Genomic DNA, 40,856 nt, shown 5'->3' with positions numbered 1-40,856 from the left:
ATCAACTTGGTCATGACACTGGCCGGCGTCTTTTGCTCAAACCGCGCTAGAACTTCTGCCCACATCGTTTTCGTCACCCTGACTGGAATTTTGGGAGAGTTTAAACGAAGACCTTGAAAGGGCTGGCCGTAAGGGCGAAACCCTAAGTGGCCGTTACCGCAGGAATGGATATATACACCATCAAAAATCCCGGTCGGCTATCAGGCCGCCTTCGCGAGCAAGCCCGCTCCCACAGGGTCCGAGTGAACCCCAAGGGAGACGCCAAAGTCAGGCCAGACTTTTGCTGACCACCTCGAACACATCGCTCGACAACTGACCCGAAGCGCGAATCCGCTCCAGCTCACCTTTCATCAACGCCTGACGCGCATCGTCATACTTGCGCCAGCGAGTCAGCGGCGCCAACTGCCGAGAAGCGATCTGCGGATTAAACCCGTTCAGCTCGATCACCAGATCCGCGAGGAACCGATAACCCGAACCATCCGCCGCATGGAAATTAATCAGGTTCTGCCCGGCAAACGCCCCGACCAGCGCCCGCACCTTGTTCGGGTTCTTGATATTGAACGCCGGATGCTGCATCAACGCCTTGACCCGCTCCAGACCACCAGGCAACACGCTGCCCGCCTGGACGCTGAACCACTGATCCATGACCAACGGGTTGTCCTTGAAATGCTCGGCAAAACTGGCCAGGGCCTTGGCTTTCTCGTCTTCGAACGACGAATTGACCAACACCGCCAACGCCGTCAGGCGCTCGGTCATGTTGTCGCTGGCCTCGAACTGCTCAAGCGTCGCCACCAACACCTCCGGTTTACCGCTAAGCATCAGGTACGACAGCGCAATGTTCTGCAACGCGCGACGAGCGAAATGCACGGCCTCGGCTACATACGGGGTTTTCTTCGACAGATCGCGATTGGCCTGATAACGCAGCCACAACGCCTCGAACAAACTTTCTGCCAATTGCTTGCGAGCAAACTCGCGAGCGATGTGAATGGCGTCAACGTCAGCCACTTCGCTGATCTCGGTCAGATACGCCTCGCCCGGCAGCGAGAGCATTTCCGCGACCATCGCCTGATCCAGCGTCTCGTCCGACAACACGGTATGCAAGGCAGAAACCAGGCGCTGATCCAGCACCAGTTTCTCGCCCTTTTGCTGCTGGGCAATCAGCTCTTGCAGCACCTGAACCGACAATTGCTGACCCGCATCCCAGCGGTTGAAACCGTCGCTGTCGTGTTGCATCAGGAACATCAGTTGATCGCGGTTGTACGGGAAGCTCAGTTTCACCGGCGCCGAGAAGCCACGCAGCAACGAAGGCAATGGCTGTTGCGCGATGTCGATGAAGGTGAATGTCTGCTCCGCTTCGGTCACCGAAATGACCCGTGAAGTGCCCTGAGCGCTGGCTTCACCGGAAAGACGCAACGCAATGGCCGCGCCTTTGGCGTCCAGCAGGCCCAATTCGACCGGAATCACGAACGGCAACTTCTCAACCTTGTCCGGGGTTGCCGGGCAGCTCTGGCGGAACGTCAGGCTGTAGGTTTTCGCCGCCGCGTCGTAGGACTCGCTGACCGCCAAACGCGGTGTGCCGGCCTGGCTGTACCAGCGTTTGAACTGGGTCAGGTCGACACCGTTGGCGTCTTCCATGGCTTTAATGAAGTCGTCGCAAGTCACGGCCTGGCCGTCATGGCGTTCGAAGTACAGGTCGCTGCCTTTGCGGAAGCCTTCGGCGCCGAGCAAGGTATGGATCATGCCGACCACTTCCGAACCCTTTTCGTACACGGTCAGGGTGTAGAAGTTGGAAATCTCGATGAAGCTGTCCGGGCGTACGGCGTGAGCCATGGGACCGGCGTCTTCGGCGAACTGGTGGGTGCGCAGGTACGCCACATCCTGGATGCGCTTGACCGTGGCCGAGTTCATGTCGGCGGAGAAGCCTGAATCGCGGAACACGGTGAAGCCTTCCTTCAGCGACAATTGGAACCAGTCGCGGCAGGTCACGCGGTTGCCCGACCAGTTGTGGAAGTACTCGTGGGCAACGATCGCCTCGACCCGCTGGTGCGCGGCGTCGGTCGCGGTTTCAGCACGGGCCAGCACGGCGCTGGAGTTGAAGATGTTGAGGCCCTTGTTCTCCATGGCACCCATGTTGAAGTCGTTGACCGCGACGATCATGAAGATGTCCAGGTCGTACTCGCGACCGTAGACCTCTTCGTCCCAGCGCATGGACTTCTTCAGGCTGTTCATGGCGTGCTGGCACTTGTCGATGTTTTCCGGCTCGACATAAATGCGCAGCGCCACGGAGCGATCGGTCATGGTGGTGAAGGTGTCTTCGACGCACCACAAATCACCAGCCACCAGCGCGAACAGGTAGGCAGGTTTCTTGAACGGATCTTCCCAGGTCGCCCAGTGCCGGCCGTCTTCGCCGGGACCTGAGGCAATCGGGTTGCCGTTGGACAGCAACACCGGATAGCTGTGCTGCTCGGCAACCACCGTGGTGGTGAACGTGCTCATCACGTCCGGACGGTCGAGGTAATAGGTGATCTTGCGGAAGCCTTCGGCCTCGCACTGGGTGCAGAACATCGTGCCGGATTTGTACAGGCCTTCCAGCGCGGTGTTGGTTTCCGGGTGGATCCTGACGCTGGTGTCGACCGTGAAGGTGGTGCTGGTCGGGTGCAGGGTCAGGTGGTTTTCCGTCAACTGATAGTCGGCGGCGGTCAACTCGATGTCGGCCAGGTTGACCGACAGCAATTCTAGCTGTTGGCCATCCAGCACCAGCGGCGGCAGGCCCGGGCCACGCTCGGGATTGCGGCGCATCACCAGTTGCGCATGGACCAGGCTGTGGTCCTCGTACAACTCGAAGGTCAGGTGCGTCTCGTCGATCAGGTACTCGGGCGCCTGATAGTCCTTCAGGTAGATCATCTTCGGTTGTTCGGTGCGCATGCTGGAGTCCTTACTGATGCACGGCGAGCTGGTAGGCCGTGTATTTACGAATATTGATTACGCCGGTGTCGAAAATCAGGTACTGGCCCTTTATTCCCAACAGCGTGCCTTCGGCGATCGGATTCTTGTCCAGGTTGAAGCTGACGATCTTGGCTGGATATTGCTCGACCGGATAGCGGATTTCGAGCGTTTCTACATCGGCAATAGTCTGGATCGCCTGTAGGCCAAATCGTTCCTGCAAACTTTGCAGTCCTTCGGCGCAACTGTCGAACAACTGATCACGAACCTGCGCCAGGTCGACCGACACCGCATCGCCCTTGAGTAACGCACGCCAGTTGGTCTTGTCTGCCACCTGACTACGGAACAGGTCTTCGACGAAGCCCGACTGCTGACGGGTCGAGACACGCATGATTGGCAAGGCCTGACGGGCGCCCTGATCGATCCATCGGGTCGGCAGCTGGGTGGCGCGGGTAATCCCGACCTTCACCCCCGAAGAGTTGGACAGATAGACAATGTGATCCGTCATGCAGAACTTCTCGCCCCACTCCGGCTCACGGCAGGTGCCAGCGTCATAGTGGCAACGCTCCGGGCTCATGATGCAGATGTCGCACTGGGCCAGTTTGGTCATGCACGGGTAGCAGTAACCCTGACTGAAACTGGTTTTGGTCTTGCGTCCACAATGGGTGCAATGAATCGCCCCCAGGTATTCCAGGCGCACCGTGGTGCCGATCAATGGATTGACCGGGACCTCGACGTCATCCAGACGAAACGCGTACTGCACGTTCGGCCCGTCAAGGCGCGCCGACATTTTGCTGATTGCACCGCGACCAATCTCGATCAATGGACGGCATCCGATTTGAACAGGATATTCGGCACTTCGATCGACTTGGAGCCGCACTCCTGCACGCCCATGTAACCGGTGCGCTGGTCTTCGGGCAGGTTCTGGATTTCCCAGGCGATCATCGCTTGCAGCGACAGTTCGCGTTGTTCGGCGGTGAGTTTGCCACCGTCGGACCATTTACCGATTTCCACCGCCAGTTTCAGGCTCTGGTAGATATCAGGGGTGATGTTGTTGATCATTTCGTTAAAAGAGGACATCAAGGGCTCCGCGCTCTTTATTGATATAACTGGTTAGGCGGCCAGTTTACGGCGGTTGTACAAACCACCCAACAAGCCGGTCAAGCATCCGACGAGCAACCCGCCGACGTGGGCCGCGTTGGCAATTTCACCGAAGCCGATCATCGAGACCAGCCCGGACAGGCATAGAAGCAGCCACACCAGCATCATCACCAGCACGCCGCGCGGCAGGCGATAAGCCGGGTTTGGCGACAACAGCTGAAAGATCCAGCAATGCCCGAGCAAGCCGTACAGCACGCCGGACAACCCGCCAAACAGCGTCGGACCACTGAAAACAAACTGGGCGTAGTTCGAGACCAGGCCGAACAGCAAGGTCAGGCCGATCAGGTTGATGCTGCCCTGGCGCGACTCGATGCGTCGCCCCAGTTCCCAGTACCACATGCCGTTCATGGCCAGGTGCAGGATGCCGAAGTGGATCAGCATCGGTGTCACCAGACGCCACCATTGCCCCGCCGCCAGGCTGTCAGCCAATGGCACGAAGTGGATGTACTCGCCGACAACGCGAAAATCGAGGAAGGTCAGCCAGCGCATCGTGTCGAGGTTTTCGCCCAGCAGCGTCACCGCGCCGACAAACAGGCTCAGCAGCAACACGAACGCTGTCGCCTTGGCGTGGCGCAATTGCTCCACGAAACCTGGGCGCTTTATGGTTTGCGCCACCGGAATGTCCAGCTGTTGATCGGGATCACCGGCCGGGAAACGTTCGTACAACACACGCACGTCTTCGCTGATGCTGGCCGGCACCCACAGCACTTGCTCGCCCGCCTCTTCGCTGACCCGGTGCGGCACCTGCATGCGCTGCAACAGTTTGACGAACCCGCTCAAGTCCACCGCCAGCGGCAGCCGTAAAACAGCAACGGCACTCATCGCAGCACCTCCGGCCGCTCGACATCGACCCAGACAAATTTATGCGGGTCGAGGCGGGTTTCCTGGTCCAGACGATAGGCAACCAATTTGCCGTAAAGCACCGCGCTGTAGTCCAGACAGGCCAGGTTCGGCCGGATCGGCGCCGGTTTGCCGCTGCGCCAGTAATGGCCCACGAACAACAATGGCTCATCGACGCCATAGCGCAGCAAGGTGTTTTTTTCAGTGGACGACAGCGGCGTCCGGGCCACGGGTTCGGGCAAGGCGTCGGGCTGGAACACAATGTCTCCGTAGGTTTGCGGGTCGTCTTCCCAGAACTTGGTGCGAAAGAACGAACGCGTCAGGCCATCGCCACTGGTCATTGTCAGACCATGAGGCAAGCGCATGTCAGTGCCGCGCAGCAGGCGGTCGAACACGGTGCAGGCGAAACTGCCCGGTACGGCCGAGGCCTGGAGGAAATGTTCATCGACGCAACCGTTGGGGAATAGCGCGCGCAAGGGTTCAATCAGGCCCGCATCCCAGCAGGCATGCACCACGCGGAAACGCCCGGCATCGACGAACAATGGCATCTCATAGAACCATTGCAGGAAGTCATGCCAGTCCGCCGGATGGTCTTCGAATTGGGTCAGCGTTTCGTTCAGCAAACGGGCATGGCGCGGGGTGTGTTCGCGCACGAACTGCTTGCCGCTGCCCGGAGGCGCCGGCGTGCTCCAGCCGAGGGCGTTGAATTCATGGTTGCCCATGATGCACAGCGCCTGACCCGCTTCGACCATGTCGTGAACGATGTGCAGCGCTTCGCGAATCCGCGGGCCGCGGTCGATGATGTCGCCGACGAACACCGCCATGCGCGACGGATGCCGCCAGACGCCAGCGTGTTTTCGGTAACCGAGCAGGTCAAGCAAGTGCTCAAGGGTCAGAGCGCAACCGTGCACGTCACCGATCAGGTCGTAGCTTCGCGCGGGATCGAGCATCAGTCGCCTCCACCACCCAACTTGCTGCCCCAGCCGAGTTTGGTCCGGCAGACTTCATAATAGTTGTGGTCTAGTGGGTGAATCAGCCGCAGCTTCTGGGCTTTCTTGCTGATGGTGATGGTGTCACCCGGCGCGCAGGTGAAATGGTTTTGCCCGTCACAGGAGACTTGCGGGTAAATCTGCATATCTTTGGACACGACGATTTTCAGCTCACTGTTGCCATCGACCACAATCGGCCTGCCCGACAAGGTATGGGGGTACATCGGCACAATCACAATAGCGTCGAGCTTGGGATGCATGATCGGCCCGCCTGCCGACAGCGCGTAGGCGGTCGAACCGGTCGGCGTGGCGACGATCAGGCCGTCGGCCTTCTGGCTGCAGACGAACTGGCCGTCGATGTACAACTCGAATTCGATCATCCGCGTCGATTTGCCGGGGTGCAGCACCACGTCATTCAGCGCGTCGCCCTGACCGATGGCCTCGGCGTGACGGCGGACTTCGGCTTGCAACAGGAAACGGTTCTCCACCAGATAGTGGCCGTCGAGCACTTCGGCGACTTTGACTTCCAGCTCATCGGGGCGAATATCGGTCAGGAAACCCAGGCTGCCACGGTTGATGCCGAGCACCGGAATATTGTGTCGGGCCAGCGCACGAGCGGCGCCCAACAGGCTACCGTCACCACCGACCACAATCACCATGTCACATACTTCGCCGAGCATCTTGCGCGACGAGGTTTGCAAGCCATGACCCGGCAAGACTTCAGCGATGGTGTCTTCGAGGATCACGTGCAGGTGACGATCGAGCAGAAACCGTTTCAGTCGGCGGACGGTATCCAGCACCTGCGAACTGCCCAGGCGACCGATGATGCCGATATTACGAAATTGCTCCATGAGGTTCCTGCGCGACGGCGAAAAACACGATTATGGGCGAAAGCGCGGGATAGACAAAATCCTTTCAGCCACAACGGTGTACTCACGATTGAGGCTATGCTCGCAAGATGATCCTATTTCCAGATTTGCTGCAGTTGCCCCACCAGTTGCGCCACCCCGAAGTGCGCGACCTGGCGTGGGTCATCCTCGCGCCGCCGATGCTCGGCGTCACGACGTGGCCGCAGCGTCACCCGCTGACCGGCAGTGACTGGGTGCAGGCACCGGAACGGCTCGAATTGTGGTTGCGGCAATTGGATCGTGACAGTTATGACTTGCTGCACTGGCTGGCGCAGGCTCGAACCCGGCGATTGGGCTTGTACTACGAACGCCTCTGGCAATACGCCGTGCGACACGCACCGGGCATCGACCTGATTGCCGCCAACATGCCGATCCGCCGCGAAGGCCACACGCTGGGTGAGCTGGACATGCTGCTGCGCGATCGTGATGGCGTGCATCATCTGGAACTGGCGATCAAACTTTACCTTGGCCCACAAAATGGCGACGGACACGACACGGCGCAGTGGCTCGGCCCCGGTTGCCACGATCGGCTGGACCGCAAACTGGCCCATCTGACGCAGCATCAATTACCGATTTCGGCGCGCCCGGAGAGCCGCGAAGTATTGGCGGCGCTGGATATCCAGCAGTTCAGTGCACATTTGTGGCTGGGCGGCTATTTGCTGTATCCGTGGCCGGGACAGGCCGAGCCACCGAATGGTGCACATCCCCAACATTTACGCGGTAGCTGGCTGCACCAGAAGGACTGGGCAGACTTTGTCGTGCAACGCCCATTCGGTCGCTGGCAACCCCTGCCCCGCCATGCCTGGCTGGCGCCGGCTCACTATCCGGTGGAGCAGACCTGGAGCACTGAACAGCTGAATGCCTGGCTCAGCGACCTGGAGCCATTGGCCCCGGCGCAGTTGCTGGTGCGACTCACAGAAAACGCCCAGGGTGATTGGGAAGAAGCCGAGCGGCTGTTTCTGGTGGCGGATCTTTGGCCGAATGTGCCCGGTAATGGCTGAGAGGTGTGGTGGCTGCCCTGGCCTCTTCGCGAGCAAGCCCGCTCCCACAGGTTGAAATGCAGTCCTCTGTGGGAGCGGGCTTGCTCGCGAAGGAGCCGACGCGGTCTAAACCGATAACCGCAATGCCAAAGCCGCTAACGTCACCAGCAAAACAGGCGCCGTCAGCACAATCCCGACCTTGAAGTAATACCCCCAGCCAATCCGGATACTCTTGCGCTCCAGCACATGCAACCACAGCAGGGTCGCCAGGCTGCCAATCGGCGTAATCTTGGGCCCCAGGTCGCTGCCGATGACGTTGGCGTAGATCATCGCTTCCTTCACCACCCCGGTCGCCTGGCTGGCATCGATCGACAGCAATCCAATCAGCACCGTTGGCAGATTGTTCATCATCGACGACAGCAGCGCCGTCAGCACGCCCGTGCCCATGGCCGCGCCCCACACGCCGTAACCGGCAAAACCATCCAGCCAACCGGCCAGATACCCCGTGAGCCCCGCGTTGCGCAGGCCATACACCACCAGGTACATGCCCAGCGAGAAAATCACGATATGCCACGGCGCTTCTTTAATGACTTTGCGCGTGGAAATCTTGTGACCACGGGCGGCAATGGCCAGCAGCAACACCGCGCACACCGCAGAAATGGCACTGATCGGAATCCCCAGCGGTTCCAGTGCGAAGCAGCCGAGCAGCAGAATCACCAACACGGCCCAACCGGCATAAAACGTGGCGTGGTCGTGGATCGCTGAAGCCGGATGCGCCAGTTGCTCGGGGTCGTAGTCCTTGGGAATGTCACGACGGAAAAACCACATCAGCATCGCCAGGGTCGCCGCAACACTTACCAGGTTGACCGGGATCATTACCGCCGCGTAACGATTGAAACTGATGTGGAAAAAGTCAGCGGAAACGATGTTCACCAGGTTCGACACCACCAACGGCAAACTCGCTGTGTCCGCGATGAAACCGGCGCCCATGACGAACGCCAGTGTCGCCGCCGGGGAAAAGCGCAACGCCAGCAGCATGGAAATCACGATGGGTGTGAGAATCAGCGCTGCCCCGTCGTTGGCGAACAACGCCGACACCAACGCACCGAGCAGCACCATATAAGCAAACAGCTTGCGTCCGCTGCCCCGCCCCCAACGGGCCACATGCAACGCCGCCCAGGCAAAGAACCCCGCCTCGTCCAGCAGCAGACTGATGACTATCAGCGCGACAAAGGTTCCGGTGGCGTTCCAGATAATCTGCCACACCAGCGGGATGTCGCTGAGGTGTACGACCCCGAAAATCAGCGCAAGGACCGCGCCGAATACCGCACTCCAGCCAACGCCAAGGCCTTTTGGCTGCCAGATCACCAAGGTGATGGTCAGCAGGAAAATCAACGATGCGATCAGCATGCAGTGCAGCCTTGTCAGAAAACAAACCGCGATTCAGCCGCAACACACGAACGGAGTAAAGTCCAAATTTGCTCCCCTGCGCCTAAACGCACCAAGGGCGAGTCCATACATACCAGCTGCTACGACAGATCGGTGCGCAATGATTTGTAGCCGAACCCTTGTAGGAGCAAAGCTTGCTCGCGATGGCGGTGTGTCAGTCAGATCAATGCCGACTGAAACACCGCCATCGTGAGCAAGCTTTGCTCCTACGCAGGATTTGTCATTCCTTCTTGTGTTGTTCGACCCAAAGACCATAAGCATTGATGAATTTTTGCAAAAACGGTTTGAGTGACTCGGACAGGTTACCCGCCTCGTCGAATGCTGAACCGGCACCGCTCAGATAGGCTTCCGGTTGCTGCATGCACGGCACATCCAGGAACACCATGGACTGGCGCAGGTGATGGTTGGCGCCAAAACCACCGATAGCGCCCGGCGAAGCACTGATCACTGCTCCAGGTTTTCCACTCCAGACACTCTTGCCATAGGGACGCGAACCCACATCGATCGCGTTCTTCATCGGCGCAGGCACCGAACGGTTGTATTCGGGGGTCACGAACAGCACCGCGTCGGATGAGCTCACTTGTTGCCGGAAAGTGCTGTAGGCTGCCGGCGGTGAAGCACCATCGATGTCCTCGTTGTAGAGCGGCAGATCGCCGATTTCGACGATAACCAGTTTGAGATTGGCAGGCGCCAGCTTGGCCAGGGCCAGCGCCACCTTGCGATTGATCGATTCCTTTCTCAAGCTGCCGACCAGTACAGCGATCGTATAGACGTTGCTCATGGAAGATTCTCGACTGTCCGATGGAAAGAGTTTGTAGTTATAGATGACGATTCAACCCGTGGGCGACTGAAAAACGCCGCCCCTGACTATTTTTTTCCTGTAGGAAAACTTACCTCGCCCAACCACGGTCTACAGAGCCGCAAATTGAGTGATTTATCCCCAGAGGTTCTAAGCAGATGGCAGCAGTACTCGTCGGTCAGTTCCATGCAAGAGACGCGGAAGGCCGCGTTTATTCCGTGCATGAGTTCCAGGAATCCACCCCGTCGGCAGACGGTCTCACTGGCTCGGTGCCTGTCACCACCTACAAATTGGCCATTGGCGATCGCGTCAAAAAGCTCGATGACAACCAATTTCTGCTGGTGCAATCGGACGTGACCATCGTGCGCGAGCCTGACACCTATGTCGGCAGCCGGCCGGAAACTACCATCGCTTCATAACCCCGTGTTATGAGCAGAAGTCATATGCGCGCACTTGAGTTAGGATTCAGCCACTGACTCCCTCACCTGCTGAACATGGACTTCACGCATGCGTTTACGTCATATCGAAGTGATCCAGGCGCTCCTGCAGACCGGTCACCTGGGCACCGCCGCCGAATGGCTGCAGTTGCCTGTGGCTGAAGTCGAAGGGATTCTGCGCGACGCCGAGGATCAGTTGGGTTTCATGCTGTTTTCCAGCGTGCGTGGACGCTTGCAGGCCACGCGCGAGGCGCGGGAGTTGCAGGTCCAGATCACCCATATCTATGAAGCGCTCGAGCCGGTTCAGCGGCTGGCCAACAGCCTCAAGCAATATCAGGCTCCGCCCTTGCGGATCGTCTGCACGCCGCCCCTGGCACAGCAGCTATTGCCACAGAGCGTTGCCGCCCTGCGCCGACGCCTTCCTGACGCGCCGTGCACCCTTCTGAGTCAACCTACCCGCGAGATCGTCAGACACCTGCTGCTGCGTGAAAGCGATCTGGGCCTGAGCCTGCATGACCCCGATCACGCCGACATTCATTGCCAGGTGATCGCCCAAGGCAAACTTCAGCTGCTGGCACCCCACGGCTGGTTGCAACCCAAACAAAAGTACATCTCGCTGCAAGACTTGGCCGGCCAATCGATGGTGGGCCTGGAAGGTCATGATCCGCTGAGCCCGGCGCTGGAAAACAAGTTGCATGCCCTGCGCCCTGCCCCGGTCATTCAAACCCGGGTACAGACTCACCAGATGATGCGCAGCATGGTCGAGGCCGGTGAAGGTCTGGCCATCGTCGACCCTTTCACCGCCCTCGGGGCGAAATCGGCCGGGCTGGATGCCTGCCCGCTGGCGCCGGCCGTGCCGATCAGCCTGTATGCCTTGACCCTCAAGAACGGCGAGCCATCGCCAGCGGTTCAGGCATTGCTGGGCATCATCACGGAACAAGCCGTGGCGATGTTGGCGAACTAGGCGGGGTTTCCAGCGGATTATCGAACAATCGATACCAGAACAGTGCCACTTCGGCGGTGTTCGGATCGATCCCGCGATAGCGCAGGTGATCGATTCCGCCCAAGACGTAACCGCGGCGCTCATAAAGCCGGCAGGCCCCCAGGTTGTTGTTCTGGGTTTCGAGCATGATGCCCGGCAGTTTCTTTTTGCGACTCCAGAACTGCGCCACATCCAGCAACGCCTTGGCCACACCATGACGGCGCGCCGGCGCATGCACCGCCAACTCGTCGATATGGGCAAAGCCGTTCCAGTTGGTGCTGACCACCAGGTGACCCACGGGCTCATCATCGAGATAAGCCATGAAAATCGCGCTGTCAGCGGCATCACGGAAGCTGCTGAATTCCTCGGGATCAATGCCGTAGCACTTGCGATAGGGCGTGATCGGCGTCACCGGCCACTGCTCCACCGGTTTACCGATTTCGGCGGCGCCGTAGTCTGCGACTTCAAAACTGAAATCACTGCCCCAGATGTAGGCTGCAAAACCATCGTCGGCAACGCGCACCGACAGCCCTGGGTATTTCGGATTCATGATCGGTTGCATACTGGGAAAGGTCCTCATTCCTTGATGCAATCAACGGTATACAGCCGTCCATTGCCCTCGTCTTCGTGTTGCAATCCGTGTACATCAGCGACAAACCCCGGGAAGCTGCTATCGAACGTGCGGGCAAACGCCAGGTAATCGATGATCGAGCGTGTCGACTCGGTAAAACGCTCGCCGGGCATGATCAACGGAATCCCCGGCGGATACGGCACCAGCATCACCGCGGCGATCCGCCCATCCAGAGCATCGATTGATACTGCTTCCACCTCGCCACGCACTAATTGATCATAGGCGTCAGACGGCTTCATGGCGATTTCCGGCAGCACTGTGTACATGCGTTTCAGGTGTTTGGCCGTGGCATTGCTGCGATAGCAGGCGTGCAGTTGATCGCACAAATCGCGCAACCCCATGCCCTGATAGCGCGTGACATTCTCTTGTGCCACGCACGGCAGGCACGTCGCGAGGCTGACATTGGCATCGTAGCTGCGCTTGAACTCCAGCAACTCAGTCAGCAGCGTGCTCCATTTGCCCTTGGTGATGCCCATGGAGAACAACACCAGGAACGAATACAGCCCGGTCTTTTCAACGACCAACCCACGTTCCCAAAGGAACTTGCTGACCACCGCCGCCGGAATCCCGCGCTGGCTAAGGGCGCCGCCTGCCGTCAGGCCCGGCATCACCAACGTGACCTTGATCGGATCAAGCAGCACGTAATCGTCGGTCACGCCGCCAAAGCCATGCCAGTCGGCGTCGGGTTGCAGCAGCCAGTCGTCGGTGATCACGCGGTCGATGCCTTCCACCGACGGCGGCTGCCAGATGGAAAACCACCAATCGTCAGCGGCGATGTGCTGACGCAAATTGGCCAGTGCCCGGCGGAAACTCAGCGCTTCGTCGAACATTTCCTGCAACAGCGATCGCCCGGCCGGGCCTTCCATCATGGCCGACGCCACATCCAGCGAAGCGATGATGCTGTACTGCGGCGAGGTCGAGATGTGCATCATGAACGCTTCATTGAAGCGATCCCGATCCAGCTGCCGCGCGCCGCCGTCCTGGACGTGAATCATCGACGCCTGGCTGAACGCCGCCAGCAGTTTGTGGGTGGAATGGGTAGTGAACACCAGGGGGCCGCCTTCACTGCGGGAAGTGCCCATGCCGTAACGTCCGGCGAAGAACTCGTGAAACGCCGCGTAGGCGTACCAGGCCTCATCGAAGTGCAAGACCTCGACACTGTTGCCTAGTTGCTGCTTGATCAGCTCAGCGTTGTAGCAGAGGCCGTCGTACGTCGAATTGGTCACCACCGCCAACTTGACCTTGGGCGCCCGGCCCTTGGTCAGCGGGCTGGCGTCGATCTTGGCCTGAATCGATTCGCGACTGAATTCGCTCAATGGAATCGGGCCGATGATCCCCAGCTCATTGCGCTCCGGGCACAGGTACAGCGGAATGGCGCCGGTCATGATGATCGAGTGCAATATCGACTTGTGGCAGTTGCGATCCACCAATACCAAGTCATCGCGAGCGACCATCGAATGCCAGACGATTTTGTTGGCGGTCGAGGTGCCATTGATCACAAAGAAAGTGTGATCGGCGCCGAAATTGCGGGCCGCACGGGCCTCGGCTTCTGCCAGCGGACCGGTGTGGTCGAGCAAAGAACCGAGTTCCGGCACCGACACCGACAAATCGGAACGCAGGGTATTTTCCCCGAAGAACTGGTGAAACGCCTGACCCACCGGGCTCTTGTGGTACGCCACACCGCCGCCATGGCCGGGTGTGTGCCAGGAATAATTGGAGTCGGCCGTGTGTTGCACCAGCGCTTTGAAAAACGGCGGCAGCAGACCATCCAGATATTTGCGTGCCGCTCGAGCGACCTGCCTGGCCAGAAAAGGCACAGTGTCTTCGAACAGATAAAGAATCCCGCGCAGCTGATTGAGTTCAGCCATGGCGTCGGCCGGAGCGTTCTCCAGGGTCACCTGCTCACCCAGCGCGAAGATCGGCAGGTCGGGCGCACGCACCCGCGCCAGGCCGATCAGCTCGGCCATGTTGTGCAGTAGATGAGAGTGAGTGCTGGCGTCTTCAGCTGCAATCAACATGCAGGAAAGACCGTGATGGGTCGAAGCGACCAGTCGCCCTTCGGTGTAATTCACCGCCGAGACAATGCTGAAGCCTTCCTGCTCCAGCTCCCGGGCAATGCCACGCACGCGATCACCGGCGACGGTGTCGGCCTTGATGTCGCGATGGACGATCAGGACCGGGAATTTCAAATCTTTATACATGGGGCTCAGTGTCCTGAGGCGGCAGACCGTGGTCCGCCAATCACCTCAGGGTAGAGGGTTCGAGCGCATGTGGCGAGTGTGATGCACTGAAATGGGTCATCAGGCGCGTTACGCTTGATCAAGATCAAAAATCGCAGCGCTACGCCTGAGCCTTGGCTTCAGCCAGTTGCTGCCAGAGCGATGGAGCGCCGGCGGATTTGGCGATGACTTCCAGGCGTGCCATGTGCTGGGCCAGGTCATCCTCGCTGGCACGGATGATACGCGTCGGTTGACGATCGACCGGCAGGCGGCGGATCTCGGTGGCGGAGTTGTCCGCACCTTCCCCGGAACCATTGCCATCGGAAGCATTACCGGCCAGGGACAGGCTGGTCTGGCCGCCCGTCATGGTCAGGTAAACGTCGGCGAGGATCTCGGAGTCGAGCAAGGCGCCGTGCAGTTCACGACCGGAGTTGTCGACGCCATAGCGTTTGCACAAGGCGTCGAGGCTGTTGCGCTGCCCCGGGTGACGTTCCCGGGCCATCATCAGGGTATCGAGGATCGAGCAGTGCTGCGTGATGTCCGCACGATCGTGCTGGCCCATCAGGGCGAATTCGTTGTTGATGAAGCCAACGTCGAACGCCGCGTTATGGATGATCAGCTGCGCACCCTTGATGAATTCAAAGAACTCATCGGCCACTTCAGTGAAGCGCGGCTTGCCGACCAAAAATTCGTTGGTGATGCCGTGGACGCCAATGGCGCCTTCATCACTCTCGCGGTCCGGTTGCAGGTAAACGTGGAAATGCCGGCCCGTCAGGCGCCGACCGATCAACTCGACACAACCGATTTCGATAATCCGGTGGCCGTCGGTCACCGGCATGCCGGTGGTTTCGGTATCGAGTACAACGGATCTGGTGGCCATCAGTGCTCAGCTCTCAACGGGTCATTCGTGCAAAAGCGGCGATATTAACACGCTCGCGAGAGCGTCAACGACCGGTATTCAGACCAGCACAGGCCGCCGCGATTTTGATGTTGTGATTTCTTGAGGGCCGGGGTTGCCCGCGATGGCCCCTGGCCGGAGCACCGAGTCGCGGCCTTCGCGAGCAAGCCCGCTCCCACATTCAACCGTATTCTCATGGAAGAACTCGATGAAATGTGGGAGCGGGCTTGCTCGCGAAGAGCGATGACGCGGTGCATCGGTAGAGCCGGAATCAAGCCTGTTTGTAACCGCGCACTTCATCCACGCCACGATTGGCCAGTTGGTCGGCGCGTTCGTTGCCGTGATGGCCAATGTGCCCGCGCACCCATTTCCAGGTGACGTTGTGGCGATTGACCTGCTCATCCAGCAACTTCCACAGATCAGCGTTTTTCACCGGTTCTTTCGCAGCGGTTTTCCAGCCGCGCTTCTTCCAGTTGTCCATCCACTCGTTGATGCCTTTCATCACATACTGCGAGTCGGTGACCAGCAGCACGTCGCAGGAGCGCTTGAGCTCTTCAAGGCCACGGATCGCGCCCATCAGCTCCATGCGGTTGTTGGTGGTATTGGCTTCGCCGCCCCACAGTTCTTTTTCAACGCCCTTGCACACCAGCAAAGCGCCCCAGCCGCCAGGGCCAGGGTTGCCTTTACAGGCGCCGTCGGTGAAGAGTTCTACGCTATCGCTCATGCCAATCTATCCAGAAAATGCGGTGGCTCGCCGATCGGTGATCGACGATGCCCGAGGCCGGGACAAACCCGGCCGGGAAAATAAAAAGTGTCTTACGGATCGATGCGGCGACGATTGACCTTGGCCATCGGCAATGGAATCAGCTTGCCCATCGGTTCGCGCCGTTCCTGACGGACGGGACGCAGGCCCACCACGATCTTGCGCGCAACCAATAAATAGAAGCCGCCACCCGAGAGTTGCCAGTCACCGGCCTTGCGCTCCCAACCGGCCAGACGAGCCTGCCAGGCGGGTGACGCAAGCGGCGGACGATAGCACCCGAAGCGGCGTTTCTCCAGCGCGAAGCCCAGCAGGTTCAACCAGTCAGCGACTCGCGAGGGGGAGATGCAGCGAGCCTTGCGCAAGGCGTCGTGAGCAAAAACGTGACGCAAGCCCCAGGTGCTCCAAGGGTTGATCCCGACGATCAGCAGATGCCCGCCAGGCCGCACGCTGCTCGCCGCTTCGCGCAGCAGACCGTGGGGCGACAGGCAGAAATCCAGCCCATGCTGCAACACCACCACATCGGCGGCATGCTCGCTCAAAGGCCACGCCTGCTCTTCGCAGACGATCTCGACACCCGGCAACGGCGCGCCGAGCCGCACATTGCGCTGCACTTGCGGCGCCGATGGCGGCGTCTGGGCCGACGGACCGTAATGCACCAGGTAGCCACCGAAGAACCGCCCCAACTCGTCTTCGAGCATGCGACGTTCTTCGTCCAGCAAAAATTGCCCGATAGGGCCGGACAGCCATTCACGGGCCGCGCTGATCAATGTCAGCCATTCAGGATCAGCCTGAGCGAACGCTTTATCGGTCATTGCATTCTCCAACGCGCCAGGAAGTTCTAAGATGCGCCATTGTTTTCCGCTTGGCGAATCCGACGATGATACAGATCAGTGCCCTGCCCGCCTTCACCGACAACTACATCTGGTTATTACAAGACCACCGCACCCAGCGCTGCGCAGTGGTCGATCCGGGCGATGCCGCGCCAGTACAGGCCTGGCTCGCCGCGCATCCGGGTTGGGTGTTGAGTGATATTTTGATCACTCACCATCATCATGACCACGTCGGCGGCGTCGAGCAGCTTAAAAAAGCGACAGACGCGACAGTCTATGGCCCGGCCATTGAAAACATCCCGGCGCGGGACGTGGCACTCAGGGACAATGACCGCATCAGCGTGCTGGGCTGGGACTTCGATGTCATCAACGTACCGGGCCATACCCTCGGACACATTGCCTTTTATCACCAGGGCCATTTGTTTTGTGGCGACACCCTGTTCGCCGCCGGTTGCGGGCGCTTGTTCGAAGGCACGCCGCAGCAGATGCATGCCTCACTGACCCGCCTGGCCGCGCTGCCTGAAGATACGCAGGTCTACTGCACTCACGAATACACGCTGAGCAACCTGAAGTTTGCCGTAGCGGTCGAACCGGGCAATCCGGACACCGCCGCACGTCTGGAAAAAGTCACCGCACAACGTGAAGCCGGAATCATGACGCTGCCCTCTACTCTGGCGCTTGAAAAGCTTACCAACCCGTTTTTGCGTGTCGACGAAACATCCGTTAAAGAAAAAGTGGACGAACGGAATGGAACCCAAAACCGGGCTCCGAGTGCGGTTTTTGCTGCTCTGCGTGCTTGGAAAGATAAGTTCTAAGTAGCCATCATGCTGGTACAAAAATTCTGAATGGTTGACCGCAGGGGGTGCGCTTTCTAGAATCGCCCGACATTTTTGCCCGGAACTTACTTCCAGCCAATGTCGTCATCTATTCGTAAAGCCATCAATTCAGACGCATTGACCCGCTTGGCTCAAGCCATTGCGGTGGCTGTGTCCGCCACTCTGGCGGGCTGCTCAAGCCATGTGCCACAGACCGACGCGGCACACACTCCGAACATCGCCGCCCGGGCCAAGCAGAAACCAATCTGGCTCAGCGAAAAACCGACTCCACAAATTCCACAAGATGTCTGGGAGCGCATGCGCCAGGGCTTCCAGTTGCAGGACAACCTGGGCGTCAACCCGCGCATCGAGCAACAGCGCCTGTGGTTCGCCAGCAACCCGTCCTTCCTCGAAAACGCCGGCGAACGCGGCAGCCTCTACATTCACTACATCGTCGAACGCCTTGAAGAACGCAACATGCCGCTGGAACTGGCGCTGCTGCCAGTGATTGAAAGCGCCTACAACCCGATGGCCTATTCCCGGTCCGACGCCGTTGGCTTGTGGCAATTCATCCCTTCCACCGGGCGTTACTTCAACCTGCGTCAAACCCGATTTTATGATGGCCGTCGCGATATCACCGCCTCGACCACCGCGGCCATGGATTACCTGACCCGCCTGCACGACATGTTCAACGGCGACTGGCTGCTGGCCCTGGCGGCGTACAACGCCGGCGAAGGCACGGTCAGCCGGGCCATCGAGCGCAACGAAAAGCTCGGCTTGCCGACCGATTACTGGAACCTGCCGCTGCCGGCCGAAACCCAGGCCTACGTGCCGAAGCTGCTGGCCTTGTCGCAAGTGGTGCTGGCACCTGAAGCCTACGGCGTGAACCTGAACCCGATCGCCAACGAACCGTACTTCCAGGTCGTCGAAATCAACCAGCGCATGGACCTGTCCAAGGTCGCCGCGGTGGCTAACATCGACGAAGACGAACTGTTCCAGCTCAACCCGGCCTTCAAGCAGCGCACCACCATCGATGGCCCACAGCATTTGCTGGTGCCAACGTCCAAGGCGCAATTGCTGACTGCCAGCCTGTCGACCATGCGTCCTGAAGAGTTGATCAGCAAGAAGTCGCTCAAGCCGGTCTTCGAAGGCTCGGACGACTCCGAAATCGCCGGCCTCAAACGTGCCTACCGCGTCAAACGCGGCGACAACCTGGCCGCCATCGCCAAGGCCAACAAGGTCGACGTCAAGGACCTGCAGCGCTGGAACAAGATGACCGGCAAGAACCTCAAGGCCGGCCAGACACTGGTCATGCAGGACACCGCCAAGCGCAGCAGCGGCCGGGTCAACACCGTCGTGGCGGCGAACAGCAAAGCAAACAGTAAAGCTGACCAACAGAAGCCGCAGACCCAGTACAAGGTCCAGCAAGGCGATTCGCTGTACATGGTGGCCAAGCGTTTCAACGTTGAAATGCAGCACCTCAAGCGCTGGAACCCACGTGTTGGCCAGGCGCTGAAGCCTGGCCAGATGCTGACGGTGGCTTCCCCTCGCTAAAATGAGCCCCTGATTTCAGGGGCTTTTTTTGGCCTGCAGTTGCGAAGAACCTTGTAGCAACAGGCGAAGTGTGGCGAGGGGATTTATCCCCGTTCGGCTGCGCAGCAGTCGTTAATCCTGTAAGTGCGTGTTGCGAATGAACTGGTGGGGCCGCTTCGCAGCCCGACGGGGATAAATCCCCTCACCACACTTCGCCTGCTGCTAAAGGGGTCTGCTTGCGCAATTAACCCCGCATTAAGTCCCGTCTTTTTCCTGTCGATACAAGCTGTTACTGTACGGGCCACAAAGCCCAAGCCGCCTGGATCGGATCCCTGACTTGAAGTGTCCCCTCCTCCTGCTCCTGATCAGCCTGGCCTTGAGCTCCCCCGCAAGCGCGACGATCAGCGAAAGCCATGGTTATGCGCAGTTCGGCACGCTCAAGTACCCGGCCAGATTTACCCACTTCGACTGGGTCAACCCGCAAGCGCCCAAGGGCGGTACGTTGCGGGTGATGGCGTTTGGCACCTTCGATACGCTTAACCCCTACACGTTCAAGGGTTCAAGCCCGGTTTCCACGCCGAATTTCCTGCAATACGGCATCAACGAGCTCAATGAACCGCTGATGGTCGGCACCGGCCAGTACGCGCCGTCCGGCGATGAACCCACCTCAAGCTATGGCCTGATCGCCCAATCCGTGGAATACAGCGAAGATCGCAGCTGGGTGGTGTTCAATCTGCGCCCCGAAGCACGTTTCCACGATGGCACGCCGATTACCGCCTATGACGTGGCGTTTTCCTACCGTTTGCTGCTCAAGGAAGGCCATCCGCAATACCGCACCAACCTTCAGGAAGTGTCGCGGGTCGACATCCTCAGTCCGCAGCGCATCCGTTTCGTCTTCAAGCGCGCCGGCAATCCGTTGCTGATCCTGCGCCTGGGCGAATTGCCGGTGCTGCCCCAGCATTACTGGAAAGGTCGCGACTTCAAGGCCACCACCTTCGAACCGCCGCTGGGCAGCGGGCCGTATCGCATCACCTCGGTAGAGCCGGGGCGGCGGATCATTTTCGAACGGGTCAAGGATTACTGGGGCAAGGACCTGGCGGTCAATCGCGGCAAATACAACTTCGACCGCATGGAAGTCGAGTTCTACCGCGACAGCGACGTCGCGTTCGAAGCCTTCAAAGCCGGCGAATTCGACATCTATATCGAGCACCAGGCGAAGAACTGGGAAAACGGCTACAGCTTCCCGGCAGTGCGGCGCGGCGACGTCATCAAGGCGCAAATCCCCCATCAGATCCCTACCCAGAGCCAGGGTCTGTTCATGAACACCCGGCGCCCGGCCTTCTCCGAGACCAAAGTCCGTGAAGCGCTGGGCCTGATGTTCGACTTCGAGTGGACCAACCGCACCCTGTTCAGCGGCGCTTACCAGCGCGCCATGAGCTACTACCCCAACAGCGAGTTCTCCGCGACCGGCCTTCCGGTCGGCCATGAATGGCTGATGCTGACGCCGTATCGCGAGCAGTTGCCCGCCAAGCTCTTCACCGAGCCGTTCAGCCTGCCGCAGACCCAAGGGCGCGGCATCCCCCGGGAAACCATGCGCAAGGCCCTGGGCCTGCTTGCCGAGGCTGGCTGGAAGCTCAATGGCCAACACGTCCAGAACGCCGCCGGGCAACCGTTGCGTTTGGAGATTCTGCTGGTCAACCCGAACCTGGAGCGCATCCTTCAGCCTTACGTCGAGAACCTCGCCAGCATCGGCATCGACGCTCGGCTGCGCACGGTCGATCGCGCCCAGTACAAGCAACGCCTCGATCAGTTCGATTTCGACATGATCCTGATGACCCTCAACCAGACGCTCAGTCCGGGCCTGGAACAATGGCAGTACTTCCACTCCAGCCAGGTCGGGGTCAAGGGCAGCAAAAACTACGCCGGTATTGCCAATCCGGTGGTCGATCATTTACTCGAACAATTGCTCGCCGCCCAGACCCGCGATGAACAGGTCGCCGCCGGCAAGGCCCTGGACCGGGTGTTGCTGTGGCAGCACTACATCATTCCCAACTGGTACCTCAATTATCACCGCCTGGCCTACCGCAACCGGTTCGCCTTCGTCACCACGCCGCCCTACACATTGGGCCTGAGCGCATGGTGGCTGAAATCTTCGGAGAAAGATCGATGAAACCCGTACGCACCCTGCTCTTGCAGGCCAGCGGTCTGTTGTTCGCCGGGCTGGCCTGTGCCGCCCCGCAACATGCCCTGACCCTGTACAACGAGCCGCCAAAATACCCGGCCGATTTCAAACATTTCGATTACGTAAATCCCGACGCACCCAAGGGCGGGATCTTCCGTCAGGCCGGTTTCGGTGGCTTTGACAGCCTCAATCCCTTCATCAACAAGGGTGTCGCCGCCGACGACATCAGCATGATCTACGACACCCTGGCCAAACAGGGCCTGGATGAACCGTTCACCGAGTACGGCCTGGTGGCCGGCAAGATTGAAAAAGCCCCGGACAACAGCTGGGTGCGTTTCTACCTGCGCCCCGAAGCGCGCTTCCACGACGGGCATCCGATGCGCGCCGAGGACGTGGTGTTCAGTTTCCAGACCCTGATCAAGGACGGCGCGCCGCTGTACCGCGGTTACTACAGCGATGTAGAGGAAGTGGTCGCTGAAGATCCGCTGACGGTGCTGTTCAAGTTCAAACACAACAACAACCGTGAGCTGCCGCTGATCCTCGGCCAGTTGCCGGTACTGCCCAAGCATTGGTGGGCGACGCGCGATTTCACCAAGGGCAACCTGGAAATGCCGTTGGGCAGCGGCCCGTACAAGGTCAGCGAAGTCAAGGCCGGGCGTTCGGTGCGCTATGAACGGGTCAAGGATTACTGGGGCAAGGACCTGCCGGCCAACCGCGGGTTCTACAACTTCGACGTGATGACCACCGACTACTACCGCGACAACACCGTGGCCCTGGAAGCACTCAAGGCCGGGCAGTTCGATTACTGGCTCGAGATGGCCGCAAAGAACTGGGCCAATGCCTACAACATCCCGGCCGTCACCGAGGGCCGGTTGATCAAGGAACAGATCCCCAACGGCAACCCCACCGGCATGCAAGGCTTTGTCTTCAACCTGCGCCGCCCGGTGTTCCAGGACGTGCGCGTGCGCCAGGCCCTGACCCTGTTGCTGGATTTCGAATGGACCAACAAGCAACTGTTCAACGGCGCCTACGCGCGCACCCGCAGTTACTTCGAGAACTCGGAAATGGCTGCCAGCGGCCTGCCGGACGCCGATCAACTGGCGATCCTCGACCCGTTCCGCGGCAAGATTCCCGAGCAGGTGTTCAGCGAGGCGTTCCAGAACCCGGTGACCGACGCCAGCGGGATGATCCGCACCCAGCAGCGCAAAGCTTATCAACTGCTGCAAGAGGCAGGCTGGCGGATCGTCGATGACAAGATGGTCGACGCCAATGGCAAACCGGTGACCATCGAGTTCCTGTTGGCCCAGACCGAATTCGAGCGGGTGCTGCTGCCGTTCAAGCGCAACCTGAGCGACTTGGGCATCGACCTGGTGATTCGTCGGGTCGACGTCTCGCAGTACATCAACCGCGTGCGTTCCCGGGACTTCGACATGATCGTCGGCAGCTTCCCTCAGTCCAATTCACCGGGCAACGAACAACGCGAATTCTGGATGTCCGACGCCGCCGACAAACCCGGCAGCCGCAATTCCATGGGCCTCAAAGACCCGGTGGTGGACCAGTTGGTCGAGCAACTGATCAACGCCGATTCGCGCAAAAGCCTGGTGGCCCACGCCCGCGCACTGGACCGCGTGCTGCAATGGGGCTATTACGTGATCCCCAACTGGCACATCAAGACCTGGCGCGTGGCGTATTGGAACCACATCGGTCACCCGAAAATCTCCCCCAAGTACGACATCGGCATTAATACCTGGTGGGTCAAGCCCGATGCCAAACCTGCGGTAGAAGTCGAAACCAAACTGCAAGCCGACCCTGCGGGCACGGAGTAATCAGATGCTGGCGTATATTTTTCGGCGACTGCTGCTGATCATCCCGACCTTGCTCGGCATTTTGCTGATCAACTTTGTGATCATCCAGGCCGCTCCCGGCGGGCCGGTAGAGCAGATGATCGCCAAGCTCGAAGGCTTCGAAGGCGCCACCAGCCGCATTGCCGGTGGCGGTGCCGAAGTCTCGGTGGCGGGTTCCGCCTATCGCGGCGCCCAGGGCCTGGACCCTGCGCTGGTCAAGGAAATCGAGCACATGTACGGCTTCGACAAATCGGCGCCGGAACGGCTGTGGATCATGATCAAGAACTACGCGACGCTGGATTTCGGCGACAGCTTCTTCCGCGACGCCAAGGTCATCGACCTGATCAAGGAAAAGATGCCGGTGTCGATCTCCCTCGGGCTCTGGAGCACGCTGATCATGTACCTGGTGTCGATCCCGCTGGGGATCGCCAAGGCCACGCGACACGGCAGCCACTTCGACGTCTGGACCAGTTCGGCGATCATCGTCGGTTACGCGATCCCGGCGTTTCTGTTTGCCATCCTGCTGATCGTGGTGTTCGCCGGTGGCAGCTACTTCGACTGGTTCCCGCTTAGAGGGCTGACCTCCAACAACTTCGATGAGTTGAGCATGGGCGGCAAGGTGCTCGATTACTTCTGGCACCTGGCCTTGCCAGTGACGGCGCTGGTGATCGGCAACTTCGCGACCATGACCCTGCTGACCAAGAACAGCTTTCTCGACGAAATCAACAAGCAGTACGTGGTCACCGCCAAGGCCAAAGGCCTGACCAACCACCGCGTGCTCTACGGCCATGTATTCCGCAACGCCATGCTGCTGGTGATTGCCGGGTTCCCGTCGGCGTTTATCGGGATCTTCTTCACCGGTTCGTTGCTGGTGGAAGTGATCTTCTCCCTCGACGGCATGGGGCTGATGAGTTTCGAGGCGGCGATCAACCGCGATTACCCGGTGGTCTTCGGCACGCTGTTCATCTTCACCCTATTGGGATTGGTGGTGAAACTGATCGGCGACCTTACGTACACCTTTGTCGATCCGCGCATCGACTTCGAAAGCCGGGAGCATTGAGATGAACCTGTCCCCTCTCAACCGCCGACGTTTCGAACTGTTCAAGGCCAACAAGCGTGGCTGGTGGTCGCTGTGGCTGTTTCTGCTGCTGTTCGGGTTGAGCCTCGGTGCCGAACTGATCGCCAACGACAAACCGCTGGTGGTGCACTACGACAATGGCTGGTACTTCCCGGCGCTCAAGCGTTACCCGGAAACCACCTTCGGCGGCGAATTCCCGCTGGAAGCCAACTACAAGAGCCCGTACATCCGCGAATTGCTCAAGGCAAAAGACGCCTGGGTGCTGTGGGCGCCGATTCCCTACAGCTATCAAAGCATCAACTACGACCTGAAAGTCCCGGCCCCGGCGCCACCCTCTGTCGACAACCTGCTGGGCACCGATGATCAGGGCCGCGACGTGTTGGCGCGGGTGATTTACGGCTTCCGGATTTCGGTGCTGTTCGCCCTGACCCTGACCATTCTCAGCTCGATCATCGGCGTGATTGCCGGAGCCTTGCAGGGTTTCTACGGCGGCTGGGTGGATTTGGCCGGGCAGCGTTTTCTGGAGATCTGGTCCGGGCTGCCGGTGCTGTACCTGCTGATCATTCTCGCCAGTTTCGTCCAGCCGAATTTCTGGTGGCTGCTGGGGATCATGCTGCTGTTCTCGTGGATGAGCCTGGTGGACGTGGTCCGCGCCGAATTCCTGCGAGGGCGTAATCTGGAATACGTGCGCGCCGCGCGGGCGTTGGGTATGCAGAATGGTGCGATCATGTTCCGCCACATTTTGCCCAACGCCATGGTCTCGACCATGACTTTCATGCCGTTCATTCTGACCGGCGCCATCGGCACCCTGACCGCTCTCGACTTTCTGGGCTTCGGTTTGCCGCCTGGCGCACCATCCCTTGGTGAGCTGGTGGCCCAGGGCAAATCCAACCTGCAAGCGCCGTGGCTCGGCATGAGCGCGTTTGCCGTGCTGGCGTTGATGTTGAGTTTGCTGGTGTTCATCGGCGAGTCTGCTCGCGATGCCTTCGACCCGAGGAAGTGAAATGAATCAGGACAATCTGATCGAAGTGCGCGACCTGGCCGTCGAATTTGTCGTCGGCGAGCGCGTTCAACGGGTGGTCGAAGGCGTGAGCTTCGATATCAAGCGTGGCGAAACCCTGGCGCTGGTGGGCGAAAGCGGCTCCGGCAAATCAGTGACCGCTCACTCGATCCTGCGGCTGCTGCCCTACCCGCTCGCCCGGCATCCGTCCGGGACCATCGAGTACGCCGGGCAAAACCTGCTGAGCCTGAAAGAGAAAACCATCCGCCACATCCGCGGCAACCGGATCGCGATGATCTTCCAGGAACCGATGACCTCGCTAAACCCGCTGCACTCGATCGAGAAGCAGATCAACGAAGTGCTGGGCATCCACAAAGGCCTGATCGGCAAAGTCGCGACCCAGCGCACGCTGGAGCTGCTGGAAATGGTCGGCATCCCGGAGCCCGAGAAGCGTCTCAAGGCGCTGCCCCATGAATTGTCTGGCGGCCAGCGGCAGCGGGTGATGATTGCCATGGCCCTGGCCAACGAGCCGGAACTGCTGATCGCCGACGAGCCAACCACCGCGCTGGACGTCACCGTACAGCTGAAAATCCTCGAATTGCTCAAGGAATTACAGGCCCGGTTGGGCATGGCGCTATTACTGATCAGTCACGATTTGAACCTTGTGCGAAGAATTGCGCATCGCGTATGTGTCATGCAGCGCGGTTGCATCGTCGAACAGGCATCGTGCGAAGAGTTGTTCCGCGCACCGCAGCATCCGTACACTCGGGAACTGCTGGCAGCGGAGCCCAGCGGCAAGCCGGCGACCAATGTGATTGGCCCGCCCTTGCTGCAAGTCGAGGACCTGAAAGTCTGGTTCCCGATCAAGAAAGGCTTTCTGAAAAAGACCGTCGACCACATCAAAGCGGTGGACGGAATCAATTTCAGCCTGCCTCAGGGCCAGACCCTGGGGATTGTGGGAGAAAGCGGTTCGGGCAAGTCGACACTGGGTTTGGCGATTTTGCGGCTGATTGGCAGCAAAGGCGCCATCCGTTTTGAAGGCAAGCAGCTAGACTGCCTGACGCAGCAACAGGTTCGGCCGCTGCGGCGGGAGATGCAGGTGGTGTTTCAGGACCCGTTCGGCAGCCTGAGCCCACGGATGTGCGTGAGCCAGATCGTCGGCGAAGGCCTGCGGATCCACAAGATGGGCACCGAGGCGGAACAGGAACTGGCGATTATTGCGGCACTCAAGGAGGTAGGTCTGGATCCGGAAACCCGGCACCGCTACCCCCACGAATTTTCCGGCGGGCAACGGCAGAGAATCGCCATTGCCCGGGCATTAGTGCTAAAACCGGCGTTGATTCTGCTGGACGAGCCGACATCGGCCCTCGACCGGACAGTGCAACGCCAAGTGGTGGAGCTTTTGCGTTCGCTGCAAACCAAGTACAACCTGACGTATCTGTTTATCAGCCATGACCTGGCTGTCGTCAAAGCGCTGAGCCACCAGCTGATGGTGGTCAAGCAAGGCCAAGTGGTCGAACAGGGAGACGCGCAAAGTATTTTTGCGTCGCCCAAACATCCGTATACACAGCAGTTGCTGGAAGCCGCTTTCCTGGCCCCAGCCACTGCGCAATAACCTGAAAGAGAGGAGCAACACATGGGTTTTCTCGCCGGTAAGCGCGTACTGATCGTCGGTGTCGCCAGCAAGCTGTCCATCGCATCCGGCATCGCTGCCGCCATGCATCGCGAGGGCGCTGAGCTTGCCTTCACTTATCAGAACGACAAACTCAAGGGTCGTGTCGAAGAGTTCGCACAAAGCTGGGGCTCCAACCCTGAGCTGTGCTTCCCGTGCGACGTGGCCAGCGATGAAGAAATCGCCAAGGTCTTCGTTGAGCTGAGCAAGAAGTGGGACGGCCTGGACTGCATCGTGCACTCCGTCGGCTTTGCCCCGGGCGACCAACTGGATGGCGACTTCACCGAAGCCACCACCCGTGAAGGTTTCCGCATCGCTCACGACATCAGCGCCTACAGTTTCGTGGCCCTGGCCAAAGCCGGTCGCGAAATGATGAAAGGCCGCAACGGCAGCCTGCTGACCCTGTCGTACCTGGGCGCCGAGCGCACCATGCCGAACTACAACGTGATGGGCATGGCCAAGGCTTCCCTGGAAGCTGGCGTTCGTTACCTGGCCGGCTCCCTGGGCCCGGACGGCACCCGCGTCAACTGCGTATCGGCTGGCCCGATCCGCACCCTGGCCGCTTCCGGCATCAAGAACTTCCGCAAGATGCTGGCTGCCAACGAAGCGCAAACTCCGCTGCGTCGTAACGTCACCATCGACGAAGTCGGCAACGCCGGCGCCTTCCTGTGTTCGGACCTGGCGTCCGGCATCAGCGGCGAAATCATGTACGTGGACGGTGGTTTCAACACCACGGCCATGGGCAGCCTCGAAGAGTAATCTTCGGTCAGCCAAATAAAAAACCCGCCTCTTCAGGCGGGTTTTTTTATGTCTGCGATTTGAGACCTGACGCAGACCCCCTGTGGGAGCGGGCTTGCTCGCGAAGGCGTCGTGTCAGACGACATCAATGTTGAATGAACAACCGTATTCGCGAGCAAGCCCGCTCCCACAGGGGTTGTGGTTTAGCTTTCGATTTGGGTGAGACACTGGGCAAACAGCTGCTGGATCGGCTGTGTGCGCTGGCTGTAGCGCTGCAACAGGACGATCTCGCGGAAGAACGTCAGCTCGCCCAACGGGATGATCCGGACCTTCGCCCCATGCTCAAGCCAGAGCCCCGCCTCGGGTAACAGCGACACACCCAACCCGCATTCAACCATCTTCACGATGGCTTCCAGCTCATCCAGCTCCAAAGCCACCTGCACATCAATCTGCTGCTCACGCAAAAAACGAGTCACCAGTCTTCCACCGAACGAATTGCGGTCGTAACGCACATGCGGATGGCTCGCGAGGATCTGCAACGGCTCATCGCCTTCGAGGTCCGCCGGCACGATCAATACAAACGGTTCCTTGCGGATGACTTGCGCTGACAGTTCCTTGGGCAACTCGAACGGCGGTTTGATCAGGATCGCCAGATCCACCTCACCGGTGTCCACCTGGCTCAACAGGTTCAGAGACACACCGGGCACCAGTTTCGGCTCCAGCAACGGTGCCTGTTGCCTCAGCCGCAGCAACGCCTGGGGCAGCAGTCCGGTCTGGGTCGTGGCCACCGCGCCTATTTTCAACTCACCGCGATACTCGCTGACATCATCGCTGACTGCCATGCGGCTGAAGGTCTCAAGGATCTCCCGCGCCATCGGCAACGCGCGCTGGCCCGCCGCATTGAGAATCGCCTGACGTCCGGTGCGGTCGAACAAGCGAATACCCAGGGCCTGCTCCAGATTGCGCATCTGCGCGCTGACCGCCGACTGCGTCAGCCCGACGTGCATCCCGGCCGCCGCGAACGTGCCATAGCGCGTGACGGCAATGAAGGTTTTCAATTCGCGCAACATAGACGTTCTCGATTGATCGAAATAATTTGATCTCGACGCAAAAACTATCGTCTTTCAATCAAAAAGCACAGCGCTAAACTCAGGCTGAATCCAGACAGCCGAGGCACATCCGATGCAACTCTCCCCTTTCCACTTGGCCATCCCGGTCTACGACCTGACTGCCGCACGCAATTTCTATGGCGAGGTGTTCGGCCTGGAAGAAGGTCGCTCAAGCGATCATTGGGTCGATTTCAATTTTTTCGGCCATCAGTTGGTCATTCACCTTGCGCCGAAAAACCCCTCTCAAGAAGCCGCTCACACCAATGCCGTCGACGGCCACAACGTGCCAGTGCCGCATTTTGGTGTGGTCTTGGGGATGGACGAATGGGAGGCTCTGGCCAAACGCCTGAAAGCCCTTGATACCCGATTCGTCATCGAACCGGGCATTCGCTTTCAGGGATTGGTGGGTGAGCAAGCCACGATGTTTCTCTTCGACCCTTGCGGCAATGCGCTGGAGTTCAAGGCGTTCAAGGACATCACTCAGTTGTTCGCCAAATGATCCGCCCCGTCCCGGATGCCACGGCCCTCAGTCAGTCCGTGATCAAGGGTGAGACGTCCGCCGCCGCCATCGCCGAAACGGTCCTTGAGCGCATTCAGGCGCTGGAGCCGGACATCCAGGCCTTCGTCTCGTTCGATGCCCGAAAAGTACGCACCGATGCTGCGTTGCACAACAGTCGTGGCTTGCTGGCCGGGGTCCCGGTAGGGGTGAAGGATGTCTTCGACAGTGCCGACCATCCGACCCAATTCAACTCGCCCATCTATGCCGGTCATCAACCGGCCCGGGATGCCCATGTGGTGACCCTGCTGCGCCAGGCTGGCGCGCTGATCATGGGCAAGACCCACACCACTGAATTTGCGTACATGCACACCGGCCCGACCCGCAACCCGCATGACCCGGACCGCACGCCGGGCAGCTCCAGCGCCGGTTCGGCGGCCGGGATGGCAGCGGATTTCTTTGCGGTGGCGCTGGGTACCCAGACGGCCGGTTCACTGCTTAAACCGGCGTCCTATTGCGGTCTGTTCGCGTTCAAACCGTCGTTTGGCCTGGTCTCGCTGGAAGGCGTAAAGCCGCTGGCGCCGAGCTTCGACACCGTAGGCTGGTACGGTCGCTCGGTGCGGGATCTGCACTTGGTGGCGCGGGTGTTGATTCCAGGTTTTGCAGTGCCTGAGGTTGAACCACGCCCTCTGCAATTGGGCTTCTATCGCACAGCGCGCTGGGATCAGGTCGACCCCGAGGTGGCCAACGCCCTGGAACAGGCCGTGGACCACTTGCGCAGCACCGGCCATCAGGTCGACGACGTGCAACTGCCGGATGAATTTGCCGGGGTATTCGACGATCACCTGTTAATCAACGACTGCGAAGGCGCCCGCTCTCTGGCGAAGGAGTTTCAGGGACACCGCGCATTGTTAAGCCCTTCGACCCTGGCAATGTTCGACAGGGCGGCGGCGACCACCTGGGAACAGGAGTCCGCTGCCAAGGCCCGGTTGGCGGCGCTTGCACCGCGCCTGAATGAACGGTGCCAGCCCTACGACGCGATGCTCGGCCCCTGCTGCGGGATGGTCGCGCCCATGGGCCTGGAAAGCACCGGGCCCTCGGATTTCATCAAGTTCTGGGGCGCGTTCGGCTGGCCGCAGGTGAATATCCCGCTGGTTCGCGCAGAAGGATCGATGCCGATCGGTTTACAGATGATCGGTCGGTTCCGAAATGACGGTTCGTTGCTACGGGTGGCCGAACGGGTCGCTGCCGATTTGCTCACTGACCGCGGCCAGTAAGCCCTCGGCCGTCTCGTGAAGCGCAGGATGAAACTCGATCTGATCGACGCTGTAGTGGATGTCATAACCGCGATGCACCGTGGCATTGCGCTCTTCGAGTATTTCTTCGAGTCGCGCCCTGATCGCGGGTATTTCCACAACGCTTGAGCCGGTCAGCAACGCGACGAATTTGTCGCTGCCCCACCGGCCGATCACATCGCTCTCGCGAAAGGCAATGCGCAGCACATCAGCAAAGGTTTTCAGGGCGTTATCGCCTTCGGCACGACCATAGAGATAGTTGATGTGTTTGAAGTCATCAATATTGAAGAGCAGCAGCGTCGCTGGCTTTTTCAGCTGTTGGCAGACATCCAGCCCTTGTTGGGCCAGCGCTGTAAAACCGTGTCGGTTGGAGAGCAGGGTCAACTCGTCCATGCTCGCCATTTGCACGCCCATCAGCTCCTCCTCGGCCTTGCGGGCCAAGTCACGCAGCAGCTCGCGCTCCTGCAGTGGCGTGCGCAACGGGTCGGCGCACGCGCCTGGTTTTACCGGTTTGCCTGGGATCAGCATTTCTCACTCCATTGGCGGGTATATTTCTTAGAGTCGTCCATACCCGCTTTGACTCCCTGTTAACGGACCGCCGGTCAGCTACCCGCGACCGGACATGGCCCTCCCGCGTCAGCCCAAAGCTTGAACTGGGTGACGAAAATGTCGTGCGGCACCGGCACCGGCGCCCTTCCCTGACCCGGATTCCAGCCCCAGAGCACCAATTTGTCGTCGCTGACATGCTTGATCAGCGCGGCGAAATCGCGGTCACCGTTGCTGGAACGGTCCTTGATCATTGCGCACAATTTATCGGCCGGCAGACCGATCCAGGCCATTTTGTGCGCGGCGGGCGGCAAGCTCCAGTGCGGCGCCCCTGGCGGTGCGTGAGGGCCGTAACTGGCCGGCGGATTACGCTCGGCGTGACAGGTAGCGCAGGGCAAACCCGCCGCGCCCTTGCCGTCCATGCCCCGCACGACGTTCATCGCGTGAGGGATCCCGGCGTCGAACTGCAACGGCGAATCGCCGGGGATATGGCAGTTCTGGCAGCGTGGGCTCTGGAAGACCTTTTGCACGGTATCGAACGCCTTGATCGCTTCCTTATCGTCAGCGAACAGGTCTTCGGCGTAGCCGATCAGGCCGATCAACACCACTGCGCCAAGCATCAGATGTCGTCTCATCTCACACCCCCGACAGTTGCAGCGGCAGTTCCCGCAAGCGTTGGCCGGTCAGGGCGAACACCGCGTTGGCCACTGCCGGCGCCGTGGGCGGCACACCGGCCTCACCGATGCCGCCGGGTTTGTCACTGCTGGGGACGATATGCACCTCTACCACCGGCATCTCGTTGAGCCGCAGCACTTGATAGTCATGGTAATTGGATTGCACCACCTCCCCGTTCTTGAAGGTCAGTTTGCTGTGCAAGGTAAATCCGAGGCCGAAGGTGATGGCCGATTCCATTTGCGCCGCGATGCTCATCGGGTTGACCGCAATGCCGCAATCCACCGCACACACCACCCGATGCACGCGAATCGCCAGGTTGTCCTGGGACACCTCAGCCACGTGGGCAACATAGCTGCCGAAAGACTCGTGCACCGCGACACCCAACGCATGGCCGTCCGGCAGTGGCGCCTTCCAGTTGGCTTTCTCAACGGCCAGGTTCAGCACGCCAAGATGCCGTGGATGATCCTTGAGCAAGGTTCGTCGGTATTCGACCGGATCCTTGCCGGCCGCCTCTGCCAGTTCGTCGATCAGCGACTCCATCACGAACGCGGTGTGGGTGTGCCCCACCGAACGCAGCCAGAGCACGCGGATGCCGGTTTGCGGCGAATGCAGATCAACCTGGTGATTCGCCAAACCCTCAAGGTACGGACTGTCGGCGACCCCTTCGACAGAGGTCTTGTCGATGCCATTCTTGACCATGGTCGCCTCGAATGACGTGCCCGCCATGATCGACTGCCCGACCATCACATGCTTCCAGGCGATCGGCAGGCCGCCGGCATCGAGGCCGATGCGGGCCTGATGGAGGAACGCCGAGCGGTAGTAGCCACCGCGAATGTCGTCCTCCCGGGACCAGACGGTTTTTACCGGTGCACCCGCGGCCTTGGCGACTTCCACGGCTTCTGCGACAAAGTCCGAGGTCGGATTGGCCCGGCGACCGAAACCGCCGCCGAGAAACTCGGTATGAATCTCCACCTGCTCGGGTTTGAGCCCGGTGATTTTCCCGGCGACCATTTGATCCAGCGTCTGGAACTGGGTGCCGGTCCAGATTTCGCATTTGTCCTGGGTGATTTTCACTGTGCAGTTGAGCGGTTCCATCGGCGCGTGGGCCAGGTACGGCACGCTGTATTCGACATCAATGGTCTTCGCCGCTTTACCCAGACCCGCCGCGACATCACCGGCCTGACTGGCCGAAGCGCCAGGGGTGGCGGCGAGCTTGCGGAAGCTTTCCAGCAGCGCCTGGCTGTCGAGCCCGGTGTTCGGCCCCAGGTCCCAATCGACCTTCAACGCATCGCGCCCCAGCTTCGCCGCCCAGTAATGATCGGCAATCACCGCCACCCCGGTGGGCACCTGCACCACTTTGTGCACGCCCGGAATCGCCAGCGCTTCGGCGCCTTCGAAGGATTTGACGCTGCCACCGAACACTGGCGAACGCGCGACCATGGCGGTCATCAGGCCGTCGAACTGCACGTCCATGCCGAACGTGGCACGGCCGGTGATTTTCTCCGGGGTGTCCAGGCGCTTGGTCGGTTTGCCGATGATTTTCCAGTCCTTGGACTCCTTGAGCTTGATCGACGCCGGATCCGGCACCGGCAGTTTGCCGGCGTCATCGGCCAGTTCACCGTAGGTAGCGCGTTGGTCACCGGCAATCACCACACCCGACTCAGTGCGAATCCCGGAGGGTGCGACGTTGAAGCGTTTGGCCGCCGCGTCGATCAACATCAAACGCGCCGCTGCCCCGGCCTGACGGTAGCGATCGAACTCCATCCAGGTCGAGGTCGATCCACCGGTGATTTGCATCCCGCCAAACCCGGCCAGGCCATACTCGGCGGCCGAAGCCGGTGCATGTTCGACGCGGATCTTCGACCAGTCGGCGTCCAGTTCTTCGGCGATCAGCATGGTCAGGCCGGTCCAGATGCCCTGGCCCATTTCCGAATGGCCGAGCAGCATGGTGACGCTGTCGTCATTGCCGATCCGTAAAAACGCATTGGGCGCGAATACATTGCCTTGATTCTCGGCGCCCATGGCAAAGCGATGGCCACCGGGGATGACAAACGCCACCACCAGACCACCGCCCAGCACCGCGCTGCCCTTGAGGAAACCGCGGCGTGACAGAGGATTGAGGCTGTTCATTGTTCGGACTCCTGTCAACGTGGCATCAACCGATCTCGGCGGCGCGTTTGACCGCTGCGCGGATCCGCGGGTAGGTGCCGCAGCGGCAGATGTTGCCGGAGAGCGCCTGATCGATGTCGCTGTCGGTGGGCTTGGGAATTTTCGCCAGCAACGCGGCGGCCGACATGATCTGCCCGGACTGGCAATAGCCGCACTGCACCACATCGAGTTCGGCCCAGGCTTGTTGCACCGGGTGCGAACCGTCGCTGGACAGGCCTTCGATGGTGAGGATTTTTTGCCCATTGGCCACGGCTGTGGCGGGGGTGATACAGGAGCGTAGCGGCGCGCCGTCGACGTGCACGGTACAGGCGCCACACTGGGCCATGCCGCAACCGAATTTGGTGCCGGTCAGGTGCGCGACATCGCGCAGGACCCATAGGAGCGGCATGTCTGCGGGGACATCCAGCGCCTGGTCCTTGCCATTGATGTTGAGGGTCAGCATTGCGAATTTCCTCAGATTCACGGTGTTCTGAAAGGGCTCTCTCCGGCCTCCGCCGTTACGCCCTTTGTAGGAGCCGAGCTTGCTCGCGATGAACGATAACGCGGTGTGCCAGACCTGACGCCATCGCGAGCAAGCTCAGCTCCTACAAGGGCAGGGTTATCCCTACAGCTAAGCGCAAATTGCCGGGCGAGACCGGTTCATCGACCACCGGTCACATAAAGAAGACTGAAGTAACTCGGTTGGGGGCTTAGAAGTCGGTGGACACCGACAGCTCACGCCACGTCTGCAACTCCTCAGCGACGAAGGTGTTCTTGGCTTCAATCGCTGCAACACAGTCGCTGCCCAGCGGTAAGCGCAGCGGGGCTTTTTGCGCTTGCACCAGGGTGATCATGGCCTGGGCGAGCTTGTCCGGATCGCCAGGCTGATTCAGGGTCACGGCCTTGGCAATTTTGCGCACCTCACCCGCCGTGCTGTCGTAGTCAGCGATCGAAGCCGGGGATTCGACCAGCGAATTGCCTTCGAGGAACTCAGTCCGGAAGTAGCCGGGCTCGACAATGGTCACGTTGATGCCCAACGGTGCCAGCTCGGCGTGCAGCGCCTCGCTCAAGCCTTCGACGGCAAATTTGGTCGAGCAATAGACGCCAAAGCCCGGCCCCGACCTGTAGCCGCCCACCGATGAGAGATTGATCACATGTCCACCGCGAGCTGCGCGCATGTGCGGCAGGACGGCGCGCGTGACATTCAGCAAGCCGAAGACGTTGGTTTCGTACACGCGGCGCACTTCATCGGCGCTGGCTTCTTCCACCGCGCCGAGCACGCCGAAACCGGCGTTGTTGACCAGCACGTCAATGCGCCCGAAGTGCTCGATGGCCGCGTTGGCGACCGCAATACTCTGGGCTTCGTTGGTCACATCAAGGGTGGCGGCCAGCAAACCTGGCCGCTCGCCAAAACGCTGGGTGATGCTGTTGGCGTCACGGGCGGTGGCGACCACCGCGTCGCCATTGGCCAGCGCGGCGGCAGCGATCTTGGCGCCGATACCGCGAGAAGCACCGGTGATGAGCCAGACACGTTTGAAGTGTTGGGAAGTGGTCATGATCGCGAATCCTTGTAGGTCGTTGGGGTAAGCACAAGGTACGCAGGAACATTGGTCGGAAAAATGCCCTCGTGTTACAAGCACTATGAAACGCTCTTTCATAATGGCGCCGATATGAATCACGACCCTTTCGACGGTTTGACCGAGTTTCTTGCGGTCGCCGAGCACAAAAGCTTCACCCTGGCCGCGACTCGGCTAGCCGTTACGCCCACCGCCGTCAGCCATGCGATCAAGCTCTTGGAACGACGCACCGGCGTGCTGCTGTTTCAGCGCACCACACGCCGAGTGGCGCTGACCGAAGCCGGCGCCAGTCTGTTTGCCCGCTTGCGTCCGGCGGCCAGTGAAATCGATGAAGCGCTGGCGGTGCTCAGCGGTTTCCGCGATCAGCCCATGGGCACGCTGCGACTCACGGCCCCAAGATTGTCCGGGGCCTTGTTGATGGAGCCGCTGATTCCGCTGTTCCGCGAGGCCTACCCGCAAGTCACCCTCGATATTTCCCTGGACGACGCCACGGTCGACCTGATGGCCGGCGGCTTCGATGCCGGGATTCGCCTGGGAGAGTCGATAGAAAAAGACATGGTCGCGGTGCGCCTGACGCCTGACCTGCAATGGTCGGTGGTGGGCTCCCCGGCGTACTTCGCCAAGGCTGGAAAACCGGACAGCCCGGAAGACCTGACCCGACATGAATGCATCGGCTTTCGCTTCTCGACCTCCGGCAGCGCGCATCGCTGGGAGTTTCGCCGCAAGGGTCGGGACTTCACCGTGGGCGTCGAGGGCGGCGTAATCGTCAATGACCGCCGGTTGTTGGTGGCGGCCGCTCGCAGCGGTTCGGGCCTGGCCTACGCCTGTGATCTGGAAATTGCCGAAGAGTTGGCGGATGGACGCCTGGAGCGGGTGCTGCAACCCTTCGTGCCACTTAGTTCGGCGTTATACCTGTACTTCCCCAGTCGCACCCAGACACAGCCAAAACTGCGGGCCTTTATTGATTTGGCCACCCGTTGGATCGCTGAAAAAGGTGGCCTGGGCCGCAACTGAACCGTCGCCTTCAGGCCTCACGACGCCGACCAGACCTTTGTCCAGCCGATGTTGCGCCGGAAGACGACACCATCAAGGTTGTTTCACGTAAGCCGCGCTGTACTTCTGATACTCACCAAAACCGGTCACTTCCGCGGCACCGTTGAGCAACTGCAGGCGAAACAGCGGGTCGCCCTCGGGGTCCAGCGCGATGACGAGGTTGCCGGCGAGCAATGGGTACTGATGATGGACTTCAACGGGCGGATCCTTGAGCTGAAAAATGCTCAGGTTGATGTCTGCCATCTCAGGGCCGTTATCGATCGCCGGCACTACTTTGAGGGTCAGCTCGCCGACACGCCGATCCTGGACATTGCTCACGAGGTAGCGCCCTTCTCGCTGACTGTCTGCTACCCGCTCAAGTTTTTGCGCGGCCACCTTGAACGCGGCCGGCCTGACATTGATGCTCAATTGGCGGGAACCGTTGATCCACGTGCCGGTCTGGCTGCCCTGCTCGTTCGGCGTGCCTTCGACGAACCAGTTGCCGATCATCTGACCGTCGTCGTCCAGTTCACGCAGAACGATTCCGCCCTCTTCATAGGTATTGCCCACCAGCCGGATCGGTTGGCCGCTGCCGGTCTTGCTGTAGCGAACTTCCCCGACGTAGACATCACCCTGACGTTGCCACCACAGCTCAACGGGGATCTTGTTATCAAGGGTGCCGCGCAACATGACCGGCGCTTCACCGACGGGCCCCTCGAGTCGACGACGCTCCGTCCATTGGCCGGACTTCAGTTCACGATTGGTGACGTCCACATAGCCATAGGGCATGAACGGGCTGGCTTGCGAGGGCTTTTGCACCACCTCGGTTTTCTCGGCCACCTTCACAGGAAGGTTGTCCTGTATTTGCCAGGTCGCGCTCTGACGCCAGCAGCAACCGCTTTTGGACTGGGTATGCAGGCTTTTGGTGACAGGATCGATGCCGAACATGCCCAGATTTTCGTCACGGGTCAGAGCGGAGAAGGAGGTGCTCAACACGAGCGTCGGACTCTGGGGATCGAACAGATAGATGTCGTAGGAAGGGCCGCCATAGCGTGCATTATTGCCGTTGCGTACGGCCAGATCTTGTTGCCCGTCGAAATTGAAATCGCCGAACAACAGCAGATTTTGATCGGCATACGCCAGGTTCCGGTCGAACTCCGAAGCTTTTCGGCCTGGCTTGAACAGGGCGAACGCTTCGGCTGACTCGATGCGCTGCACCACCTGCCCACCGGCCCTTTTGCGCAACGTAATCAGCGCAGGAGCGCCGTCGAAAGTCTGGGTGGGCGGCTGTGCAAACTGCACATCGATGACGTATTTCTTCGCGGGGTCCGTGAGGTGATACGTCAACGGCCCAGCGTTTACAGCAGCGGCAGCCAGCAGACAGGAAACAGCCAGTAATCGGGAGGTAACCATGATGCAGAGCGTCCTTGCGGCAAACCAGGTCGGCAAGTCTAGCGGCTATCGGGTCATGCCGACATGTTTGATTCCATTGCCCAGGGAAACTCTTTCAACTTGTCGATCTACGGTACGGCCAGACGACCCGAGGCTGACTACGCTGAAAGTCCAGCCTGAGTAATCCGTAGAGGAGCTAAACCATGCACCGCGTTCAAAAACTCACGCCCTGCCTGTGGTTCGACGATCAAGCCGAGGAGGCCGCGAAGTTCTACTGTGCGATCTTCGATCATTCGAAAATCAGCGCCACCACCCACTACGGCAAGGCCGGTCAGGAGATTCACGGCAGGCCCGAAGGTTCGGTGATGACGGTCAGTTTCGAGCTGGACGGACAGAGTTTTACCGGCCTCAACGGCGGTCCGATATTCAAGTTCAATGAAGCGGTTTCATTTCAGGTCAATTGCCATACCCAGGAAGAAGTCGACCACTTCTGGGGGCGCCTGTCCGCGGGTGGTCCCGTTGAGGCCCAGCAATGCGGCTGGCTCAAGGACAAATTCGGCGTGTCGTGGCAGATCGTACCGGTGGCCCTGATGGACATGATGAAAGACCCTGACACGGCAAAATCCCAACGCGCCATGGCGGCGATGTTGCAGATGAAAAAACTCGATATCGCAGCGTTGCAACGAGCCTTTGACGGCGAGAGCTAATACACTTCGACGCTGACCTGCCGAGGACGCTGACCATGAAGCCCGCCGTTGCCAAAGACGCTGACAAAGCCCCGCGCTTCTGGCGCGACGACGCCCTGCCCTTCATCGAAGCCCGTTCCATCGCCGACGGCCGCGAGGTCTGTTACACCCGGCATTCTCACGAGCACTTTTCCATCGGTGCGATCACGGCCGGGCGCAGTACCTACCTCCACGAGCAATCGCAATTCCAGGTCAGTGCCGGCACCGTGGTGCTGATGAATCCCGGTGATGTCCACGCCTGCAATCCCATCGATGACCAACCGTGGTCGTACCTGATGCTGTACGTCGAGACGCCGTGGCTGACCGACTTGCAGCATCAGCTCGGCTTCAGCCAGGACTTGGCGTTCCGCCGGTTTTCCATCACCCACACTCACGACAGTGATCTGTATGCCGGTCTGAAAAGTGTGTACGACGTGTTGGTCGATGCGCAGCAAGACGTGTTGCGCAAGCAAAGCGCGGCCGTGGAGTTTTTCACCGATGTGCAACAGCGCCTCAACCCTGGTGACCAACCACTGCGCGAACCCAATTTCAAACTGGAACGGGCCGCCGAGTACATCCGCGACAACTGCACGCAACTGCTCAAGCTCGAAGACATTTGCGAGGCGGCTCAACTATCGCCGTCCTACCTGATCCGTGCGTTCAAGCAGCATTACGGCATGACGCCCCACGCCTTTCTGGTCAACCGGCGTATCCAGTTCGCCCGCGATCAACTGCGCAGCGGCAAGTTGATCGCCGATGTCGCGCTCGAAGCCGGGTTTGCTGATCAGGCGCATTTTCAGCGTGCGTTCAAACAACATCTGGCGGCGACACCGGGGCAGTATCGCGGCTGACTCCAACGACGCGATCCCTGTGCTTAAGGTATCAACAGGTACACCGCACTCACCGCCAGCAACAACGCCATACTCCGATTGAACAGACGCATGCCCGCCGGGTTACTCAGATAGCCGCGTAAAAACGTCCCGGCATAGGCCCAGCAGCCAACGGACAGGTAGCAAATCACCAGATACACCGCCGCAAACTGCCAGACCAGCCGCGCCTCGCCATCCGCCACAAAAGCGCCCATCCCGGCCACGCAGGCCAGCCAGGCTTTCGGGTTGAGCCATTGCATGACCGCGCCGTACAACATAGACGGCGCACGGCCTGACTCCTTCGCCTGCAGATCTCCCTTGTCAGCGGCCAGCTTAAAGGCCATGTACAACAGGAATGCCACCCCCGCCCATTGCACCCCCAGCGTCAGCGCTGGCCAGCGCTGCAACACCTCATGCAGCCCTAATCCCATCAACACCAACAACACGACGAAACCCAGCGTCGCCCCGGCCACATGCCGTTGACTGGCGCGGAAACCAAACTGCGCGCCGGAACTCAACGCCACGATGTTCACCGGCCCTGGCGTTATCGAGGCCACCAGTGCAAATGCCGCCATCGAGATAATCAGACTCATCACAGACCTTCTTCAATTCAGTTGAACGAGGCCTCAAGGTAAAGAGCGACCTGAGGGCTGTATTGAACAAAACACCCCTCAGCTGTACCGCGACCGCCGTCCACCACTGTATGGGTCAAGCCACCCCGGGCCTGTGATAAAAATACCGTTCCTGCTTTTGGAGCCCCGCCATGGACCTCGCGACCCTCACCCTGTTTCTTCCCGCCTGCTTCGCCCTGAACATGGCGCCCGGGCCGAACAACCTGTTGTCGGTCAGCAACTCGACCCGCTACGGCTATCGCATCGCCTGTGTCGCCGGGATCGGTCGGCTGTTCGCCTTCGCCGGCATGATCGCCCTCGCGTCGGCGGGGCTGGCGGTGGTGCTGCAAACGTCGGAATTGTTGTTCTACGGGATCAAGATTCTGGGGGCGGCGTACCTGCTCTACCTCGCCTGGCAATTGTGGCGCGCCGATCCCGGGACGGAAAACGTGGTGGCAGGCGCGCCGGTGGGGATGTTGGCGTTGGCGCGGCAGGAGTTCCTGGTGGCGGCCGGTAATCCGAAAGCGATCCTGATCTTCACCGCGTTCCTGCCGCAGTTCGTCGACTCGACCCAAGCCGTATCGCCGCAATTCGCCGTGTTGGGCGCGTTGTTCCTGGTGCTGGAATGGATCGCCATCGGTGCCTACGCCTACATGGGCCTGCACATGCGCCGCTGGTTCGCCGAACCCC

Annotated in this window: 38 protein-coding genes (1 of these 38 only partly in view); 17 read left to right on the top strand and 21 right to left on the bottom strand. The window is 60.1% G+C overall.

What is annotated here, in order from left to right; all coding sequences use genetic code 11:
* Nucleotides 1-267: 267 nt before the first annotated feature.
* Genes pepN through KW848_RS20585 form a run of 6 tightly spaced genes read right to left on the bottom strand, consistent with a single transcriptional unit; the run spans nucleotide 268 to nucleotide 6,784 of the window.
* Nucleotides 268-2,925 carry an aminopeptidase N gene (gene pepN / locus KW848_RS20610; protein WP_218537906.1) on the bottom strand — a complete coding sequence of 886 codons (2,658 nt, stop codon included), beginning with the start codon at nucleotides 2,923-2,925 and terminating at the stop codon, nucleotides 268-270.
* Nucleotides 2,926-2,935: 10 nt separating this feature from the next.
* Nucleotides 2,936-3,766: a DUF2797 domain-containing protein gene (locus KW848_RS20605; RefSeq protein ID WP_102614773.1), complete on the bottom strand. Its 831-nt coding sequence runs from the start codon at nucleotides 3,764-3,766 to the stop codon at nucleotides 2,936-2,938.
* Complete coding sequence (locus KW848_RS20600) at nucleotides 3,763-4,023, bottom strand: YeaC family protein (protein ID WP_008152127.1); 261 nt, start codon at nucleotides 4,021-4,023, stop codon at nucleotides 3,763-3,765. The genes KW848_RS20605 and KW848_RS20600 overlap by 4 nt, the downstream gene beginning before the upstream one ends.
* Nucleotides 4,024-4,056: 33 nt before the next feature.
* Nucleotides 4,057-4,926 (bottom strand): rhomboid family intramembrane serine protease, encoded by an 870-nt coding sequence (locus tag KW848_RS20595; RefSeq protein ID WP_218537905.1) that lies wholly within the window; start codon nucleotides 4,924-4,926, stop codon nucleotides 4,057-4,059.
* On the bottom strand, nucleotides 4,923-5,897 hold the full coding sequence (locus tag KW848_RS20590; RefSeq protein WP_218537911.1) for a metallophosphoesterase: 975 nt from the start codon (nucleotides 5,895-5,897) through the stop codon (nucleotides 4,923-4,925). The genes KW848_RS20595 and KW848_RS20590 overlap by 4 nt, the downstream gene beginning before the upstream one ends.
* Nucleotides 5,894-6,784 carry an NAD(+) kinase gene (locus KW848_RS20585; protein ID WP_007906781.1) on the bottom strand — a complete coding sequence of 297 codons (891 nt, stop codon included), beginning with the start codon at nucleotides 6,782-6,784 and terminating at the stop codon, nucleotides 5,894-5,896. Before KW848_RS20585 ends, KW848_RS20590 begins: the two co-directional genes overlap by 4 nt.
* 107 nt (nucleotides 6,785-6,891) lie before the next feature.
* On the opposite strand from KW848_RS20585, the gene KW848_RS20580 reads away from it, so the two are divergent.
* Nucleotides 6,892-7,842: a DUF1853 family protein gene (locus tag KW848_RS20580; protein WP_218537904.1), complete on the top strand. Its 951-nt coding sequence runs from the start codon at nucleotides 6,892-6,894 to the stop codon at nucleotides 7,840-7,842.
* Nucleotides 7,843-7,947: 105 nt separating this feature from the next.
* Here KW848_RS20580 and KW848_RS20575 read toward each other — a convergent pair whose 3' ends face one another.
* Both KW848_RS20575 and KW848_RS20570 read right to left on the bottom strand, forming a co-directional pair.
* Entirely contained in the window at nucleotides 7,948-9,231 is a 1,284-nt protein-coding gene (locus tag KW848_RS20575; RefSeq protein ID WP_111452308.1) for an arsenic transporter, read from the bottom strand.
* Nucleotides 9,232-9,490: 259 nt separating this feature from the next.
* Nucleotides 9,491-10,051 carry an NADPH-dependent FMN reductase gene (locus tag KW848_RS20570; RefSeq protein WP_218537903.1) on the bottom strand — a complete coding sequence of 187 codons (561 nt, stop codon included), beginning with the start codon at nucleotides 10,049-10,051 and terminating at the stop codon, nucleotides 9,491-9,493.
* A 176-nt stretch (nucleotides 10,052-10,227) separates the two neighbouring features.
* On the opposite strand from KW848_RS20570, the gene KW848_RS20565 reads away from it, so the two are divergent.
* On the top strand, nucleotides 10,228-10,488 hold the full coding sequence (locus tag KW848_RS20565) for a hypothetical protein (protein WP_008152110.1): 261 nt from the start codon (nucleotides 10,228-10,230) through the stop codon (nucleotides 10,486-10,488).
* An 88-nt stretch (nucleotides 10,489-10,576) separates the two neighbouring features.
* Nucleotides 10,577-11,470 (top strand): LysR family transcriptional regulator, encoded by an 894-nt coding sequence (locus KW848_RS20560; RefSeq protein ID WP_218537902.1) that lies wholly within the window; start codon nucleotides 10,577-10,579, stop codon nucleotides 11,468-11,470.
* Here KW848_RS20560 and KW848_RS20555 read toward each other — a convergent pair.
* From KW848_RS20555 to KW848_RS20535, 5 genes are all read right to left on the bottom strand, one after another.
* Nucleotides 11,436-12,050: a GNAT family N-acetyltransferase gene (locus KW848_RS20555; RefSeq protein ID WP_218537901.1), complete on the bottom strand. Its 615-nt coding sequence runs from the start codon at nucleotides 12,048-12,050 to the stop codon at nucleotides 11,436-11,438. The two genes, KW848_RS20560 and KW848_RS20555, sit on opposite strands and share 35 nt — an antisense overlap.
* 14 nt (nucleotides 12,051-12,064) lie before the next feature.
* Complete coding sequence (locus KW848_RS20550; protein WP_218537900.1) at nucleotides 12,065-14,320, bottom strand: Orn/Lys/Arg decarboxylase N-terminal domain-containing protein; 2,256 nt, start codon at nucleotides 14,318-14,320, stop codon at nucleotides 12,065-12,067.
* Between the two features lie 139 nt (nucleotides 14,321-14,459).
* A complete protein-coding gene (gene dnaQ, locus KW848_RS20545; RefSeq protein ID WP_074876294.1) occupies nucleotides 14,460-15,218 on the bottom strand; it encodes a DNA polymerase III subunit epsilon in 759 nt (252 codons plus the stop codon).
* Between the two features lie 289 nt (nucleotides 15,219-15,507).
* Nucleotides 15,508-15,960 (bottom strand): ribonuclease HI, encoded by a 453-nt coding sequence (gene rnhA, locus KW848_RS20540; RefSeq protein ID WP_008028618.1) that lies wholly within the window; start codon nucleotides 15,958-15,960, stop codon nucleotides 15,508-15,510.
* A 92-nt stretch (nucleotides 15,961-16,052) separates the two neighbouring features.
* Complete coding sequence (locus KW848_RS20535; RefSeq protein ID WP_134097126.1) at nucleotides 16,053-16,811, bottom strand: methyltransferase domain-containing protein; 759 nt, start codon at nucleotides 16,809-16,811, stop codon at nucleotides 16,053-16,055.
* A 65-nt stretch (nucleotides 16,812-16,876) separates the two neighbouring features.
* Between KW848_RS20535 and gloB the strand changes: the two genes are divergently transcribed.
* From gloB to fabI, 8 genes are all read left to right on the top strand, one after another.
* Nucleotides 16,877-17,644, top strand: a complete 768-nt coding sequence (gene gloB, locus KW848_RS20530; protein ID WP_218537899.1) for a hydroxyacylglutathione hydrolase — start codon at nucleotides 16,877-16,879, stop codon at nucleotides 17,642-17,644.
* A 99-nt stretch (nucleotides 17,645-17,743) separates the two neighbouring features.
* Nucleotides 17,744-19,198, top strand: a complete 1,455-nt coding sequence (locus KW848_RS20525; RefSeq protein ID WP_218537898.1) for a transglycosylase SLT domain-containing protein — start codon at nucleotides 17,744-17,746, stop codon at nucleotides 19,196-19,198.
* 316 nt (nucleotides 19,199-19,514) lie between these two features.
* A complete protein-coding gene (locus KW848_RS20520; protein ID WP_218537897.1) occupies nucleotides 19,515-21,347 on the top strand; it encodes an extracellular solute-binding protein in 1,833 nt (610 codons plus the stop codon).
* Nucleotides 21,344-23,185: an extracellular solute-binding protein gene (locus KW848_RS20515; protein WP_218537896.1), complete on the top strand. Its 1,842-nt coding sequence runs from the start codon at nucleotides 21,344-21,346 to the stop codon at nucleotides 23,183-23,185. Before KW848_RS20520 ends, KW848_RS20515 begins: the two co-directional genes overlap by 4 nt.
* Nucleotides 23,186-23,189: 4 nt before the next feature.
* Nucleotides 23,190-24,263: a microcin C ABC transporter permease YejB gene (locus tag KW848_RS20510; RefSeq protein WP_008152088.1), complete on the top strand. Its 1,074-nt coding sequence runs from the start codon at nucleotides 23,190-23,192 to the stop codon at nucleotides 24,261-24,263.
* A gap of 1 nt (nucleotide 24,264) precedes the next feature.
* Nucleotides 24,265-25,284 carry an ABC transporter permease gene (locus tag KW848_RS20505; protein WP_008152087.1) on the top strand — a complete coding sequence of 340 codons (1,020 nt, stop codon included), beginning with the start codon at nucleotides 24,265-24,267 and terminating at the stop codon, nucleotides 25,282-25,284.
* A gap of 1 nt (nucleotide 25,285) precedes the next feature.
* A complete protein-coding gene (locus tag KW848_RS20500) occupies nucleotides 25,286-26,896 on the top strand; it encodes an ABC transporter ATP-binding protein (protein WP_111452298.1) in 1,611 nt (536 codons plus the stop codon).
* Between the two features lie 21 nt (nucleotides 26,897-26,917).
* Complete coding sequence (gene fabI, locus KW848_RS20495; RefSeq protein ID WP_218537895.1) at nucleotides 26,918-27,712, top strand: enoyl-ACP reductase FabI; 795 nt, start codon at nucleotides 26,918-26,920, stop codon at nucleotides 27,710-27,712.
* A 182-nt stretch (nucleotides 27,713-27,894) separates the two neighbouring features.
* Here fabI and KW848_RS20490 read toward each other — a convergent pair whose 3' ends face one another.
* Complete coding sequence (locus KW848_RS20490; protein ID WP_218537894.1) at nucleotides 27,895-28,761, bottom strand: LysR family transcriptional regulator; 867 nt, start codon at nucleotides 28,759-28,761, stop codon at nucleotides 27,895-27,897.
* A gap of 112 nt (nucleotides 28,762-28,873) precedes the next feature.
* Here KW848_RS20490 and KW848_RS20485 point away from each other — a divergent pair, with 112 nt between their 5' ends.
* A complete protein-coding gene (locus KW848_RS20485; RefSeq protein ID WP_218537893.1) occupies nucleotides 28,874-29,299 on the top strand; it encodes a VOC family protein in 426 nt (141 codons plus the stop codon).
* On the top strand, nucleotides 29,296-30,573 hold the full coding sequence (locus KW848_RS20480; protein WP_218537892.1) for an amidase: 1,278 nt from the start codon (nucleotides 29,296-29,298) through the stop codon (nucleotides 30,571-30,573). Before KW848_RS20485 ends, KW848_RS20480 begins: the two co-directional genes overlap by 4 nt.
* Here KW848_RS20480 and KW848_RS20475 read toward each other — a convergent pair.
* From KW848_RS20475 to KW848_RS20455, 5 genes are all read right to left on the bottom strand, one after another.
* Complete coding sequence (locus KW848_RS20475) at nucleotides 30,520-31,119, bottom strand: GGDEF domain-containing protein (RefSeq protein WP_218537891.1); 600 nt, start codon at nucleotides 31,117-31,119, stop codon at nucleotides 30,520-30,522. The two genes, KW848_RS20480 and KW848_RS20475, sit on opposite strands and share 54 nt — an antisense overlap.
* Before the next feature lie 74 nt (nucleotides 31,120-31,193).
* Nucleotides 31,194-31,772 carry a hypothetical protein gene (locus KW848_RS20470; RefSeq protein ID WP_218537890.1) on the bottom strand — a complete coding sequence of 193 codons (579 nt, stop codon included), beginning with the start codon at nucleotides 31,770-31,772 and terminating at the stop codon, nucleotides 31,194-31,196.
* A 1-nt stretch (nucleotide 31,773) separates the two neighbouring features.
* On the bottom strand, nucleotides 31,774-33,942 hold the full coding sequence (locus KW848_RS20465; RefSeq protein WP_218537889.1) for a xanthine dehydrogenase family protein molybdopterin-binding subunit: 2,169 nt from the start codon (nucleotides 33,940-33,942) through the stop codon (nucleotides 31,774-31,776).
* A 25-nt stretch (nucleotides 33,943-33,967) separates the two neighbouring features.
* Nucleotides 33,968-34,423, bottom strand: a complete 456-nt coding sequence (locus KW848_RS20460) for a (2Fe-2S)-binding protein (protein WP_218537888.1) — start codon at nucleotides 34,421-34,423, stop codon at nucleotides 33,968-33,970.
* A 247-nt stretch (nucleotides 34,424-34,670) separates the two neighbouring features.
* Nucleotides 34,671-35,516 carry an oxidoreductase gene (locus KW848_RS20455; protein ID WP_218537887.1) on the bottom strand — a complete coding sequence of 282 codons (846 nt, stop codon included), beginning with the start codon at nucleotides 35,514-35,516 and terminating at the stop codon, nucleotides 34,671-34,673.
* A 114-nt stretch (nucleotides 35,517-35,630) separates the two neighbouring features.
* Here KW848_RS20455 and KW848_RS20450 point away from each other — a divergent pair, with 114 nt between their 5' ends.
* Complete coding sequence (locus KW848_RS20450) at nucleotides 35,631-36,551, top strand: LysR family transcriptional regulator (protein ID WP_256365224.1); 921 nt, start codon at nucleotides 35,631-35,633, stop codon at nucleotides 36,549-36,551.
* A gap of 72 nt (nucleotides 36,552-36,623) precedes the next feature.
* Here the strand turns inward: KW848_RS20450 and KW848_RS20445 are convergent, their stop codons facing one another.
* On the bottom strand, nucleotides 36,624-37,982 hold the full coding sequence (locus KW848_RS20445; protein WP_218537885.1) for a hypothetical protein: 1,359 nt from the start codon (nucleotides 37,980-37,982) through the stop codon (nucleotides 36,624-36,626).
* Between the two features lie 182 nt (nucleotides 37,983-38,164).
* Here KW848_RS20445 and KW848_RS20440 point away from each other — a divergent pair, with 182 nt between their 5' ends.
* Both KW848_RS20440 and KW848_RS20435 read left to right on the top strand, forming a co-directional pair.
* The gene (locus KW848_RS20440) at nucleotides 38,165-38,668 is read left to right on the top strand and encodes a VOC family protein (protein WP_111452287.1); all 504 of its coding nucleotides are present in this window, start codon (nucleotides 38,165-38,167) and stop codon (nucleotides 38,666-38,668) included.
* A 35-nt stretch (nucleotides 38,669-38,703) separates the two neighbouring features.
* Nucleotides 38,704-39,537: an AraC family transcriptional regulator gene (locus KW848_RS20435; RefSeq protein WP_218537884.1), complete on the top strand. Its 834-nt coding sequence runs from the start codon at nucleotides 38,704-38,706 to the stop codon at nucleotides 39,535-39,537.
* Nucleotides 39,538-39,560: 23 nt separating this feature from the next.
* Here KW848_RS20435 and KW848_RS20430 read toward each other — a convergent pair whose 3' ends face one another.
* Nucleotides 39,561-40,148: a LysE family translocator gene (locus tag KW848_RS20430; protein ID WP_218537883.1), complete on the bottom strand. Its 588-nt coding sequence runs from the start codon at nucleotides 40,146-40,148 to the stop codon at nucleotides 39,561-39,563.
* Nucleotides 40,149-40,318: 170 nt separating this feature from the next.
* On the opposite strand from KW848_RS20430, the gene KW848_RS20425 reads away from it, so the two are divergent.
* Nucleotides 40,319-40,856, top strand: partial view of a LysE family translocator gene (locus KW848_RS20425; RefSeq protein ID WP_192409490.1) — the 5' portion only. The gene runs 83 nt beyond the window's last position; 538 of the gene's 621 nt are visible here — the first part of the coding sequence; its start codon is at nucleotides 40,319-40,321; its stop codon lies off the right edge, out of view.

Source organism: Pseudomonas sp. PDM25 (assembly GCF_019219045.1).
Classification (GTDB): domain Bacteria; phylum Pseudomonadota; class Gammaproteobacteria; order Pseudomonadales; family Pseudomonadaceae; genus Aquipseudomonas.
Note: the sequence above shows the minus strand (reverse complement) of the source record. Positions and strands in the feature narration are given on the sequence as shown.

Excerpts from the sequence above, each read along its gene's own strand:
- KW848_RS20435 (WP_218537884.1), top strand. The coding sequence starts at position 38,704 with ATGAAGCCCGCCGTTGCCAAAGACGCTGACAAAGCCCCGCGCTTCTGG.
- KW848_RS20455 (WP_218537887.1), bottom strand. The coding sequence starts at position 35,516 with ATGACCACTTCCCAACACTTCAAACGTGTCTGGCTCATCACCGGTGCT.
- pepN (WP_218537906.1), bottom strand. The coding sequence starts at position 2,925 with ATGCGCACCGAACAACCGAAGATGATCTACCTGAAGGACTATCAGGCG.
- KW848_RS20485 (WP_218537893.1), top strand. The coding sequence starts at position 28,874 with ATGCAACTCTCCCCTTTCCACTTGGCCATCCCGGTCTACGACCTGACT.
- KW848_RS20480 (WP_218537892.1), top strand. The coding sequence starts at position 29,296 with ATGATCCGCCCCGTCCCGGATGCCACGGCCCTCAGTCAGTCCGTGATC.
- KW848_RS20550 (WP_218537900.1), bottom strand. The coding sequence starts at position 14,320 with ATGTATAAAGATTTGAAATTCCCGGTCCTGATCGTCCATCGCGACATC.
- KW848_RS20555 (WP_218537901.1), bottom strand. The coding sequence starts at position 12,050 with ATGCAACCGATCATGAATCCGAAATACCCAGGGCTGTCGGTGCGCGTT.
- KW848_RS20525 (WP_218537898.1), top strand. The coding sequence starts at position 17,744 with ATGTCGTCATCTATTCGTAAAGCCATCAATTCAGACGCATTGACCCGC.
- KW848_RS20475 (WP_218537891.1), bottom strand. The coding sequence starts at position 31,119 with ATGCTGATCCCAGGCAAACCGGTAAAACCAGGCGCGTGCGCCGACCCG.
- KW848_RS20505 (WP_008152087.1), top strand. The coding sequence starts at position 24,265 with ATGAACCTGTCCCCTCTCAACCGCCGACGTTTCGAACTGTTCAAGGCC.
- KW848_RS20460 (WP_218537888.1), bottom strand. The coding sequence starts at position 34,423 with ATGCTGACCCTCAACATCAATGGCAAGGACCAGGCGCTGGATGTCCCC.
- KW848_RS20450 (WP_256365224.1), top strand. The coding sequence starts at position 35,631 with ATGAATCACGACCCTTTCGACGGTTTGACCGAGTTTCTTGCGGTCGCC.
- KW848_RS20595 (WP_218537905.1), bottom strand. The coding sequence starts at position 4,926 with ATGAGTGCCGTTGCTGTTTTACGGCTGCCGCTGGCGGTGGACTTGAGC.
- rnhA (WP_008028618.1), bottom strand. The coding sequence starts at position 15,960 with ATGAGCGATAGCGTAGAACTCTTCACCGACGGCGCCTGTAAAGGCAAC.
- KW848_RS20490 (WP_218537894.1), bottom strand. The coding sequence starts at position 28,761 with ATGTTGCGCGAATTGAAAACCTTCATTGCCGTCACGCGCTATGGCACG.
- KW848_RS20600 (WP_008152127.1), bottom strand. The coding sequence starts at position 4,023 with ATGTCCTCTTTTAACGAAATGATCAACAACATCACCCCTGATATCTAC.
- KW848_RS20515 (WP_218537896.1), top strand. The coding sequence starts at position 21,344 with ATGAAACCCGTACGCACCCTGCTCTTGCAGGCCAGCGGTCTGTTGTTC.
- KW848_RS20585 (WP_007906781.1), bottom strand. The coding sequence starts at position 6,784 with ATGGAGCAATTTCGTAATATCGGCATCATCGGTCGCCTGGGCAGTTCG.
- KW848_RS20565 (WP_008152110.1), top strand. The coding sequence starts at position 10,228 with ATGGCAGCAGTACTCGTCGGTCAGTTCCATGCAAGAGACGCGGAAGGC.
- gloB (WP_218537899.1), top strand. The coding sequence starts at position 16,877 with ATGATACAGATCAGTGCCCTGCCCGCCTTCACCGACAACTACATCTGG.
- KW848_RS20510 (WP_008152088.1), top strand. The coding sequence starts at position 23,190 with ATGCTGGCGTATATTTTTCGGCGACTGCTGCTGATCATCCCGACCTTG.
- KW848_RS20535 (WP_134097126.1), bottom strand. The coding sequence starts at position 16,811 with ATGACCGATAAAGCGTTCGCTCAGGCTGATCCTGAATGGCTGACATTG.
- dnaQ (WP_074876294.1), bottom strand. The coding sequence starts at position 15,218 with ATGGCCACCAGATCCGTTGTACTCGATACCGAAACCACCGGCATGCCG.
- KW848_RS20440 (WP_111452287.1), top strand. The coding sequence starts at position 38,165 with ATGCACCGCGTTCAAAAACTCACGCCCTGCCTGTGGTTCGACGATCAA.
- fabI (WP_218537895.1), top strand. The coding sequence starts at position 26,918 with ATGGGTTTTCTCGCCGGTAAGCGCGTACTGATCGTCGGTGTCGCCAGC.
- KW848_RS20445 (WP_218537885.1), bottom strand. The coding sequence starts at position 37,982 with ATGGTTACCTCCCGATTACTGGCTGTTTCCTGTCTGCTGGCTGCCGCT.
- KW848_RS20575 (WP_111452308.1), bottom strand. The coding sequence starts at position 9,231 with ATGCTGATCGCATCGTTGATTTTCCTGCTGACCATCACCTTGGTGATC.
- KW848_RS20465 (WP_218537889.1), bottom strand. The coding sequence starts at position 33,942 with ATGAACAGCCTCAATCCTCTGTCACGCCGCGGTTTCCTCAAGGGCAGC.
- KW848_RS20570 (WP_218537903.1), bottom strand. The coding sequence starts at position 10,051 with ATGAGCAACGTCTATACGATCGCTGTACTGGTCGGCAGCTTGAGAAAG.
- KW848_RS20500 (WP_111452298.1), top strand. The coding sequence starts at position 25,286 with ATGAATCAGGACAATCTGATCGAAGTGCGCGACCTGGCCGTCGAATTT.
- KW848_RS20580 (WP_218537904.1), top strand. The coding sequence starts at position 6,892 with ATGATCCTATTTCCAGATTTGCTGCAGTTGCCCCACCAGTTGCGCCAC.
- KW848_RS20430 (WP_218537883.1), bottom strand. The coding sequence starts at position 40,148 with ATGAGTCTGATTATCTCGATGGCGGCATTTGCACTGGTGGCCTCGATA.
- KW848_RS20470 (WP_218537890.1), bottom strand. The coding sequence starts at position 31,772 with ATGAGACGACATCTGATGCTTGGCGCAGTGGTGTTGATCGGCCTGATC.
- KW848_RS20560 (WP_218537902.1), top strand. The coding sequence starts at position 10,577 with ATGCGTTTACGTCATATCGAAGTGATCCAGGCGCTCCTGCAGACCGGT.